54 protein-coding genes and 2 tRNA genes (2 of these 56 running past the window's edge) are annotated in these 55,664 nt (G+C 70.4%); 31 read left to right on the forward strand and 25 right to left on the reverse strand.

The genetic code is table 11. The features are described from left to right. Nucleotides 1–344, forward strand: partial view of a cytochrome b gene (locus PKE78_RS10665; protein WP_271200851.1) — the 3' portion only. Its footprint begins 220 nt before the window's first position; the window shows 344 of its 564 coding nt (coding positions 221–564); its start codon lies off the left edge, out of view; its stop codon occupies nt 342–344. Here the strand turns inward: PKE78_RS10665 and PKE78_RS10670 are convergent. The 4 genes from PKE78_RS10670 to PKE78_RS10685 are packed head-to-tail and all read right to left on the reverse strand — an operon-like array spanning nt 286 to nt 3,603. Beyond that, nucleotides 286–1,161: a class I SAM-dependent methyltransferase gene (locus PKE78_RS10670; protein ID WP_271200852.1), complete on the reverse strand. Its 876-nt coding sequence runs from the start codon at nt 1,159–1,161 to the stop codon at nt 286–288. The genes PKE78_RS10665 and PKE78_RS10670 overlap by 59 nt on opposite strands. Then, nucleotides 1,158–2,204, reverse strand: coding sequence for a glycosyltransferase family 4 protein (locus tag PKE78_RS10675; protein ID WP_271200853.1), 1,047 nt, complete (start codon nt 2,202–2,204; stop codon nt 1,158–1,160). The genes PKE78_RS10670 and PKE78_RS10675 overlap by 4 nt, the downstream gene beginning before the upstream one ends. After that, a complete protein-coding gene (locus PKE78_RS10680) occupies nt 2,201–2,593 on the reverse strand; it encodes a 6-pyruvoyl trahydropterin synthase family protein (protein ID WP_271200854.1) in 393 nt (130 codons plus the stop codon). Before PKE78_RS10680 ends, PKE78_RS10675 begins: the two co-directional genes overlap by 4 nt. A 17-nt stretch (nt 2,594–2,610) precedes the next feature. Beyond that, nucleotides 2,611–3,603, reverse strand: coding sequence for a zinc-dependent alcohol dehydrogenase (locus tag PKE78_RS10685; protein WP_271200855.1), 993 nt, complete (start codon nt 3,601–3,603; stop codon nt 2,611–2,613). Between the two features lie 116 nt (nt 3,604–3,719). On the opposite strand from PKE78_RS10685, the gene mdoH reads away from it, so the two are divergent. The 3 genes from mdoH to PKE78_RS10700 all read left to right on the forward strand — a co-directional run bounded on the left by mdoH (nt 3,720) and on the right by PKE78_RS10700 (nt 7,310). Next, nucleotides 3,720–5,657 carry a glucans biosynthesis glucosyltransferase MdoH gene (gene mdoH / locus PKE78_RS10690; protein ID WP_271200856.1) on the forward strand — a complete coding sequence of 646 codons (1,938 nt, stop codon included), beginning with the start codon at nt 3,720–3,722 and terminating at the stop codon, nt 5,655–5,657. A gap of 128 nt (nt 5,658–5,785) precedes the next feature. Continuing rightward, nucleotides 5,786–6,346, forward strand: coding sequence for a NifU family protein (locus PKE78_RS10695; protein ID WP_271200857.1), 561 nt, complete (start codon nt 5,786–5,788; stop codon nt 6,344–6,346). Between the two features lie 256 nt (nt 6,347–6,602). Continuing rightward, on the forward strand, nt 6,603–7,310 hold the full coding sequence (locus PKE78_RS10700) for an alpha/beta fold hydrolase domain-containing protein (RefSeq protein ID WP_271200858.1): 708 nt from the start codon (nt 6,603–6,605) through the stop codon (nt 7,308–7,310). Nucleotides 7,311–7,458: 148 nt separating this feature from the next. Here the strand turns inward: PKE78_RS10700 and PKE78_RS10705 are convergent, their stop codons facing one another. From PKE78_RS10705 to PKE78_RS10730, 6 genes are all read right to left on the reverse strand, one after another. After that, nucleotides 7,459–8,301, reverse strand: a complete 843-nt coding sequence (locus PKE78_RS10705) for a class I SAM-dependent methyltransferase (protein ID WP_271200859.1) — start codon at nt 8,299–8,301, stop codon at nt 7,459–7,461. 229 nt (nt 8,302–8,530) lie between these two features. Beyond that, nucleotides 8,531–8,607: transfer RNA gene (locus tag PKE78_RS10710), tRNA-Arg, on the reverse strand. An 83-nt stretch (nt 8,608–8,690) separates the two neighbouring features. Then, complete coding sequence (locus tag PKE78_RS10715) at nt 8,691–11,426, reverse strand: bifunctional acetate--CoA ligase family protein/GNAT family N-acetyltransferase (RefSeq protein WP_271200860.1); 2,736 nt, start codon at nt 11,424–11,426, stop codon at nt 8,691–8,693. 133 nt (nt 11,427–11,559) lie between these two features. Further along, nucleotides 11,560–12,474 (reverse strand): LutC/YkgG family protein, encoded by a 915-nt coding sequence (locus tag PKE78_RS10720; protein ID WP_271200861.1) that lies wholly within the window; start codon nt 12,472–12,474, stop codon nt 11,560–11,562. Next, nucleotides 12,471–13,901, reverse strand: coding sequence for a LutB/LldF family L-lactate oxidation iron-sulfur protein (locus PKE78_RS10725; RefSeq protein ID WP_271200862.1), 1,431 nt, complete (start codon nt 13,899–13,901; stop codon nt 12,471–12,473). Before PKE78_RS10725 ends, PKE78_RS10720 begins: the two co-directional genes overlap by 4 nt. Then, complete coding sequence (locus PKE78_RS10730) at nt 13,898–14,677, reverse strand: (Fe-S)-binding protein (RefSeq protein ID WP_271200863.1); 780 nt, start codon at nt 14,675–14,677, stop codon at nt 13,898–13,900. Before PKE78_RS10730 ends, PKE78_RS10725 begins: the two co-directional genes overlap by 4 nt. 203 nt (nt 14,678–14,880) lie before the next feature. Here PKE78_RS10730 and PKE78_RS10735 point away from each other — a divergent pair, with 203 nt between their 5' ends. The 10 genes from PKE78_RS10735 to PKE78_RS10780 all read left to right on the forward strand — a co-directional run bounded on the left by PKE78_RS10735 (nt 14,881) and on the right by PKE78_RS10780 (nt 27,006). Beyond that, the gene (locus tag PKE78_RS10735; protein WP_271200864.1) at nt 14,881–16,326 is read left to right on the forward strand and encodes an FAD-linked oxidase C-terminal domain-containing protein; all 1,446 of its coding nucleotides are present in this window, start codon (nt 14,881–14,883) and stop codon (nt 16,324–16,326) included. Beyond that, a complete protein-coding gene (locus PKE78_RS10740) occupies nt 16,323–17,504 on the forward strand; it encodes an FAD-binding protein (protein WP_271200865.1) in 1,182 nt (393 codons plus the stop codon). Before PKE78_RS10735 ends, PKE78_RS10740 begins: the two co-directional genes overlap by 4 nt. Next, nucleotides 17,494–18,099 carry a DUF2585 family protein gene (locus PKE78_RS10745; protein ID WP_271200866.1) on the forward strand — a complete coding sequence of 202 codons (606 nt, stop codon included), beginning with the start codon at nt 17,494–17,496 and terminating at the stop codon, nt 18,097–18,099. The genes PKE78_RS10740 and PKE78_RS10745 overlap by 11 nt, the downstream gene beginning before the upstream one ends. Beyond that, a complete protein-coding gene (locus tag PKE78_RS10750; RefSeq protein WP_271200867.1) occupies nt 18,096–18,710 on the forward strand; it encodes a hypothetical protein in 615 nt (204 codons plus the stop codon). Before PKE78_RS10745 ends, PKE78_RS10750 begins: the two co-directional genes overlap by 4 nt. Before the next feature lie 12 nt (nt 18,711–18,722). After that, complete coding sequence (gene glcF, locus PKE78_RS10755) at nt 18,723–20,060, forward strand: glycolate oxidase subunit GlcF (protein WP_271200868.1); 1,338 nt, start codon at nt 18,723–18,725, stop codon at nt 20,058–20,060. Between the two features lie 256 nt (nt 20,061–20,316). Next, a complete protein-coding gene (locus PKE78_RS10760) occupies nt 20,317–20,943 on the forward strand; it encodes a TetR family transcriptional regulator (RefSeq protein WP_271200869.1) in 627 nt (208 codons plus the stop codon). Nucleotides 20,944–21,743: 800 nt separating this feature from the next. Continuing rightward, nucleotides 21,744–22,715 (forward strand): Hint domain-containing protein, encoded by a 972-nt coding sequence (locus PKE78_RS10765; protein ID WP_271200870.1) that lies wholly within the window; start codon nt 21,744–21,746, stop codon nt 22,713–22,715. Nucleotides 22,716–22,857: 142 nt separating this feature from the next. Then, nucleotides 22,858–25,713: a tetratricopeptide repeat protein gene (locus PKE78_RS10770; protein ID WP_271200978.1), complete on the forward strand. Its 2,856-nt coding sequence runs from the start codon at nt 22,858–22,860 to the stop codon at nt 25,711–25,713. Nucleotides 25,714–25,762: 49 nt separating this feature from the next. Continuing rightward, nucleotides 25,763–26,044, forward strand: coding sequence for a hypothetical protein (locus tag PKE78_RS10775; RefSeq protein WP_271200871.1), 282 nt, complete (start codon nt 25,763–25,765; stop codon nt 26,042–26,044). Nucleotides 26,045–26,184: 140 nt separating this feature from the next. Next, nucleotides 26,185–27,006 (forward strand): hypothetical protein, encoded by an 822-nt coding sequence (locus PKE78_RS10780; protein ID WP_271200872.1) that lies wholly within the window; start codon nt 26,185–26,187, stop codon nt 27,004–27,006. Between the two features lie 162 nt (nt 27,007–27,168). Here the strand turns inward: PKE78_RS10780 and PKE78_RS10785 are convergent, their stop codons facing one another. Further along, the gene (locus PKE78_RS10785) at nt 27,169–27,372 is read right to left on the reverse strand and encodes a hypothetical protein (protein WP_271200873.1); all 204 of its coding nucleotides are present in this window, start codon (nt 27,370–27,372) and stop codon (nt 27,169–27,171) included. A gap of 579 nt (nt 27,373–27,951) precedes the next feature. On the opposite strand from PKE78_RS10785, the gene PKE78_RS10790 reads away from it, so the two are divergent. The 6 genes from PKE78_RS10790 (at nt 27,952) to PKE78_RS10815 (ending at nt 30,595) form a co-directional block, all read left to right on the forward strand. Further along, on the forward strand, nt 27,952–28,239 hold the full coding sequence (locus PKE78_RS10790; protein ID WP_271200874.1) for a hypothetical protein: 288 nt from the start codon (nt 27,952–27,954) through the stop codon (nt 28,237–28,239). Then, on the forward strand, nt 28,236–28,439 hold the full coding sequence (locus tag PKE78_RS10795; RefSeq protein ID WP_271200875.1) for a hypothetical protein: 204 nt from the start codon (nt 28,236–28,238) through the stop codon (nt 28,437–28,439). The genes PKE78_RS10790 and PKE78_RS10795 overlap by 4 nt, the downstream gene beginning before the upstream one ends. A gap of 183 nt (nt 28,440–28,622) precedes the next feature. Then, the gene (locus tag PKE78_RS10800; protein ID WP_271200876.1) at nt 28,623–28,832 is read left to right on the forward strand and encodes a CsbD family protein; all 210 of its coding nucleotides are present in this window, start codon (nt 28,623–28,625) and stop codon (nt 28,830–28,832) included. A 156-nt stretch (nt 28,833–28,988) separates the two neighbouring features. Next, nucleotides 28,989–30,083: an ATP synthase subunit B family protein gene (locus PKE78_RS10805; protein ID WP_271200877.1), complete on the forward strand. Its 1,095-nt coding sequence runs from the start codon at nt 28,989–28,991 to the stop codon at nt 30,081–30,083. A gap of 124 nt (nt 30,084–30,207) precedes the next feature. Further along, nucleotides 30,208–30,393, forward strand: a complete 186-nt coding sequence (locus PKE78_RS10810) for a hypothetical protein (protein WP_271200878.1) — start codon at nt 30,208–30,210, stop codon at nt 30,391–30,393. A gap of 34 nt (nt 30,394–30,427) precedes the next feature. Continuing rightward, entirely contained in the window at nt 30,428–30,595 is a 168-nt protein-coding gene (locus tag PKE78_RS10815; protein ID WP_271200879.1) for a hypothetical protein, read from the forward strand. A gap of 73 nt (nt 30,596–30,668) precedes the next feature. Here the strand turns inward: PKE78_RS10815 and PKE78_RS10820 are convergent. The 3 genes from PKE78_RS10820 to PKE78_RS10830 all read right to left on the reverse strand — a co-directional run bounded on the left by PKE78_RS10820 (nt 30,669) and on the right by PKE78_RS10830 (nt 32,032). Next, nucleotides 30,669–30,745: transfer RNA gene (locus PKE78_RS10820), tRNA-His, on the reverse strand. A gap of 182 nt (nt 30,746–30,927) precedes the next feature. Next, nucleotides 30,928–31,407, reverse strand: coding sequence for a phasin (locus PKE78_RS10825; RefSeq protein ID WP_271200880.1), 480 nt, complete (start codon nt 31,405–31,407; stop codon nt 30,928–30,930). 280 nt (nt 31,408–31,687) lie between these two features. Beyond that, complete coding sequence (locus PKE78_RS10830) at nt 31,688–32,032, reverse strand: phasin family protein (protein WP_271200881.1); 345 nt, start codon at nt 32,030–32,032, stop codon at nt 31,688–31,690. Nucleotides 32,033–32,300: 268 nt separating this feature from the next. Between PKE78_RS10830 and PKE78_RS10835 the strand changes: the two genes are divergently transcribed. The 3 genes from PKE78_RS10835 to bfr all read left to right on the forward strand — a co-directional run bounded on the left by PKE78_RS10835 (nt 32,301) and on the right by bfr (nt 36,143). Next, entirely contained in the window at nt 32,301–35,057 is a 2,757-nt protein-coding gene (locus tag PKE78_RS10835; protein WP_271200882.1) for a PAS domain-containing sensor histidine kinase, read from the forward strand. A 172-nt stretch (nt 35,058–35,229) separates the two neighbouring features. Continuing rightward, on the forward strand, nt 35,230–35,538 hold the full coding sequence (locus PKE78_RS10840) for a (2Fe-2S)-binding protein (RefSeq protein ID WP_271200883.1): 309 nt from the start codon (nt 35,230–35,232) through the stop codon (nt 35,536–35,538). 125 nt (nt 35,539–35,663) lie between these two features. Further along, nucleotides 35,664–36,143 carry a bacterioferritin gene (bfr, locus tag PKE78_RS10845; RefSeq protein WP_271200884.1) on the forward strand — a complete coding sequence of 160 codons (480 nt, stop codon included), beginning with the start codon at nt 35,664–35,666 and terminating at the stop codon, nt 36,141–36,143. Nucleotides 36,144–36,206: 63 nt separating this feature from the next. Here bfr and PKE78_RS10850 read toward each other — a convergent pair whose 3' ends face one another. Both PKE78_RS10850 and PKE78_RS10855 read right to left on the reverse strand, forming a co-directional pair. Beyond that, nucleotides 36,207–37,037, reverse strand: a complete 831-nt coding sequence (locus tag PKE78_RS10850; protein ID WP_271200885.1) for a hypothetical protein — start codon at nt 37,035–37,037, stop codon at nt 36,207–36,209. Further along, nucleotides 37,034–37,483, reverse strand: coding sequence for an abscisic acid-deficient protein Aba4 family protein (locus PKE78_RS10855; protein WP_271200886.1), 450 nt, complete (start codon nt 37,481–37,483; stop codon nt 37,034–37,036). Before PKE78_RS10855 ends, PKE78_RS10850 begins: the two co-directional genes overlap by 4 nt. 71 nt (nt 37,484–37,554) lie before the next feature. On the opposite strand from PKE78_RS10855, the gene PKE78_RS10860 reads away from it, so the two are divergent. Beyond that, complete coding sequence (locus tag PKE78_RS10860; protein ID WP_271200887.1) at nt 37,555–38,184, forward strand: TetR/AcrR family transcriptional regulator; 630 nt, start codon at nt 37,555–37,557, stop codon at nt 38,182–38,184. Nucleotides 38,185–38,196: 12 nt separating this feature from the next. Here the strand turns inward: PKE78_RS10860 and PKE78_RS10865 are convergent, their stop codons facing one another. Next, nucleotides 38,197–39,765: an OpgD/OpgG family glucan biosynthesis protein gene (locus tag PKE78_RS10865; RefSeq protein WP_271200888.1), complete on the reverse strand. Its 1,569-nt coding sequence runs from the start codon at nt 39,763–39,765 to the stop codon at nt 38,197–38,199. Between the two features lie 77 nt (nt 39,766–39,842). Beyond that, entirely contained in the window at nt 39,843–40,271 is a 429-nt protein-coding gene (locus tag PKE78_RS10870) for a winged helix-turn-helix transcriptional regulator (RefSeq protein WP_271200889.1), read from the reverse strand. A 104-nt stretch (nt 40,272–40,375) separates the two neighbouring features. Between PKE78_RS10870 and PKE78_RS10875 the strand changes: the two genes are divergently transcribed. From PKE78_RS10875 to PKE78_RS10885, 3 genes are all read left to right on the forward strand, one after another. Beyond that, the gene (locus PKE78_RS10875) at nt 40,376–41,125 is read left to right on the forward strand and encodes an SDR family oxidoreductase (protein WP_271200890.1); all 750 of its coding nucleotides are present in this window, start codon (nt 40,376–40,378) and stop codon (nt 41,123–41,125) included. 549 nt (nt 41,126–41,674) lie between these two features. After that, nucleotides 41,675–42,832, forward strand: a complete 1,158-nt coding sequence (locus PKE78_RS10880) for a type III PLP-dependent enzyme (RefSeq protein WP_271200891.1) — start codon at nt 41,675–41,677, stop codon at nt 42,830–42,832. Nucleotides 42,833–42,867: 35 nt separating this feature from the next. Continuing rightward, nucleotides 42,868–43,413, forward strand: a complete 546-nt coding sequence (locus PKE78_RS10885; protein WP_271200892.1) for a GNAT family N-acetyltransferase — start codon at nt 42,868–42,870, stop codon at nt 43,411–43,413. Nucleotides 43,414–43,516: 103 nt separating this feature from the next. On the opposite strand, the gene PKE78_RS10890 is transcribed toward PKE78_RS10885, so the two are convergent. The 3 genes from PKE78_RS10890 to PKE78_RS10900 form a co-directional block, all read right to left on the reverse strand. Further along, on the reverse strand, nt 43,517–45,190 hold the full coding sequence (locus PKE78_RS10890) for an OpgD/OpgG family glucan biosynthesis protein (protein WP_271200893.1): 1,674 nt from the start codon (nt 45,188–45,190) through the stop codon (nt 43,517–43,519). A 202-nt stretch (nt 45,191–45,392) separates the two neighbouring features. Further along, nucleotides 45,393–45,521 (reverse strand): hypothetical protein, encoded by a 129-nt coding sequence (locus tag PKE78_RS10895; RefSeq protein WP_271200894.1) that lies wholly within the window; start codon nt 45,519–45,521, stop codon nt 45,393–45,395. A 207-nt stretch (nt 45,522–45,728) separates the two neighbouring features. Further along, nucleotides 45,729–47,981 (reverse strand): heavy metal translocating P-type ATPase, encoded by a 2,253-nt coding sequence (locus PKE78_RS10900; RefSeq protein WP_271200895.1) that lies wholly within the window; start codon nt 47,979–47,981, stop codon nt 45,729–45,731. Nucleotides 47,982–48,208: 227 nt separating this feature from the next. On the opposite strand from PKE78_RS10900, the gene modA reads away from it, so the two are divergent. Genes modA through modC form a run of 3 tightly spaced genes read left to right on the forward strand, consistent with a single transcriptional unit; the run spans nt 48,209 to nt 50,793 of the window. Further along, nucleotides 48,209–49,009 (forward strand): molybdate ABC transporter substrate-binding protein, encoded by an 801-nt coding sequence (modA, locus tag PKE78_RS10905; protein WP_271200896.1) that lies wholly within the window; start codon nt 48,209–48,211, stop codon nt 49,007–49,009. A gap of 30 nt (nt 49,010–49,039) precedes the next feature. Then, the gene (gene modB, locus PKE78_RS10910) at nt 49,040–49,723 is read left to right on the forward strand and encodes a molybdate ABC transporter permease subunit (RefSeq protein WP_428981263.1); all 684 of its coding nucleotides are present in this window, start codon (nt 49,040–49,042) and stop codon (nt 49,721–49,723) included. Further along, entirely contained in the window at nt 49,720–50,793 is a 1,074-nt protein-coding gene (gene modC, locus PKE78_RS10915; protein ID WP_271200897.1) for a molybdenum ABC transporter ATP-binding protein, read from the forward strand. Before modB ends, modC begins: the two co-directional genes overlap by 4 nt. 3 nt (nt 50,794–50,796) lie before the next feature. On the opposite strand, the gene PKE78_RS10920 is transcribed toward modC, so the two are convergent. From PKE78_RS10920 to PKE78_RS10935, 4 genes are all read right to left on the reverse strand, one after another. Next, nucleotides 50,797–51,540: an FAD-binding oxidoreductase gene (locus PKE78_RS10920; RefSeq protein WP_271200898.1), complete on the reverse strand. Its 744-nt coding sequence runs from the start codon at nt 51,538–51,540 to the stop codon at nt 50,797–50,799. Further along, nucleotides 51,537–52,145 (reverse strand): sulfite oxidase-like oxidoreductase, encoded by a 609-nt coding sequence (locus PKE78_RS10925; RefSeq protein ID WP_271200899.1) that lies wholly within the window; start codon nt 52,143–52,145, stop codon nt 51,537–51,539. The genes PKE78_RS10920 and PKE78_RS10925 overlap by 4 nt, the downstream gene beginning before the upstream one ends. A gap of 70 nt (nt 52,146–52,215) precedes the next feature. Next, complete coding sequence (locus PKE78_RS10930; RefSeq protein ID WP_271200900.1) at nt 52,216–52,674, reverse strand: NfeD family protein; 459 nt, start codon at nt 52,672–52,674, stop codon at nt 52,216–52,218. Between the two features lie 10 nt (nt 52,675–52,684). Beyond that, nucleotides 52,685–53,650 carry an SPFH domain-containing protein gene (locus PKE78_RS10935; protein ID WP_271200901.1) on the reverse strand — a complete coding sequence of 322 codons (966 nt, stop codon included), beginning with the start codon at nt 53,648–53,650 and terminating at the stop codon, nt 52,685–52,687. 334 nt (nt 53,651–53,984) lie between these two features. On the opposite strand from PKE78_RS10935, the gene PKE78_RS10940 reads away from it, so the two are divergent. Then, nucleotides 53,985–55,664, forward strand: partial view of an autotransporter outer membrane beta-barrel domain-containing protein gene (locus PKE78_RS10940; protein WP_271200902.1) — the 5' portion only. The gene runs 345 nt beyond the window's last position; only the first 1,680 of its 2,025 coding nucleotides appear in the window; its start codon is at nt 53,985–53,987; its stop codon lies beyond the right edge, outside the window.

Genomic DNA, 55,664 nt, shown 5'->3' on the forward strand with positions numbered 1-55,664 from the left:
CTCCGCCTCCGCCGGAGCCGACGCTGGAGCGCTGGCAGATCGGCCTGTCGCACGCGGTCCACTGGGCGCTTTATCTCATCCTGCTGGCGATGCCCCTGCTCGGATGGATCGGGTCGAACGCCTTCGGCGCGCCGGTCCCGGTGTTCGGGCTGTTCGAAATGCCGCGCATCGTGGGAGAGGACAAGGAGCTGTCCAAGGCGGTGCTCGGATGGCACGCCACGCTCGGCTTCGTCGGCGCGGGCCTGATCGCGCTGCACGTCGCGGCGGCGCTGTTCCACCGCTTCGTCAGGAAGGACGCCGTGCTGGCGCGGATGACGACGGCCCGGGCCATCCGGGAGGGGTGACGAACAGGTCGACGTGGCCGACGGCGGCCGCGGCGGCCGCTTCCGCGCGGAAGGCGCGCCACGCCGCGAAGGACGCGCCCGACGCCGCCTCCGCCGCCTGCGCGACGCCGTCGGCCAGCGCGTGGATCAACGGCGCGTCGTCCTCTGCGAGCCGCCACGGGCTGTCGCCGGCCGCTTCGCGGAAGCCGGCCGCGGCGGCGAGCGCCCGGAACCGAGCCCCCGCCTCCCCGCCGAGCGCCGGGCCAAACCCCTTGTCGGTTCGCTGGTGGCGGTTGAACGCGCCAAGCGCCGCGGCGTCGTCGGGATGGGGCGGCGCGAACGACTTGGCGCCGTCATAGGTCAGCGCTGCGTAGAACGGCGTCTCCGACGCCCGGAGGCGCTCGAGGAGCCGCGCCATCCAGCTTTCCCCGACCAGATCGAGCAGCGCCGAACAGGCGACGAGGTCGAAGGCCCCCTCCTCCGGCACTGGCTCGGCGGCGAGGTCGGCGAGCGCGAAGCGGACCTGGATCCGCCGACCTTCCCGCAGCAGAACGAGCGAATCGTCGCGATTCTCAGCGAGGTCAGCCCAGGCCGCGAGGCGGACGCGGGCGTGCCGCAGCAGCTCCGGATCGTGATCGAACAGCGTCCAGCTCTGCGCCGGCCCGAGCCGCGGCGCCAGCGCGCGAAGCGTCGAGCCGGATCCCGCGCCGAGGTCCGCCACCGCGAGCCCGACCCGCCCCTCGAACGCCGCCGCGACGGCATCGAGCACGTCCTGCGATCGCGCGGCGTGGTCGGCCGGCTCGCGGAGGTCGAGCCAGTCCGCGTCGAAGCCGCTCATGCGAGCCGCGCCGCCGCGGCCTCGAACACGTCGGCGGTCGCGGTCCAGCGCGACAGCGTGCGGGCGTGGTCCCAGGCCGCGTCCGAGGCGGCGCGGCGGGCGACGGGATCGCCGATCAGGCGCCGGAGCGCGGCCTCGATCGCCTCGGAGTCGTCGGCGTCGACGACCGCGCCGGCCGCATGCGGCACGGTGGCGGCGGACGCCCCGCCGACGCCGGAAATCACCGGAAGCCCGCGCGCCAACGCCTCGACATAGGCCATGCCATAGCCCTCGAAACGCGACGGCAGCGCGAACAGGTCCGCGCGGTCGTACTCCGCGGCGAGCGCGGCCGAGCCGATCTCGCCCAGAAGGTCGGTCCGCTCGGCGATCCCCACCGCCTCGATCTGCCGGACGAGGGCGTCGACCAACGCCGGATCGCGGGACAGGCTGCCCGCGATGCGCCAGCGCCAGGAGTGATCCTTCAGCCGCCCGAGGGCGGCGGCGAGCATCGCATGGTTCTTGCGCGGCGTGACGGTCGCGACCGTCAGGATGACGCAGACGCCGTTCGCCCCGCCTGCGGCCCGCGGCGCGGGCTCGACGCCGGGCTCCGCCACATGCAGCTTGTCCGCAGCCACCCCGAACCGCTCCCGCAGGATGCCGGCGGTCGTCAGGCTGGTCGCGACGACGACGTCCGCGACCTCGAGCGCCGCGCGCTCCGAGGCCTCGAGCTTTGAGGCAAGGTTCGGCGACAGCCCGGTCTCGAGCGCCAGCGGATGATGCACCAGCGCGCCGAGCGGGCGCCCAAGGGCGCGCAATTTGTCCGGGGGGAGCACGCCAAAGGCGAGCCCGTCGACGAACAGCGCGGCGCCGCGCGGCACGGCGGCGAGGCGGCGCAGCGCTTCCCTGACGTCGTCGCCCCGCGGATGGGGAAGCCGCTCCGGCAGCGACAGCGCCGTCGCGGCCCGCCTGCGCGCCGCAAGCTCGGTCAGCACGCGGGCGTCATAGAGATAGCCCCCGGTGCGCGACGACAGGTCGCCCGGGACCGCGATGACGACGTCGGTCACACCGCGGCCTCGAACCAGGCGCGGGCCACGTGGCTCTCGTGCAGCGTCACGCGGATGCGCTCGATCCCGACAGCCCCGGCTCCGAGCGCGCCTTCGCGCCGCGCGGCCGCCATGGCGTCGAAGATGTGACGGCACAGAAACTCCGTCGTCGTGCGCGCGCCGGGTAGGACCTCGTCGAGATTGGCGTAGTTCAGCGGCTTGAGCGCGGCCTTGAGCGCATCGGTCGCCCGGCCGATGTCCACCACGACGTCATCCTCGTCGAGCTCGCTCCGGAAGAACGCCACGTCGACGACGAAGGTGGCCCCGTGCAGCGCCTGCGCCGGGCCGAAGGTCTCGCCCCTCAGGCTGTGGGCGATCATGATGTGGTCGCGGACTTCGACGGCGTACATGCAGGGCGGCGCTCCGATCAGGGATAGACGATCACGATCCCGAGCGCGTCCGCTCCCGACGACAGAAGCCCCGGCAGCTGGGCCGGAGCGTCGTCGAAAGCGATCTCGCGATCGAGCAGCAGGTCATACGCGCGCGCGTGGCGTAACAGATGCAAGGCCGCGTCCAACCGCCGCGCATGCGGCCACCGCGGCCGCCGCGACGGCGCCACCATGCCGACCTGCGACGAGACCAGCTTCAGCCGACGGGAATGGAACGCGCCGCCGAGCGGGACGGCGACGTCGCCTGCGCCGTGCCAGCTCGCCTCGACCACGACCGCCTCGTCGCCCGCGGCGGCGAGCGCCGTCGCAAGCCCGGCGGCGGTGGCGCTGGCGTGGATCACGACGTCGGCGTCGCGCGGCGCGTCTGCCGGAAACGCGAAACGCGCCCCGAGCGCCTCGGCGACCGACCGGCGGTCCGCGACGTCGACGACGGTGACCTCGGCGCCGGGCAACCGCGCGGCGAGCGACGCCGCCAGCAGGCCGACCACGCCGCCGCCCACCACCACGACGCGGTCGCAGGGGCCGGCGCCGGAATCCCACAGCGCGTTGAGGGCGGTCTCCATGTTGGCGGCGAGCGTCGCGCGTTTCGCCGGCAGCCCTTCCGGAAGCAGCGCCAGCTCGGCGGGGGCCGCGCCGAAGCGGTCCTCGTGCGGATGCAGGCAGAACGCCATCCGGCCGGCGAGCTCCGGCGGACCGCCGACGATCTCGCCGACTGCGCAGTAGCCGTACTTCACCGGGCCCGGAAACTCTCCCTCCTGACGCGGGGCGCGCATGCGCTCGCGCTCCTCCGGCGGCACGCGGCCTTCGAGCACCAAGCGCTCGGTGCCGCGGCTGACGGCGGAAAAGGCCGTGCGAACCTCGACCTCGCCGGGCGCGAGCGCGAACGGCTGCGTGCGAATCTCGACCGTGCCGTCGCCGGGACGCCACAACGCGCGCCGGCCTGCGTCGAGGGAGTTGCCGGGGCGGTGCATCGGCCTAATTGCTCGCTGGTTAGTCCATTGGGGCACGGAATGGGCGCCACGCCGCATGGTATAGAGCGGCGGCGCGTCTCGGCAGCCTGGCCGCCCCGGCCCAACGAAAGCGTGACATGAGTTCCACGATCGACAGCTCCCCGGTCGCCCCCGTCCCCGCCTCGCTTCTCCGGAGAACGTTCAGCGGCGTGACGCCGACCGGGACGCAATCGACGCTCGGCCTGTTCTTCCGCCGCCTTACGATGGCGACGCTCGTGCTGGGCACATCGGCCGCTTTGACCGTCGCGTTTTGGACGGTGATGAACGTCGACGGCTGGTCGATCCCGGAAATGGCGATGTTCGTCTGCTTCGTGGCGTCGCTGCCGTGGATCGTCATCGGGTTCTGGAACGGCGTCATCGGCCTCGCGCTGCTGCGCTTCGCGCGCGATCCGCTCGACGTGGTCATCCCCTGCGCGGCGCGGGTGAGCGACGAAGGGGCGATCACGTCCCGCACCGCGATCGTCATGTGCATCCGGCACGAGGACTCGCAGCGGGTCGTGCGCCGGCTCGACGCCATCCTGCGCAGCGTCGACGCCACCGGCTTCGGCGAGGCCTTCGACGTCCATGTGCTCAGCGACACCACGCGCGACGACTTCGCGGCCGACGAGCGCGCGGCGATCGAGGGCTGGCGCGCCGGGCTCGTTCGCCCGGAGCGGGTGTTCTACCGCCGCCGCGCCGTGAATAAGGGCTTCAAGGCGGGCAACATCCGCGAGTTCCTGCTGGAGCGCGGCGACGACTACGAGGTGATGATCACGCTCGACGCCGACAGCGTGATGTCCGGCCCGACGATCCTGAGACTCGTGCGCGTGATGCAGGCGAACCCGAAGCTTGGCATCCTGCAGAGCCTGGTGGTCGGCCTGCCGGCGCGGACCGCCTTCGCCCGCATGTTCCAGTTCGGCATGCGCGCCAGCATGCGCTCCTACACCATGGGCGCGGCGTGGTGGAGCGCGGACTGCGGACCGTACTGGGGTCACAACGCCGCGATTCGCGTCGCGCCGTTCCGCGACCACGCGGAGCTGCCGGAGCTGCCCGGCGCGCCGCCGCTCGGCGGCGTCATCCTCAGCCACGACCAGGTCGAGGCGGTGCTGATCCGGCGCGCCGGCTACGAGGTCTGCGTGCTGCCGGAGGAGTCCGGCTCCTGGGAGGACAACCCGACCTCGCTGCCCGACTTCCTGCGCCGCAACCTGCGCTGGTGCCAGGGCAACATGCAGTATGTGAAGCTGCTCGGCATGCCGGGCCTTCGGCTGATCAGCCGGGTGCAGCTTCTGCTCGCCATCCTGATGTATGTGAGCGCGCCGGCCTGGATCGGATTCATGATCGCCGGCGCGGCCCAGGCGTTCGGGCCGCCGTCGGTGATCGGCGATCTCGACCCGCCCGGCTCGTTCCCGGTCGGCCTCAGCATCGGCCTGTTCCTGGTCATGCTGTTCCTGACCTTCACGCCGAAGCTGATGGGCTATCTCGACGTGGTCATGAGCGACCGGGAGTCGGCGCGCTACGGCGGGACGGGCGCGTTCGTCGCCGGCACCGCGGCCGAGCTGCTGTTCGGCTTCCTGCTGGCGCCGGTGGTGAGTTTCTCGGTGACCGTCTTCCTCGTCTTCCTGCTCGGCTTCGGCGCTTCGGTCGGCTGGGAAGCGCAGGACCGCGACGGCCACCGCGTCGGCTGGCTCGAGGCCGCGTCCAAGCTCTGGCCGGCGACGCTGTTCGGCGTGGCGCTGACCGTGACGCTCGCCTACGCGGCGCCGCAGGTGCTGCTGTGGGCTTCGCCGGTGATCGCGAGCTTCCTGCTCGCCGTTCCGTTCACGGTGATCACCTCGACCGACGCGCTCGGAGCGCTCGCCGCCCGTTCGCGCCTCGGCGCGACGCCGGAGGAGATGGCGCCGCCGGTGGAGGTGCGCGCGGTCAGCGACAGCCTGCCGGCCATGGTTCGCTATGGCGCGCCGCTGGCGCCGTTCCGGCTGGACGGCGGCGAGACGGGCGCGCGGCTCAGCGCCATGGTTGAAGAGCCCGCCCGCTGACGCCGGCCGCCGGCGCGATTGACCGCGCCGGCGAAAACCACCATCTCAAGGGTTCGCAAGACGAGCGGCCGGCTTACGGCCGCCCTCGCCCCCATGGCTCCGCGCCTTGAACCCGGAGACTGATCGAGATGTTCATCCAGACCGAAGCGACGCCGAACCCCGCGACGCTCAAGTTCCTGCCAGGCCGGGACGTGCTCCCCGGCGGAGCGCTGGAAATCCGGCACGCGGCCGAAGCCTCCCGCTCGCCGCTCGCGGAGAAGCTGTTCGCGATCGACGGCGTCGCCGGCGTGTTCTACGGCTCCGACTTCATCACAGTGACCAAGGCCGACGGCGAGTGGCAGCACCTGAAGCCCGCGATCCTCGGCGCGATCATGGAGCACTACCTCGCCGGGGCGCCGCTTCTGGCGGACGGCGCGGCGGAGACGCCCGGCGAGGGCGAGTTCTTCGACGAGTCGGATTCGGAGACGGTGGATACGATCAAGGAGCTGATCGAGACCCGCGTCCGCCCGGCGGTCGCCATGGACGGCGGCGACATAACCTTCCGTGGGTTCCGCGAAGGCGTGGTCTATCTCGACATGAAGGGCTCCTGCGCCGGCTGCCCCTCCTCCACCGCGACGCTGAAGCAGGGTATCGAAAACCTCCTGCGTCACTTCGTGCCAGAGGTCGAAGAGGTGCGCCCGATGGCGTGACCGTCAGGTCTCCATGGCGCCGCGCGGCGTCGTCGAGCCGTTGGAATTGCTTGATGCCGCGCAGCGCGCTGACCTATTCTCGGCAGCGTCGATGATCCGGGGAGCGCCTGTCCTCCGTAACCTGTCCCACATGGTTCAAAAGCTTGACGCGCGGCGCAGGACGCGCGATTGGCCGGAGAAGGGTCACCCGCGCGGCGAAAACGGGAGGCGGGCGGGTCCCTGGCGGGTCCCCGACGGCCCTGATTGAAGGAACAGAATGCTGGATACGCCCGACATCGTGACGCTGAACGATTCAGCGCAGATCCTGCCCTCTCCGTCGCCCAAGGCGAACGTCGTGGTTTTCGGCGGGCTTCGCAGCCAGGGCGGCTACAGCATTCCGGCGTTCGAGTTCGTCCACACCTTGCGCGAGCTTTCGTACAACGTGCTGTTCGTCAAGGACGAGACGCGGCGTTGGTACAATTTCGGGCTCAAGGGCTTCTCGGACTCGATGGACGACACGTCGGCCAAGATCGGCCGGGTCATCAATGAGCGGTTCGGAAAGAACGGCCTGCCGCTCATCACGCTCGGCAACTCGATGGGCGGCTACGCGGCGCTGTATTTCGGCGAACGTCTGAAAGCGCAGTACGTGCTGGCGATCGTGCCGCAGACGATCATCTCGGTCGAGGCGCGGACCCGGCTGGACGACGACCGCTGGCGTCCCGAACTGTCGGGCTTCCGTCCGCAGCACGCCGACCTGCGCAATGTCCTGCGCGGCGGCGCCGTGAAGTCTCAGATCGTGGTTGGCCGCGACTGTCTTCCGGACATCGTGCAGGCGGGCAATCTCGCGGGCGCCCGCGGCGTCCACATCGACACCGTCGAGGGCGCGAGCCACGACGTCACCCGCGTCTGGAAAGACAAGGGCGCGCTGGTCGAGACCATATCCGGTTATCTCGACAAAAATCTTCCCAACGTCGAAGCGGCGTAAGCGCGGGCGATCGGTCACCGCGTTAACGTTTCGCGACATTTTGCACCGTGCGGCTGACGCGTGCGCGGACGTTGCGCCCCGCGGCAAAGGACCTGGACCGGGGCGCCGCGCGCGCTGATTTAGGCTCGCGCCAGATGCCGCGTCCGGCTCACCCCGTGCGCTTCAGGACCGTGCAGGCGTACCAAGTCTCGCGCCAGCCGCCGAAGCCGTCCTCGACCAGGGCGTCAAACCGCCGACCGAACACGTTCATGCGGCGCTGGAAGGTGTCGTAGCCGGTGATGACGGTCTCGAACTTCATGTCCGTCTCGGTCGAGAACATCTTCGCGAAGCTGGTGTGGGAGTACCGGAAGAAATCGTCCGGCGACTTGTGATAGCGCTGGGCGAAAGGCGCGACGAATACGACGAGCCCGTCCGGCTTCAGCATGCGGGCGACGTGCTTGACCGTGATCCACGGCCTATAGAGATGCTCGAATGTGTTGTTTGAATAGACGACGTCGAAGAAGCTCTCGAACTGCCGGTTGTTGTCGACATAGTCTTCGGCGCAGAGATCGCCCGCGACGACGTTCGGCCCGGTCGGCTTGATGTCGCAGCCGAAATAATTGAAGCGGCTCGCGAACTGCTCCTTCGCCTTGGCGTGCCGCACGCGGTCGTACTCGCCCTGAACGCTACCGAGCAGGATCTTAAGCTGGCCGTCGCGGCCGCCCAGATCGAAGAAATTCCGCTTCTGCCGCTGGTCCTTGGTCGCGTCATCCTTGGCCACGAGCTTCCAGAGCGTGGCGCCGCGGTCGATCGTCGTCCGGTAGGCGAACCGTTCCGCCGGCTCTCCGACCACGTGCTTGCTCAGCTCGGCGCGTTTGGCGCTGAGATCGGAGCCCATTGCCTCACGCTCCTCGGCATGCGCGTCGTCGTCCAGTTCGGGCTCGTTGGCGACACGGTCGACAAGTCCTCGCAACTTGTCCCGGAGCCCTGTCGCCGTCGCCTCTTTGGTCATTACCAAGCCCTTCTCTTAGCGCTTCCAAATTGAGTTTATGCTGATCGGCCCACATCGGGAAGCGGCGCCTTCAGACGATCACGCGCTTGATCCGCCGATTGGCGGACGGGGCCACAATTGGACGGCCTGATCGCGATCGAGGTCTGGTGACTGGCGCTGGAGGATTTCGTCGCGCCGGCGACGTGGCGGAGACAGTCAGGCGGCTCGCCCGCGGACCGCGCGCGTGGACTGGCGATCCCGGGAAGACTCGAACTTCCGACCTTCGGTTTAGGAAACCGCTGCTCTGTCCTGCTGAGCTACGGGACCAACGCCACGCCGCGGACGCTAGCACGGCCGGCGGACAGTCTCCAGCGCGCGCGGCGCGCTCGCCGGTGCGGCCCGAGCGCGCGTCAGCCCGGCGCGACGACCACCCGGCCGCCGCTCACCGACACGTTTTCGAGCCTCAGCGTCACGATCCGGACGCCGGCGTCGTCCGGATCGATGCGGACGGCGAAGCCGAGCTCGCGGCAGATGGCGAGCATGGCCGAATTCTCGGCCAGCACCTGGCCCGAGATCGTGCGCAGGCCTTCCTGCTTGGCGCGCTCGATCATCGCCGCCATCAGCCGCCAGCCGAGCCCCCGACCCTTCAGATCGGAGCGCAGCAAGATGGCGTATTCGCCCTCGACGCCGTCGGCGTCGGCGTGCAGCTGCACAAGGCCAATGATGCGCTTACGATCGTCCGTCGCCAGCAGCACCATGTTGCGGGCGTAGTCGATCTGGGTCATGCGGGCGATGAAGGCGCGCGGCACCTCCTTCACCGGCGTGAAGAACCGCTGGCGCAGATCGTCCGGGGCGACCGCGCGGAAGAAGGCGGCGACCGAGGGCTCGTCCTCCGGCCGCACCGGCCGCACATGCGCCTGCGAGCCATCGCTGAGGGTCAGCAGGCTCTCGAACTCCTTCGGATAGGGCCGGATGGCGAGGCGCGGATTGGCCGGCCCCGCCTTCGCGTTGCGCGGCGCGAGCCGCACGCGCACCCGCGCGTCGAGCGCCACGACGCCCTGGGCGGTCGCCATCAACGGATTGATGTCGAGCTCGCCGATCTCCGGCGTGTCGGCCGCGAGCTGCGCGAGCTTGACGAGCGTCAGCGCGACCGCGTCCAGGTCGACCGCGGGGGCAGCGCCCTCCGGCCCGGCCAGCACCGCGCCGATGCGCGTCCGTCCGATCAGGTCGCGGGCGAGCCTGAGGTCAAGCGGCGGTAGGGCGAGCGCGACGTCGCGGACGATCTCCACCGCGCCGCCGCCGGCCCCGAAAGCGACGACCGGACCGAAGGTCGGATCGTCGTAGAGGCCTGCGAACAGCTCGATCCCCTCGTTCGGCCGCAGATGCGGCTGCACCAGGAGGCCCTCGATCCGGGCGCGGGGCGCGCGCTCCGCCACGCGGCCCAGCATGGCGACCGCCGCCTCCACCACCGCGGTTTCGGTGTCGAGCCCGAGCCGCACGCCCCCGACGGCGGCTTTGTGCGACAGATCGGGCGAGACGATCTTCAGCACCGCCGCGCCGCCGCGCTCGAGGAAGCCGCGCGCGACCTCGCCGGCGGCCTCCGGCGTGTCGACCACCGCATGGGGCAGCACCGGGATCGCATAGGCGCGCAGCACCTCGGAGGCGTCGGTCGGCGACAGCCATTCGCGCCCCTGGTCGAGCGCGTCGCGCATGGCGGCGAGCGCGCGCGCAGGATCGGGCGAGAAGTCGTCCGGCAGGGACGGCGGCGTCTCGAGCAGCGCCTCCTGCGCCTCCACGTGGCGCACGAGGTGCATCAGCCCGGCGAGCGCGCTTTCCGGCGTGCGGAAGAACGGCACATGCGCGGCCTCGAGGATGCGGCGGGGCGCGGGTTCGGAGCCGAGGAAGGCCGCGAACACCGGCTTCGGCGGATAGACCCGGCCGCGGGCGCGGGCGGCGCTGGCGGCGACCGCGCCCGCGCAGGGGCCCGCTTGGGACAGCATGGTCGGCGCATGGATCGCGAGCGCCGCGTCGACGCCCCGGTCGGCGAGCGCGGCGTCGAGCGCCGCCTCGTAGCGCTCCGGCGTGGCGTCGCCCGCAAGGTCGATCGGATTGGCGCGCGACCAGTCGCAGGCGAGCGCTGCGTCAAGGGCCGCGACGGTCGCCTCCGACAGTTCTGCCGACCGGCCCCCGAGATCGACCAGCCGGTCGACGCCGAGAACGCCGAGGCCGCCGCCGTTGGTGACGATCGCGATCCGCTTGCCCGACAGCGGCGCCACATGGGCGAGCGTCTCGAGCGCGGCGAACATGTCGGCGAGATCGGCGACGCGCAGCAGGCCGGCGCGCCGGAAGGCGGCGTCGTAGGCCGCGTCGGAGGTCGCGAGCGCGCCGCTGTGGGTCGCGGCCGCCTTGGCCGCCGCGGCGTGGCGCCCGCCCTTGATCACCACGACGGGCTTCGCGCGGGCGGCGGCGCGGGCCGCCGACAGGAACCGCGGCGCGTCCCGGATCTGCTGGAGATAGAGCACGATCGCGCGGGTCCGGCGGTCGGTCGCGAAATGGTCGAGCAGATCGTCCACGTCGACGTCCGCCATGTCGCCGAAGCAGACGACGCCGGAAAAGCCGATGCCGCGGACATTGGCCCATTCGATCACCGACGAGGCCACCCCGCCCGACTGGGACAGAAGCGCGAGATCGCCGGCCTTGGCCTGCGGCGCGAAGCTCGCGTTCAGTCCGACATGGGGGCTCAGCACGCCGAGGCAGCCTGGGCCGATCAGGCGCATCTCCCGGCTCCGCGCGGCGAGCTCGGCGGCGTCGCGCAGCGAGCCCGGACCGCGTCCGAGCCCCTTGGTCACGACCGCCGCAGCCCGGCTGCCGGCCGCGCCCGCGGCGTCGAGGATGCCCGGAACCGCCGCCGGCGGCGCCGTCACCACCACGAGATCGGCCGGCTCCGGCAGGTCGGCGAAGCTCGCCGCCGCCTTGACGCCGTCGATCTCGGCGTGATCCGGATTAACCAGCCGGATCGGTCCGGAATAGCCGCCCTCGCGCAGGTTCCTGAGCACCGCGCGGCCGACGCTGCCCTCGCGCGGGCTTCCGCCCGCAAGCGCGACGGAGCGGGGCGCGAACACGGCGTCGAGATTGCGGGTGGACATGGGCGTCGGCGCTCCGTCGCTTGCGCAGAAACGCCCGAGGCGCCTGGCGTCCGGCCGCCGCACCTTGAACGTCGCGCCGCGAGCGCGCCAGCCCTGGCGTCATCTAAGGCGGCGCGTTCCCCTGGAGAAGGCTTTACGGCTGCGTCTGCGACGGCGGATCGCTGGCCGGGAAACTCTCGTCGAGCGCCTCGTCCAGCTCCTCGTCCTCGTGCGGATCGGGGCCCTTGGTGGGTTCGGCCGGCTTCGGCGGCTCCGGCGCCTTGTCCTTGTCGCCGCCGGGATCGACCGCGAGCGTCGAGCCGACACGCGGCTCGGCGGGCGTCGAACCGGCCGGCTCGGACGCCTCCGGCGCGCCTTCCGCCGCATGCGACGGGTCGATCAGCACGATGTGGAGCCGGCGCGGGCCGTGGGCGCCCATCAGCAGGATCTGCTCGATGTCGGCCGAGCGGGACGGCCCAGTGATCCAGTTCACCACCCGCGGCATCAGGCCTGCGCCGTAGCGGGCGCGCACCGTCTCCCACATGTCCTCGTAGGTCGCGGCGACGTCCTTCGCCTCGATTACGACGATGTGGTTGTCGGGCAGGAAGTTCAACGTGGTCGGGTTTTCCGGCCCGGCGAGCAGGACGAGCGTTCCGGTCTCGGCGACGCCGGCGTGGGCCGCGCTCACGCCCGCCGCGTCGTCGCCGAAGGAGCGGCCCTCGGTCACCTCGAGCGTGGTCATCGCCCAGGGCAGGCCCGAGAGGCGCGGGTCCGCGCCGCGCCGCACGGCCGGCGCGAGATTGTGCGCGCGCAGGAAATCGGCCACCGCCACCGGGACGTCGTCGGGCGACGCGACGGTCGCGAGCGTCGCGTCCGAGGCTTCGGCCATGGCGACGAACAGCTTCAGCCGGTCGGGCGCCGTCTTCCCGGCGGCGCGCTCCGGGATGACGCCGCGGGGATGGCCGCCGAGGCGGTCCTCCACGACCTTCAGCCTCGGCCGCTCCTCGCCCGTAACGCCGAGCGACCGCCGGATCGTGCCGAGCACCTGGTCTCGCGCGCTCAAGGTCATCGCTTCGTCCTTTCCGCCTTCCAGCGCGCCTGGAACGTGCCGCCTTGCGGGGCCGCGAGATCGCGGGTGGCGGTCCAGCCGCCGGCGAGCGGCAGGGAGCGGAACCGTCCCTTCTTCCGCCCGATCAGCGCGAGGCCAGCCATCCCGACGCGCGTCGCTAGCCGGTAGAGCCCCGGCCGCCGGACGAAGAAGCCCCACGCCTTGAGACCGTAACGCACGGGCGCCGGCGACAGATTCCGCTCGAACTCGCGCTCGCGCCAGTGCCGCATCAGCTTCGGCAGCGGGATTCGCACCGGGCACACGCTCTCGCAGCGCCCGCAGAAGGTGGAGGCGTTGGGCAGATGGCCCGCCTTCTCGACGCCGATCAGCGACGGCGACAGCACCGCGCCCATGGGGCCGGGATAGACCCAGCCGTAAGCGTGGCCGCCGACCGCGTGATAGACCGGGCAGTGGTTCATGCAGGCCGCGCAGCGGATGCAGCGGAGCATCTCGCGGAACTCGCCCGCGAGCATGGCCGAGCGGCCGTTGTCGAGCAGGACGACATGGTATTCGGCCGGCCCGTCGACGTCGTCCGGCCGGCGCGGGCCGGTGGAGAAGGTCGTGTAGACCGTGATCTCCTGCCCCGTGGCCGAGCGCGCCAGCACGCGCAGCATCTGGGCGGCGTCGTCGAGCGTCGGCACCAGCTTCTCGATCGAGGCCAGCACGATGTGGACCTTGGGCAGCGTCTGGCTGAGGTCGCCGTTGCCCTCGTTGGTGACGATGATCGAGCTGCCGGTCTCCGCCACGAGGAAGTTCGCGCCGGTGATCCCGACGTCGGCGGCGAGGAACTTCGCGCGCAGCATCGCGCGCGCCTCGGCCAGCAGGCTTTCGGGCGCGGAGAGGTCGCGGTCTTCCGGCAGGCCTTGGTGCGCGGCGCGGAAGTTCGCCTCGATCTGGTCGCGGTTCAGATGGATGACCGGCGCCACGATGTGGCTCGGCCGCTCGTTGCGGAGCTGGATGATGTACTCGCCGAGATCGGTCTCGATCGGCTGCACGCCGATCGCCTCGAGATGGGCGTTGAGATCGATCTCCTCGGAGACCATCGTCTTGCCCTTGGCGACGGTCCTGGCGCCGACGCGCTGGCAGATGTCGGCGACGATCTTGCGCGCGTCCGCCGCGGTGGGCGCGAAGTGCACATGGCCGCCGGAGGCCCGCACCTTCGCCTCGTAGGCCTCGATGTAGAGATCGAGATGGGCGAGCGTGTGGTTCTTGATGTCGCGCGCGGAATCCCTCAGCGCCTCGAATTCGGGCAGCTTGTCGGAGGCCTTCTTGCGCTTGCCGATGAAGCCGACCTCCACATTGCCGAGCGCGCGCTGCAGCGCCTCGTCGTGGAGCGCGCGGTGGGCGTTCTCCTTGAACGCCGGCGACGTGGGGACATGGACGGTCACGAACGCGCCTCCGGTTCGCCGATGGCGGGCTCCGCGCCCATGCCGGCCAGCACCTCGGCGACGTGGCGCGCCTTCACCGGGCGGCCCAGACGCTGCAGCTTGCCGGCCATGTTCATGAGACAGCCGAGATCGCCGGCGAGCAGCGTCGGCGCGCCGGAGGCCGCGACGTTCTCGACCTTCTTCCCGACGATGGCGTCGGAGATCTCGCCGTACTTGACCGCGAAGGTTCCGCCGAAGCCGCAGCAGACGTCCGGGTCCTTCATCTCGGAGACCGTCAGCCCCTCGACGCTGTCGAGCAGGCGTCGCGGCTGGCTCTTGATCCCGAGCTCGCGCAGGCCGGAGCAGCTGTCGTGGTAGGTCACCGCGCCGTCGAACCGCGCCGCCACCGAACGCACGCCGCGCACGTCGACCAGGAAGGAGACGAGCTCGAACACCCGGTCCGAGAAGGCCGCCGCCCGGCGGGCGAGTTCGGGCTCGCCCTCGAACAGTTCGGGCACGTGGCGCTTCAGCATGCCGGCGCAGGAGCCCGACGGCGCGACAACGTAATTGACGCCCTGGAACGCGTCCATGATCTGCAGCGCGAGCGCGCGGGAGGTGGCCCGGTCGCCGGAGTTGAAAGCGGGCTGGCCGCAGCAGGTCTGCTCCGGAACCACGACCTCGCAGCCTGCGTCCTCGATGAGCTTTGCGGCTGCGAACCCGACCGAGGGGCGGATCAGATCCACCAGACAGGTGGCGAAAAGCCCGACGCGGGGCCTCGGCTCGACCGGATGCGGCACTTGATAACGACTCCAGAAGCGCGGACAAATGTCAGGGCTTTGAACTGTATGGCGACCATGGCCCCGCGTCGCCGGCCATGCAAGACATGGCCGCACGTTCGCGCACGCAGCCCTCGCGGCGTCGCCTGCGGCGGCTGACATGTTAGGTTCCCGCAAACCGCCGGCGTTCAACGGCGGCGCGGTTTCGAGGAGAACGCCCCGTCATGACCGGCATCGCGCTGCCCGCGCCCGACCCCGCGATTCTGGCGCGGCGCGATGAGATCATCGCGGGCCTGAAGGCGCTGGTCCCGGGCGAGGGCGTCATCACCTCCGAGGAGGAGCGGCGCGCGTTCGAGACCGACGCGCTGACCGCCTATCGCCGCATGCCGCTCGCCGTCGTGCTGCCCTCGACCACCGAACAGACCGCGGCCGTGCTCGCCTTCCTGGGCCGCGAGGGCGTCCCGGTGATCCCACGCGGCGCCGGCACCTCGCTCGCCGGCGGCGCCCTGCCGCAGGAGGACGCCGTGGTGCTCGGCGTCGCCAAGATGTCGAAGGTGCTCGACGTCGACCTCGCGAACCGGACCGTGCGCGTCCAGACCGGCGTGACCAACCTCGGGGTCTCGGCCGCGATCGCGCATGAGGGCTTCTTCTACGCGCCGGACCCGTCCTCGCAGCTCGCCTGCACCATCGCCGGCAACATCGCCATGAACTCCGGCGGCGCGCACTGTCTGAAGTACGGCGTCACCACCAACAACCTGCTGGGCGTCACCTTCGTCACGCTGAAGGGCGAGGTGATCGAGATCGGCGGCGACGCGCTCGACGCTCCGGGCCTCGACATGCTCGGCCTGATCTGCGGCTCGGAAGGCCAGTTCGGCGTCGTCACCGAAGCGACGCTGCGCATCCTGCCCATGGCGGAAGGCGCGCGGCCGATCCTGTTCGGCTTCGCCTCCCCGGAGACCGCGGGCGCCTGCGTGGCGGCGGTGCTCGGCGCCGGCATCGTGCCGGTCGCGATCGAGTACATGGACAAGCTCGCGATCGACATCTGCGAGGATTTCGCCAAGGCGGGCTACCCCCGCGACGTCGGCGCCATGCTGATCGTCGAGGTCGAGGGCTCCGCGGACGAGATCGACGAGCAGCTCGCCCGCATCGGCGCGATCGCCGGCGACCATGGCGCGACCTACGCCCGCCAGGCGCGGACGCCGGCCGAAGCCGCCGCCATCTGGAAAGGCCGCAAATCCGCCTTCGGGGCCATGGGCCGGGTGTCCGACTACATCTGCATGGACGGCACCATCCCCACAGGCACGCTGCCGCAGGTGCTGACGCGCATCACCGAAATCTGCGACAACGCCGGCCTCAAGGTCGCCAACATCTTTCACGCCGGCGACGGCAACCTGCATCCGCTGGTGCTCTACGACATGAATGATCCGGTCTCGCTCGCGAAGGCGGAGAAGGCCGGCGAGGACATCCTGCTCGCCTGCGTCGAGGTCGGCGGCTGCCTGACCGGCGAGCACGGCGTCGGCATCGAAAAGCGCGACCTGATGACCGCCCAGTTCACCCGCATCGAACTCGAGCAGCAGATGCGGGTGAAGTCCGCCTTCGACCCGAACTGGCTGCTGAACCCCGCCAAGGTGTTTCCGCTCGACGACCGTCTGCCGAAGGTCGCGGCGTGACCGACACGATCTCTCCCTTCGACGAAGCCGGGATCGAGGCGACGATCCGGGAGGCCGCGGACGCGCGGACGCCGATCCTCATTCGCGGCGCCGGCAGCCGCGCCGGGCTCGGCCGGCCGGCGCAGGCCGGCAGGACGCTTTCGACCGAACGGCTGACCGGCGTCACCCTGCTGGAGCCGTCGGAGCTGGTGGTCTCGGCCAAGGCCGGCACGCCGGTCGCCGAGGTCGAGGCGGAGCTTGCCCGCGTCGGACAGCGCTTCGCCTTCGAGCCGTTCGACCACCGTCCGCTCTACGGCGGGGAAGCCGAGCCGACCATCGGCGGGCTGGTCGCGACCAACGCCTCGGGGCCGCGGCGCATCTACGCCGGGGCCGTGCGCGACGCCCTGATCGGCGTGCGGATGACGACGGGGCGCGCGGAGACGATCCGCTCCGGCGGGCGCGTGATGAAGAACGTCACCGGCTACGATCTGGTGAAGCTCGCCTGCGGATCGCACGGCGCGCTCGGCGTGATCACCGAAGCGACCTTCAAGACGCTGCCGGCGGCCGAGACCGAGGCCACGCTCTTGATCGAGGGGCTCGACGACGTCCATGGCGTCGCGGCGCTGTGCGCCGGCATGGGCACGCCGTTCGAGGTCACCGGCGCCGCGCACATTCCGGGACAGGGCGGCCAGCCGGCGCGCACCTGCCTCCGGCTCGAGAACTTCGAGAACCAGGTGCGCTACCGCGCCGGCGAGCTCGCCGCCCGCCTCCGAAGCTTCGGGGCGGCCGACCGGCTCGACGCCGACGCCTCGCGGGCGCTGTGGCGCGACGTGCGCGACGCGCAGCCCTTCCTCGGCTCGCCCGCCCGCGCGCTGTGGCGCATCTCGACCGCGCCGACCCGCGCGCCGGGGCTCGTCGCGCGGCTCGGCGCTCTCGTCGAGGCGCATCTCTATGACTGGAGCGGCGGGCTGATCTGGATCGCGACCTCCGCGGAGGGCGACGCCGGCGCAGGGAGGCTGCGGCCGATGGTGCGCGACGCGCGCGGCCACGCCACGCTCGTGCGCGCGCCGGACGCGGTCCGCGCCGGGATCGACGTGTTCGAGCCGGAGGCGCCGGCGCTCGCCCGGCTGACGGCGGGGATCGTCCAGGCGTTCGATCCGGCCGGCGTGCTCAATCCGGGGCGCATGCATGTCCGCTGATGCCGGCGTCGTGGTCACGCGCCCCGCGATCAGCGCCGGACGCGCCGCGCTCAGCGTCGCGCTCGTCGGCGGCTTCGCCGCGATCCTCTACGCCATGGGCCGGCCGCTGATCTGCCCCTGCGGCGAAATCAAGCTGTGGCACGGGGCCGCCAACGACGGCGGCACGTCGCAGCACATCGCCGACTGGTACTCGCTCAGCCACGTCATCCACGGTTTCATCTTCTACGGCGCGGCCGTCCTGATCGGCCGCCTGTGGGGCCGCCCGCTCGCGATCGCGACCGCGCTGATCGGCGCCATCGCGGTCGAAGGCGCCTGGGAGCTGCTGGAGAACTCGCCGATCATCATCGACCGCTACCGCGCGGCGACCGTCTCCGACGCCTTCGCCGGCGACAGCGTGCTGAACTCCGCCGCCGACATCGGCTTCATGATTCTCGGCTTCACCGTGGCGCGCCTGTCGCCCACCTGGACGATCGTCGCCGCGGCGATCGCGATGGAGCTCCTCGCGCTCTACGTCATCCGCGACAACCTCACCCTGAACGTCATCATGATCCTGCACCCGATCGACGCCATCCGGGACTGGCAGGCGATGCGGTGAACGACATGAAACGACCATTCGCGGCCTATCTGGCGGACTTCAATCGCAAAGAGCGCTATTGGCTTCTGCGCGATGCGCTCGGGCCGAGTTCCGATCGACTTTCTGCTTCGTTTCTCGAGAAGTTCGAGCCAGCTTGGCGCCCATCAGCCGAAGCGTGGTGGGCGATGGACTATCATTTTGACTGGATGGTCGCTGCGATTTGGCAAGCAGGTCGTGACGCTGGCACCTTGATCGATAGTGATAAAATCAAATTTGCAGCCGAGATCAAGGGGACTCAGGAAGACGTCGACCTGATTATTGCTGATGAATTCAGGATATGGCTTTGTGAAGCAAAATTCGGCGGAGCCCTGAGCCAAAAACAAATGACAAGTAAGATGCAGCGAGTCTTCCAGCTCAAGGAGCTGGCCGATTTTTCAGGGTTAGGCATAGAATTTATCGAGGTGGACGCCCTTCCCCGAGGTAGACAGGAACGTCGAAGAAATCTTAATTTTATGAAACAAATAAACGTTCCCATCGACGCCCATGTTGAAGGGGCGTTTTTCAAAGTGACTCGAACGGACTTCGACTCGGAAATTTGCCGTGATTTCGATGTCACACGTGTAAAAGTCTGAAGCTCATAAACGATGCAGACCACGTTCGCCCCCGAGCGGCTTGAGGCCGATGCTCAGCTCGCCTCGTCGGAAAAGATCCTGCGCACCTGCGTGCATTGCGGGTTCTGCACCGCGACCTGCCCGACCTATGTGCTGCTGGGCGACGAACTCGATTCCCCACGCGGCCGCATCTACCTGATCAAGGACATGCTGGAGCAGGACAGGCCCGCGACGACCGAGGTCGTGCGCCATGTGGACCGCTGCCTGTCGTGCCTGTCCTGCATGACGACGTGCCCCTCGGGCGTGCATTACATGCACCTCGTCGACCACGCCCGCGCGCACATCGAGAAGACCTATCGCCGGCCGCCGATCGACCGGCTGATGCGCGCGACGCTCGCCTTCGTGCTGCCGCATCCCGGCCGGTTGCGGCTGGCGCTGACCGCCGCGCGGCTGGCGCGCCCCTTCGCCGGCCTGCTCGCCAAGCTGCCGGGCGGGCCGCGGATCGCCGCGATGCTGGCGCTCGCGCCGAGCGCCCTGCCCGCGGCCTCCTTGAACGACGGCCCCCGCACGTTCAAGGCGGCGGGGGAGCGCAAGGCCCGCGTCGCGCTGCTGCAGGGCTGCGCTCAGAAGGTGCTGGAGCCTTCGATCAACGACGCCACCATCCGGCTGCTGACCCGCTTCGGCGTCGAAGTGGTCCACGCCGCCGGCGAAGGCTGCTGCGGCTCGCTTGTCCACCACATGGGCCGCGAGGAGGAAAGCCTCGCGGGCGCCCGGCGCAACGTCGACGCCTGGACGCGCGTGATCGAGGACGGCGGGCTCGACGCCATCGTGGTGACCACGTCGGGCTGCGGCACGACGATCAAGGACTACGGCTTCATGCTGCGCGAGGACCCGGCCTACGCGGCGAAGGCCGCGCGCGTCTCCGCGCTCGCGAAGGACATCTCCGAGGTGCTGGCGACGTTGCCGCTGAAGCCCGCGCGCCCGACAGGCCAGACCGTCGCCTACCACGCCGCCTGCTCGATCCAGCATGGCCAGCAGATCCGCGAGGAGCCTAAGGCGGCGCTGAAGGCGGTCGGCTTCCAGGTCAAGGAGCCGGCGGAGGGACACCTCTGCTGCGGCTCGGCCGGCACCTACAACATTCTGCAGCCCGAGATCGCGACGCGGCTGCGCGACCGCAAGGTCGCGAACATCGAGCGCGTCGGCGGCGAGGTAGTCGCGGCCGGCAATATCGGCTGCCTGACGCAGATCCGCTCAGGGACGGCTCTTCCCGCCGTCCACACCGTCGAGCTGGTGGACTGGGCGACCGGCGGCCCGCTGCCCGCGGCGCTCGAGGGCCGCGGCTTCGAGCGCATGGCCGACGCGGCGGAGTAGCGGCCTCGCGCTCGCAAGGACGGCTTCCGGCGAGGCTGGCGGGGGGCTCATCGCCAGCCATCCGCAACGGCCCGCACAGGGCTGGCCGGTTCGCGGGTCATGGCACCCGCGGTTCCCTACCAACGGACGTCGTTCGATCCCCGGACAAGATCCCGGCGACGGTGATGCGGCGGCCCCCGGCGCCAGTGCTCACGGCTCCGTGATTTTACATACATACACGTATGCACGTTAATTGTCGCAGGCGGCGGGATCATTCATGCGGAAGACCAAGGCGGAAGCGGAGAAGACCCGGGACCTGATCCTGGACGCCGCCGAAATGTCGTTCTTCGAGAACGGCGTCGCCCGATCCTCGCTCGACGACATCGCCCGCGCGGCCGGGGTGACCCGCGGCGCCGTCTACTGGCATTTCGAGAACAAGGTCGACCTGTTCATGGCGGTGCAGGAGCGGGCCTCGCTGCCGGAGGAGGAGCTGTGCGCCCGCTTCGCGCTCCAGCCCGATCGCGATCCGCTGGCGAGCGTCGGCGACACCGTCTGCGAGCTGTTCCGCACCATCGCCGCAGACGAGCGCCAGACGCGCGTCATGGCGATCCTGCTGCTGCGCTGCGAGTACACCGACGACATGGTCGAGGTGATCCGCCGGCAGCACGAGGCCAAGTGCAGTCTGGACGCCCAGATCGCCGAACTGTTCCAGACCGCGCGCGACCGCGGGCAGCTCAACCGCGCCTTCACGCCGGAGCTCGCGCAGGGCGCGTTCCGCGCGCTCGTGTTCGGTTTGATGCGGCGGTGGCTGGAGCTGCCGGAAGACATGGACCTGACGACGCGCGGCTGCGCGATCGTCCAAGCCTTCGTCGCGGCGCTCGCGAGCGACCCGGCGCCGGCGTGACTTCGATTACGCGTGGCGGCCCGATCCGCCGCGCGCCCGCTCCGTCGACCTTCGGGCTCCGAACCGCCTGAAGGCCGCCGGGGGAAAGAGCTGCGGGCGACGGCGTCAGCGTCCCCCCAAGCGTCGCCCGCAGCTCGACCCTTTTGGAACGCCCGCCCGATCCGGACGTTCCGCCCGTCGCACGGCCGTCACCCGGATCAGGCATGAGGCCTGCGCGGCGCAAGCCGAGGCGGTCGCGCCGACCTCGCGCGGCCGCCTCACCCACCGCCGCGACGCGCGCTTCCACCGTTCCAACGCCGCAGCGCGATCTGTCTCCGCAAGCCGCTCTCGTCGACGCGCGAAAAGGCTCCGACGGAAAGGCGCTCGACTTTCCGGGACCTGCTCCCACCGCCGCGGTCGATCGCTCGATCACTCTCCCCGAATCGTCGAATCCACGAAGCGCCCTTCTATTTGCTGCAATTTGAACGAACTATTCTTTTGATACCGGTACCATAACCAATAGATATCGGTATCATTTATTCAATAACGAACTCGTGATATCCAATAAATATAGCATTTATAAGCGCATCACTCGCCTCTATTGCACTGCAATAAGTTGATATCGCTATCTTAATTGCTCGCCTCACATGCGTCATTAGAGTGGCGAAGCATTCGCTTGCGCTCGTATCGAGCGATCGCACGCAAATAATCTAAAATTTTGCGCAGCTTCATGATGTGAAGCGGCGTCTGCGAAGTCTTGCGCCCCTGAAGGGCGTGCACTCACCGACACCGACGACCCACGACTTTTGGGAGCGACCGAAATGCCGGATTACGACGCCTATACTACTGTGAACGTCGACGGCCTGCTCACGCTGGGCCTGAATACGGCCTCCGATTTCGAGGTCACGGATGTCGGCACGCCCCCGGACAATCCGGGGATCCTCGGCGACACCTCCCCCGACACCTTCAGCGCGCCAACGGGAATCCTCGGAGGAAACGTCACGTACACTTACGCTGGCGTCGTTTATGACGGCGATGGCAACGCCGTCGGTTTTGCGGGAACCACCGCCGGGCCTTTGGGCGGCCTTATCTACACGACCTTCGTTCCCGCGGGGACCGACCCGAGCACGCTGACCCTCACCCTGCTCGAAGACGACACCACCGTTCCGGAGTCGCAGTGGGACATCGAGGGCGCGGCGCCGGTCTGCTTCCTGTCCGGCACGCTGATCCAGACCCCGGACGGGCCGGTCGCGGTCGAAAAGCTGGTGATCGGCCAACTGGTGACGACCTCGGACGGCCGCGCTGTCCCGGTGAAGTGGATGGGCCGCCAGACGCTGTCGTCGGTGTTCGGCATGCCGGAAGGCCGGCGTCCGGTGCGCATCCGCGCCGGGGCGCTCGGCGACGGCCTGCCGCTGCGCGACCTTCGCGTGACGGCCGACCACGCCCTGGTGTTGGACGGAGCGCTCGTCGCCGCCGGCGCGCTGGTGAACGGGGACACGATCGTGCGCATGACCGACGCCGAACTCGGGCGCTTCGTCACCGTGCACCATATCGAGACCGAGAACCACGAGATCGTGCTCGCGGAAGGCTCCGCCGCCGAAACCTTCGTCGACAACGTCACGCGCAAGCGCTTCGACAACTATGACGAGTTCCTGGCGCTGTACGGCTCGCAGCCCGATCCGATACCGGAGTCCGGCATGCCGCGCGCGATGAGCGCCCGGCAGACCCCGCTCTCGGTCCGCGCCCGCATCGCGGAGGCCGCACGCGCCCTGCGGCCGGCCGTCGCCGCCTGAGTCCGTCGGCGCGGGCGGAGAGGCTTCGAGCCCCTCCGCCCGCGCCAGCGACCAGCCCCGCCAGGCCGGGGCGAACCTTCCCGCTCGTCTTCCGCACTCGACCGACATCTGTTCGACAACCGGGAGCGCCCAGTTGAGCGCAGTGGCCCAGCGTGACGAGACCTGGCTCTTCAACGAATGCGCCAGAAAGCCGGCTAATGTCGTCGCCCGCGCGCAACTCGCGCGCCTGCTGATCAAGCAATCCCGGCACGACGACGCGCTCGACGTGCTGCGCGACGGGCTGAAAGTGGCGCAGTCGCCCGACCTGCTTCTCGAACTCGCCATCTGCCAGACCCGGAGGAAGGAGTTCGCGGCCGCCGCCGCGACCCTGCGCGACGCCGAGCGCCTGGCGCCCGGCCATTTCCGTCTGCCCATTCTCAGAGGAGAGCTCGCGGACGCCGCCGGCGATCTGCGCGAGGCGGAAGCGATCTTCGCGGCGGACTCCGCCGCCCATCCCGGCGACCCGACGCGGACGCTCCGCTGGGCGAAGACCCTCATCAAGCTCGGCCGACAGCGCGAGGCGATCGACGCGCTCGACGCCGGCCTCGGTTTTTCGCCTGAGTCCGTGGGGCTGCTGGTCGAGCGCGCGGCGCTGCTGCGGCAGGACGGCCGCTTCGAGGAGGCCCGCGCCGACATTGAAACCCTGCGCCGGGTCTCTCCGGGCCATTTCCGCATCCCGATCCTGACGGGCGAACTCGCGGAAGCGACGGGACAGTTCGTCGAGGCCGAGGCGGTCTATGGGCGTGACGTCGAGGCGCATCCCACGGACCCCACCCGGCGCATGCGCTGGATCCGGGTGCTGGGCCGGCTGTCGCGGCCCGAAAAGGCCATCGCCGCGCTCTCCGACGGCCTGGAGCTGAACCCGGACGCGGTCGGGCTGCTGATCGAGCGAGCCGCGCTTTTGAAGAGCGTCGGCCGGATCGACGAGGCGCAGGCCGACGTTGACGCCGTCATGCGCCTTCAGCCTGGACACAGCCGCCTGCCGGCGCTGCGGGCCGGGCTCGCGGAAGCGGCGCTCGATTACGCCGCCGCCGAGGCGATCTATGCCCGCGACGCGCGCGAGCATCCCGGCGATCCCGCGCGACGCATCCGCTGGTCGCGAGCGCTTGGCCGGCTGGGACGCCGCCGGGAGGCGCTCGCCTGCCTGACGGTCGATCCGCAGGCGGACACGTTCGAGCTCGCGGTCGAGCGCGCCATCCAGTACCGGGTCGCCGGCTTCTGGGGCAAGGCTCGGGACGAGCTCGCCGCGCTCGAGGCGCGACGGCCCGGCGACCGTCGGCTCGTCACGCTGCGCGCCGAGCTCGCCGGCGCCATGAACGACCCCGCCGAGGCGGAGCGGCTCTGCGCCGCAAGCGCGGCCGAGAACCCGCTCGACCCCGGCGCCCAGATCCGCTGGGCGCGGGCCCTCGGCAGGCAGGGCCGCGACGCCGAGGCGGCCGAGGTTCTGGCCGCCGCGCTGGAGCGTCGGCCGGACGCCGAGGAGCTGTTGATCGAGCGGTGCGAGGCGCTGCTCTCGGGCGACGACCCCATCGCCCTCGCGCAGGCGATCGACCGGCTTGAGGCGGCCCATCCCTGCACCAGCAAGCTTGCGGGCATGCGCGCCCGGCAGGCGGCGCATTCCGGCGACCTCGACGGCGCGAGCGAGGCCTTCCGCCGCGACGCCGAGCGGTTTCCCGACGACCCGTCGCGGCGGCTGCGCTGGCTCCGCAGCCTGCGCAACGCCGGCAAAATCGAGACGGCGATCGACGCTCTCCGCGCCCTCCCCTCGCGCTCCGTCGCGGACGAGCAGCTTCTGGTCGAATGCCTGCTGGACTGCGGCCGTTGGACCGAGGCCGAGCAGGTTCTCGAGGTGTGGGCGCCCGGCGGCCGTCAGAGCGACGCGGTCCGACTGCGGTGCGAGATGACCCTGGCCTTCCTGCGCCAGGACTATCCGCTCGCGATGCGGCTCGCGCGCGCCGGGCTCGACGCGGCGCCCAACGACGCCAAATGCGCGGCCTGGCTTGCGCTGGCGGCCGCCTACATGTTCGACGACGCGCTGGCGTGGGAGACCCTGCTGCTCGTTCCGTCGAACCCGGCCGGCGGCGCGCCGCGCCTCGACGGGCATCGCTTCCGCCATCTGTTCGGGCAGATCGTCAACGAGCTGCGGCTCAACCCCGAGGACACCCGCGCGCTGGCCGCCGCGCTGCGGCAGGGCGACGAGGCGCTGCTCCGTTCGGCCGCCGCGCTCGCGGCCGCCGACGCCTCCGGTCTCGGGCCCGCGATCGGCCTCCTGCTGGCGCTCTCGCGCACCGGCCGGCTCGCGCGGGCGCGCAGCATCCCCTCCGGCGCCAGCGGGCGCATCCCGCGGACGCTGCACCAGTACTGGGACCGGGACCCTCCGCCGGAGATCCGCTACCTGATGGAGCGCGCCGGCGGGGTCAATCGCGACCTTAAGCACAAGCGCTGGGACGACGCCTCGGCGCGCGCCTTCCTCGGGACGCTCTCAAACCCGGAGCCGCTGAAGGCCTACTCGGTCGCGCGCCACGCCGCCATGCGCGCCGACATCCTGCGCCTGGCGCTGCTCAGCTCGGAAGGCGGCGTCTATCTCGACGCCGACGACTATTGCGCCGCCCCGCTTGCGACGTTGATCGAGGGCGCCGACGGCCTCGTCAGTTACCAGGAATTTCTCGGCACGGTCGGCAACAACTTCGTCGCCGCGCCGCCCGGCCACCCAATCGTGACGCGGGCGCTGGAAGAAGCGACCGCAGCGACGCTGCAAGGCGCCGGCGAGTCGCTTTGGCTCGCGACCGGACCCGGTCTGCTGACCCGGCATGTGGCGAGCCACATCGCCCGGCATGCCGAGAGCGACTTCGCCGCGGACGTCCGCATCTGGGACCTCGCGGCGTTCCGGCGCGTCGTCTACGCCGCACGGTCGGCGCGTTACAAGCGCGCCGGCAAGCATTGGGCCGCGACCTACTGACGGCAACTCCCTCCGACTTTCAAATCGACGACAGAGGCAGGAGACAACAGTGCAGGATAAAAGAGCCGGCTACACGCACACAAACCGATCGCCCGCTCCGACGATCCAGCCGGACCGAAGCGAACGCTTCCAGCTGGTGCAACTGGTGACCGGACAGGAGAACTCCTGGGCCGTGATCAGCCGCCGCTCCGGCGCGATCGTGGAGTTCGACGACCGTCTGTTGATGCGCATGAGCCGCCAGGACGCGCAGATGCAGATGCTTTGGATGGAGATCCGGCCGCCGCTGCCGTGCGAAACGCCTCGCGCCGTCCGCTCCGCGCGGCCGCGGTGACGACGCGCCACGATTGAGCCCCTGTGTCCAGTCGGCTTGAGCGCCGTCGAGTCATCTGCTGGCTGAATAGGTGATAATGCGGATTTTCTTTCCTTTATTAAGGCGCACGCTCCCTCGTCAAAAATTAGGGGGAGGTGTTCATGCGTATTGCGCTTTCGTTTGTGTGCGCCACTGCAGCATTTCTGCTCTCGGCGAACTCGACCGTGCTGTCCGCCGAAGGCGACAGGCCGGTCAATAAAGGGGCGGTAGGCGGGGCGACGTCGAAGCCGCGCTCCGCGGAGATCGCGGCGATCTCGGCCCCTCAGCCCACTCCGTCCGAGCTGGTCTACACGCCGATCACGCCATGCCGCGCGTTCTCGAACGCCGCCACCATGACCGCGACCCAGACCAAGTCCTACCAGATCGCCGGCGCGGGCGATTTCACGACGCAGGGCGGACCCGCGAACGGCTGCGGAATTCCGGCGTCGGCCAAGGCGGTCGCGATCAACCTGACCGCAAACGGACCGACCGGCACCGGCTTCCTCCGGGCGTTCGCCTCCGACACGCCGCGGCCGGCCACGGCGGTCCTGAACTACCGCTCCGGCGAGAGCATCACGGGCGCGGCGACCGTGGCGCTGGGCGCCACCGGCCAGTTGGCGATCTACGCGAGCGCGGCGACCAAGGTGGTCGGCGACATCACCGGCTATTACGCCCCGCAAATTCAGGTCTTCATGAATTACGATGGCACCGCCTACGCTGGGACGACGCGGATCCTCGCCACGGTCAGATTGGCGGCTGGAAGCTACAGGATCGATGTCGACCGGAATCTCCAGCTCTGTTCGGTCCACGTGAACATCGACGGCGGATACTTCTACGGTTCGGCCTATCCCTCGGGATCGAGCGTCTTTGTCTCGACATGGTCGATCAACGCCGGCGAGCCGACGGCGACCGACCTCTACCACAACGTTTCGGTCCATTGCTGACGACCTCGGGCGCCTGACCGAACGGTCCTGGCGGCGACCGGTACGACGACGCGTCGCGGTCTTCGCCTTGTCTCCGGACCTCGCCGTTCAGCGATGGTCCGGAGACGTCCGGCGGACGCCGTGACGACGTCGGCGTCCAAACCTCGACGGCTGAACAGGATTTCACCTCTTCTTCCACTGTCTTTGCTTGAGTTCGCAGGCCGCTGGAGGGCCGTCTTCCAGCTTTTCCATCCACTCTTCGGCGAGCGGTCTCGTTAGTCCCAGCAGAAGACGGTCCTCATGCTCCACGACCTCGCCTGTGCTTTTCAGAAGCACGGCCCACGAGGCGGGTCGCTGAGCGTTGAGCTGCACGACGCAGAAGCGCATGGCCGGTTCCTTTGGATGATCGACCGATATACGCACGACACGCGAAGCGCACTTCTGGTTGCATCTCGAGAGGAAAATCTCAACTAAGTGATTAGATGAGAGACGTTTGGCGGCGCGCGCGCCGCCGAGGCGCCCGAGACGGGCGTGCGCCGACGGGCCATCCTTCGGTCTCCGACCGTCTCGGATCCTGTCCGGCCTTGCGATCGCATGCGACGGCGGATCGCCCAATTGCGGCGACCCAGAATTCACTCGCGGCGGCTGCATTCTCCCCGACCTGATTTTTTATCGCGGACGACGAAAGCTCGGCGCGCGCGACCAGACCACAGCGCAGGGTGATCGACCCTGACGCCATCCGGCTGGGCATGCAGACATAATCGCGCTTGCCGAAGATTTTCGAGGATTTTGTAGCCTCGGCCGAGGCTTCGTCTTGGCGACCATTCCTTCGATACGTCGCGGACCACGCCTTGAACGATCGCGGAAAGCACCCCAGCTTCCGTCTATCGTCGGCAGGTCATTTTCGAGCGCTGACGGCTGAGAGCTACGAGACGCTCCCGCTCATAACCTTGCGGGAGGGCCTCAGTGAGCACGCTTCAGCAATTCGTTACGGCGGCCGCGGTCGTCGCCGGTTCGGGCTCTTATGATCTGAGACCGGCGCTGGCCGCGCTCGACGCGTTCGTCGGCGGGTTCGAGGACGGCGCCCGCAGGAACGCGCTGACTTCGGCCAGGCGGGGCCTTGCGAGCATCCAGCTCGACGGCTCTACGAACGACGCCCTGGTGCGCGAGATCGAGGTTCGGATCTCACGGTCGACCCGCTCCCTCAAGGCGCGACATGGCCTGAACCGGCTGACAGGACTGGAGGCTACATGACCAACACCCCCTCGAAGAGCACGGTGAAGGGCGACGCCAAGGGCGCCATGGCGCCCTCCCAAGGCGACAGCCGGAACAACGGCATGGACAGCGCCAACCCAACCGGAGACCGCGACGCGACCCGGAAGCCTGACGATCACTCCTCTCCCCGACGCCCGCAGACGGCCCGTACGGGCGCCCCCAAGGAGGGCTCCACCTGAGCCTTTGGTCGGCCGCGTGATCGCTCAGGGACCGAGCGCGTCGCCGCGGTTCTAGGACGACCGCCTTAGCGCGAGGCGTGGCGCTGGGCTTGGCGCGCTCGCAAGCGCTCCATCTGTTTATTTGCTGTGCAACTTTGACAGGGAATGAGCGTTTCATCTGCACATTCATTGTGGAGAGTCGCCATGGCCTGGGACCGCGTCGAAGGCAATTGGAAGCAGATCAAAGGCACGATCAAGGAAAAGTGGGGCAAGCTCACCGATGATGACCTCGACGTCATCGACGGAAAGCGCGAGCAGCTCGAAGGCAAGATTCAGGAGCGCTACGGCGTCGAGAAATCAAAGGCGAAAGCCGAAGTCGACACGTGGTTCTCGGACTACGATCGTCGTCCTTGAGGACGGAGAGAGCCGGGTTCTTGGGCCCGGCTCTTTTTATGCCCGCAATCCCGCTGCGAGGCGACTTGCGGCTCACGCGGCGGATCCTGACACGGACCCCGTGGGCTGACCGACAGCTGCCGCTTTCGCACATTCCAGATTTTTGAGGCTCAAGATATGTCGAACGTTGACCCGGCCCGATCGGTGGACGTACCGGCCGCCACGCGCCGATCGCCGGTGGACTGGGGCGCGATATTCGCCGGCACGGTGATCGCCGCCGGGCTCACGATCGTGCTCACGACGTTCGCCGGCGCCCTCGGCCTCAGCTCGATTACGGCCGAGCCGGGCGAAAGCGTCAGCTTCTTCGGCCTTGTCCTGACCGGCCTGTTCACCGCGATCTCGACCGTCGCGGTCTACATGCTCGGCGGTTATGTGGCGGGCCGGCTTCGCGCCGATGATCCCGGCGTCACCGCCGAAGAGTCCGCCACCCGCGACGGGCTTCACGGGTTGGTCGTCTGGGGGATCGGGCTGATCGTCGCCGGCGCGTTCGCCCTGTCGGCGGCGAGCGGAACGGCGCGGATCGCGGCCGGGGCGGCCGCGACCGGCGTTCAGGCCGCCGGCTCCGTCATCGGCGGCGTCGCGCAAGGGGCGGGACAAATCGCCGGCGGCGCGATCAGCGGCGTCGGTCAGGCGGCTGGCGGGGCGGCCCAGGCGGCCGGCCCGAGCCTTGAGGAAATGTTGCCGCAAGGGTTGCGGGCCAATCCGGTCGATTACCTCACGGACAGCCTTCTGCGCGCCGATGGCGGGGCCGGTAACGGCCAACAGCAGGACCCAGCAGCAGCCGAACGCCGGATCGCCGGCGTCCTGGCGAACGTCGTGCGTACGGGCGAGATTTCGGACGCCGATCGGGCCGCGATCCGCGACGTCGCGGCTTCCCGGACGGGGCTGCCCCCCGAACAGGTCGACGCTCGCGTCAACGAAGGCGTCGAACGAGCAAAGGCGATGCGCGCCGAGGCGCAGAAAAGATTGGACGACGTGAAGGCGCAGGCCGAGCGCCTGCGCGCCGAAGCCGAGACCCAGGCGCAGCAGGCGAAGGATCAGGCTCTGGCGGCCGCGGAGAAGGCGCGGGTCGCGGCCGTCCTCACCGCGTTCCTGCTCGCGGCTTCCGCGCTGGCCGCCGGAGCCGCAGCCTTCATCGGCGCCGTGCGGGGCGGCGAGCACCGCGACAGGCGCACGATCTGGCGCGGTCTGTCCTATCGCGCCCGGCCTTAAGGTCCTGGGCCTTCGATGACGGGCCCCTGCTCGGCCGTAACTCGCAGAGCGGGGCCCGTCGCGATCGAGCGGGTCGCCTTATTTGCGAAGCCCGCGAAGCGCTCCCACGCACAGGAGGTCGCAGATGAGCGAGACAAGGAAGCCGCCCTACGGGACCACCGTGACGAAGCCCGACATTGGCGGAGGGGTCGAAGTCGGCGGCGGCGACAAGGCCGCCGCAGCGACCCAGAGGAAGGCGCGCGAAGAAACCGATCCGACCAAGACCCCGCCGAAGCGGGACGCTCCGGAGAAACCGAAGGACGACGGCTGACACGGCGTCGTTGCGTGAAACCAAGGAGGCCGACATGGCGACGAACGCGTACGAGCTTTTCGAGATCGAACCAGGCCGCTGGAGCTACCGGTTCGGCGACGAGCCCTCAGGCGAAACCTATCCGTCCCGTGAAGCGGCCGGGATCGCGGCCGAGCAGGTGGCCGCCAAGCGAGGGTCGGCGCCGACCGGGCCTACGGAATAGAAGCTCCGCCGCGGACGCGCGTTCGCGGAGCGTTTGGCCGCCGCTTCCGTCGATCACCGTCTTAGAGGAAGGTTGGTACCACCACCTGGGCTCGAACCAGGGACCTCTTGATCCACAATCAAGCGCTCTAACCAACTGAGCTATGGCGGCACGGGTCGTTTTGCGGGGCGGAACCTAGGCGAAACCGATCGCTCAGGCAAGCCGGGAGAGAGCGGTTTCGCGCCGCCGTCGCCTACCCGCCTGCACCCGCGCACGCGAACGCCCGGACCGCCATCGGCCCGGGCGTCGTCAATTGCGTCATGCGGACCTAATGGCCCGCAGCATTCCCGTCGTCAGTTCGCCTGCGCGAACTTCACGCCCTTGGTGGCGATCTCCTGGAACGGCTTGGCGCCGTCGGTCGCGGTCTTCTGCGCGAGCGCCGAGAGCTCCTTCACCTGCGCGCCATAGACGTCGAACTGCTTGCGCGCATAGGAGGTGTGGAGCTCGACCGCCTGGCTCACCGACTTGGCGCCGAGCAGCGCGCTCAGGAAGTCGAAATGCGCGTTGACGTTGCTGCGGGTGGCTTCGACCGACTTGCGGCCCAGCTCCTTGTAGCCCTTGCTGAGGGTCGCGTAGGCGTCCTCGAGGGCGTCGGTGGTCTCCTCGGCCGCGCTCTTGAAGCGGCCGTAGGTCTGCTTCGCCTGCGCCACGCCCTTCTCGGCCAGATCCCGCACGGGAGCGGCCATTTCATGAGCGGCGGTCTCGACCGCAGCGGCGGTCTCGTGGATCGTTTCCTCGGTCTTGGCGGCGACCGCCTTGGGGCTCGTAGCCATGTCAGCCTTCCTTGTGCTCGTTGTCCGGCGGAACGCGACACGCGGGTGAGGTCCGACGCTCCGCCGTATGGCGCACGGACCCTTACGCCCGCAGCGCCACGCGATGACCAACGACCGCAGCGCCGCGAAAACTCTTGTGCAGCGCAACATAAGGGCGAAAAGGCTTAGCTTCAAGGCGGAAATGACGCGGAATTGAGCCGCCGCGCGCGGTTCAGGCGTGCGTCGCCGTCGGCGGTTGGTCTCCTGGGCGAACGCCCGCGCGACCCTCAGGCGGAACCGCTTAGGCCTTCCGCGCCTTTGTGAGGGTCTCGACCTGCCGGGACAGCGCCTCGACCTGCCCGCGGGCGAACTCCGCCTGGATCGCCATCATCTCCTCGATGCTCTTCGCCCGGACCAGCTTCTGGGCGAAGGCGAAGCTCGCCGCCACATTGGCTTCGGCGTATGAGACCGCGGAATCGGCGGTCGCGCGGACGTTGCGCTCGGCGTCGGCGGCGTGCTGCTCGGCGGTCGCGGCGGCCTTGTGCGCGGCTTCCATGAAGCCGTCGAACGCCTTGCGCGCCTGCTCCACGCTCTTCTCGGCCAGGTCGCGCATTTCGTTCGGGATCTCGTATCCGCCGCTCGCCATGACGATCGCTCCTTTTGCACGGTGCCGAGAGCCGGCCGATCTGCGACGTCTCGCCGCGGAAGGCCAGCCACACGCTCTCGTAGCAGCGGGATTCCGCCTGCGCAAACGTCCATTGGCGCCACGGCGGAACGCCAATCCCTAACGCCGATTAACCCTGCCGCGCGGTTCCGTTGGACGACGCCGCGAGGCGCATGGACGCGATTTCCACGGCTCTGTAATTTAAGCCTTTGTTAACGCAGGCGCCGCTCCTCCGGCGCTCGAGGAGCGCATGGACTCGACGCACGCCCCGCAGACGATTTCAGACGAGCCCCGGCTCGCGGCGCTCGCCGACGCGCCGGCTCCGGCCCTGCTGGTGGGCCGCGAGGGCGAGATCGTGTGGGCGAACGCCGCCGCCGGCGCGCTCCGCCTCGGCGAACGGCTCGACCCGGGAAGCGCCCGAGCGGCTGTCGGCGCCGAGGGCCTGCTCAGGCTGCGCCTCGGCGGCGCCGGCCGTTTCGCGCCGATCGCGCTGCGCGCCGAGCCGCTTGCGATCGGGGACCGCGCCTACACGCTTCTCGCTGCGCTCGCTCCGCTGGCGCGCTCGCCCTGGTCGGCCGCTCCGGCGCCCGCGCCGGTCGTGACTGAACAGGAGCCGGCCGCCGGCCGCGCGCTGGATGACGCCGTCGAAGCCGTCGCAGAACCGGCGACCATCGCGAGCGACGCCGAGGCGGCGCCGGAAGCGCCGTCGGCGCCGTTCGACGATCCGCCTCCGGACCCGCGCGTCGATTCGCCCTCTCCCGCGCCGGAAGCCGCGCCTTCCACGCTCGCGCCCGCCGCGACGACGACGCCGGCCCACGACCTCCGCTTCGTGTTCGAGCTCGACGCGGACGACCGCCTGTCGTTCCTGTCGCCCGACCTCGGCGAAGCCGTCGGCGACAGCGCGGCGGCGGCGATCGGGCGGACATGGCGCGCGCTCGCCAACGACCTCGCGCTCGATCCCGACGGCGCCGTCGCCGAAGCGATCGCCGCGCGCCGGCCGTGGCGCGACCTGCCGGTGTCCTGGCCGAGCGCGACAGGCGGACGCCTTGCGCTGACGCTCTCGGCGCTGCCGGTGTTCGACCGCGGCCGCACCTTCGCGGGCTTCCGAGGCCTCGGGATCTCGGTCGAGCCTGTCGCCGAACCGGCCCCCGCCGAGGAGACGTCGCCGGCGGCGGAAGCTCCACCGGCCGAGGCCGCTCCGTCCTTGGCCGTCGAGGAGCTGTCCTCCTCCCCCGTGGAACCGCCGGTCGCCGCCGCAGCCGCCGCGCCGGAGGAGGCTCCGGCCGACGTCCCGCCAGCGGACGGGCGGGCCGAGGAGCCCTCCCCGGTCGAAGAGCCGACCGAGGATGCGGAAGGCTTCGGCCACAACGTGGTTCCGCTGCGCGACACGCAGGTCATGCCGGCCCGCGCCGGGCTCTCGAGCCACGAGGCCAGCGCGTTCGACGAGATCGCGCGCCGACTGCGCGAGCCGGCGGCCTCTCCCTCGCCCCGCGACGTCTGGGAGGACATCGCCGCCGACGCCGAGCTTCCGCTGGGGGCTGGCGGCGAAGCGCCTGCGACGCCCGCCGCCGCTGACCTCCTGCGCCTGCTCGACCGGATGCCGCTCGGCGCGCTGGTGCTGCGCGGCGACGACGCGCTCTACGCCAACCGCGCCGCGTTGGATATGACTGGCCACGCCGACGTCGCGGAGCTCGCCGCGCGCGGCGCGGGCGCTCTGTTCGCCGAGCCGCTGTCCCATGACGAGGCCGCGCCGGGCTCGGTCCGCCTCGTCGCGAAGGACGGGGCCGAGATCGACGTCGGCGCCAAGCTGTCCGCCACCATGTGGGGCGACGCGCCGGCCACCGTCGTGCTGCTTCGCCGCGGCGAAGGCGGGGCTGCGGCGCTCGCGACGGCCAGGCTGCGCGAGCACGAGCTCTCGGCGATCCTCGACACCGCGACCGACGGCGTGCTGACGCTCGACTCCGCCGGCCGCGTGCTTTCGATCAACCGCAGCGCCGAGGCGCTGCTGGGCTATGAGGCGCGCGAACTGGTCGGCAGCCTGTTCTCGCTCGCGCTCGCGCCCGAGAGCCGCCGCGTCGCCTTCGAATATCTCGATGGGCTGCGCGCGAGCCCGGTGGCGAGCCTGCTCAACGACGGCCGCGAGGTTCTGGGGCTGGTGCGGCAGGGCGGCGCGATCCCGCTCTACCTCACGCTCGGGCGCGTCGGCCGCCCCGAAGACGGCCGCTTCTGCGCCGTGCTGCGCGACATCACCCACTGGAAGAAGGCCGAGGAGGAGCTCATCGCCGCCAAGCGGCAGGCGGAGCGCGCCAACGCCCAGAAGTCGGACTTCCTCGCCAAGGTCAGCCACGAGATCCGCACGCCGCTCAACGCCATCATCGGCTTCGCCGAGGTGATGATGGAGGAGCGCTTCGGCGCCCTCGGCAACGAGCGCTACAAGGAGTACCTCCGCGACATTCATCTGTCCGGCGGGCACCTCATCAGCCTGGTGAACGACCTGCTCGACCTGTCCAAGATCGAGGCCGGCAAGCTGGAGCTCGACTTCGTCGACGTCGACCTGAACGAGGCCGCGACCCAGGCGGTGGCGCTGCTGCAGCCGCAGGCCAACCGCGAGCACATCATCATCCGCACATCGCTCGCCCGCAGCCTGCCGCGGGTGCGCGCCGACCAGCGCTCGATCCGCCAGATCGTGCTGAACCTCGCGTCGAACGCGGTGAAATTCACGCCCGCCGGCGGCCAGGTCATCGTCGCGACCGCGCTCAACGACCTCGGCGAGCCGGTGATCCGGGTGCGCGACACCGGCGTGGGCATGTCGCGCAAGGAGCAGGCGCTCGCGCTGGAGCCGTTCCGACAGCTCCCGGTCTCGGGGCGGGAGGGGGCCGGCCTCGGCCTGCCGCTGACCAAGGCGCTGGCGGAGGCGAACAACGCCGTGTTCTCGCTGCAGAGCGCGGTCGGCGAAGGCACGCTGGTCGAGGTGACGTTCTCCTCACTCACGCGCGCCGCGAGCTGACCCCGGCGCCGATCCGCCCGCGTTCCACCGTCGCCCAACCGATTCAGCCGTTGACGCGGGAGCCTGCGCCCCTTAAGTAAAAACCGAGAAAGATCAACAGTTTAGATCAATTCCAAACTGTAATCTTCCGGTAAGATTTCGTCACCCATCGGCCACGATCGACGGACGCCGCATGATCGTCTGCTCCTGCAACGTGCTGAGCGACTCCCAGATCAAAACGACGATCCAGGACGAGTCCGCGTGCCCCCGCACGCCTGGCCAGGTCTATCGCTGCCTCGGCTGCAGCCCGCAATGCGGGCGCTGCGCGCGCACGATCAAAGCGATGCTCGACGACATCCGCGGCCTGAAGCCGCGCGAGGAAGCCGCGGCCTGCGGCGCATGTCCCGCGGCTTGCCCGTCGATCACCCACGGCGCCGGAGAGGTGCTGGGCTTCGCAGGCGACGTCGTGGAAGTCGCCACCATCGACCGCCGCCACCGCTGACGGCCCATTTTCCCCTTCCTGTTCGGCCTTTGAGCGCGGAGCGTTCGCGCTTGCGGTCTTGCACCTGCTAGTTTAGAAGCGTTCTAGGATTTAACGCTTCCGGCTGACGCCGCAGGAGGGACGCCATGAAGGGCGACGCAAAGGTCATCGATTATCTCAACCGCGGTCTGCGGTCGGAGATGACGGCGATCAACCAGTACTGGGTGCACTACCGCCTGCTCGACGACTGGGGCTACCAGGCGCTGGCGAAAAAGTGGCGCGCCGAGTCGATCGAGGAGATGCAGCACGCGGACAAGTTCGTCACGCGCATCATCTTCCTCGAAGGCTTTCCGAACATGCAGGTCCTCGACCCGCTGCGCATCGGCCAGTCCGTCAAGGAAGTCCTGGAGTGCGACCTCGCGGCCGAGACCGAGGCCCGCGCGCTCTACCGTGAGGCGGCGCTCTACTGCCAGGAGATCGGCGACCTGCCGAGCAAGAACCTGTTCGAAGAGCTGATGACGGACGAGGAAGGCCACATCGACTTCCTCGAGACGCAGCTCGATCTCGTGGCGAAGCTCGGCGAGCAGCTCTACGCCCAGCACCACATCGGCGAACTCGAAGACTGACCGTCCCACATCTCGACGGATCACGAACGCCCGGCTCCGGCCGGGCGTTTTTCGTTTGGCGGCTCAGCCGAACGGGAACGGTCGACCGGCGAGGGCCTGCGCCAACACGGCGATCGTCGCGCCGGTGATCGCCGCTCCCCCAAGCGCGATCCAACGCTTGCGCCGTACGCCCGCCGCAGCGAGCGCGGCCGCCAGCAACGGAAGCGCCTGCGCCGCGTGCATGCCGAAGAAATGCGCCGCCCGAAGGTCGCCGCTGGTCCGGCTCCAGCCCAGCAGCGGCAGCCCGGACGCTTTGACGCCGACCGCGTGCCCGAGATTGGCGCCGATCGCGAAGCCGGTGGCGACGCCGAGCACGACCGTCAGGCCCAGTCCCAGCGCGGCCGCGAACGCCATGGCGGGATCAGCGCCTGGCCGCGGCCGCCGCGCGATCTCAAGCGCGAGCGGAAGCGCCGCCAGGAGGATCATGGTCGCGGCCACACCCATCGCTCCGTAGAGCGCGGCGTGCGCCGGCCCGTCGACGTTGAAATGCGACGGCTCGCCGCGCGCGGCCTGGAAAGTGATGTAGCCGAGTTCGAACGCGAACAGGCCGTACGTCGCCCGCACGCTCCAGACGAGCCGCCGCGTCCGTCGGCGGGGCTCAGGCACGAAGCCGAAGGCCCAGGCCATCGTCAGCAGGAACGCCCCGGAGGAGAGGAAGAACTTGGCGGGTTTCGACCAAACGCTGACGCCGTCGAGAACGCGGCCGTCGACCAAGGGAAGCGACAGAGCCACCGCGGCGGCGGCGAGGCAGAACAGCCCGGCCGTGGTCAGGCCCGCATGGTTGTCGCGCAGCCGGTCGAGGACGGAAGGAGCCGCGGCGGCGCGTGAGGGGAAATCGATCGGAAGCACGGTCACGACAGCGTCTCCATCGGTCGGGCGCCGCCGGCGAAGCGAAGCGCCAGGAACAGCAGCAGCCCCGCCGGCCCGAACAGAAAGGTGAGCGCGAGGGAGGGCAGAACGAGGATCGCGCGCATGCCGGACGCCGCCGCCGCCCGGGCGATCAGCGCGCCGACCACCAGATCGAAAGCGAGGTAGTGGACCCAGCCGGCAAGCAGCGCATGGTCGTTCGCGAACAGCGCGCGCAGGTCCGAAAGCGAGCCGAAGCCGCCCTGCGCGCCGGAGCCGAAGGCCGCGGCGAGCGCGCCGACATAGATCGCCGCGATGATGGCGGGCAGGCCGACGCCCGCAACCAACTGCGCGACGCGGCGAAGGCTGGGGGCAAGAACCGAGGCCGCGAGCAGCGCCCAGCCGGCGAGCGCCGCCAAGTTACAGACGATGAACAGGGTCTCAGGTCGGAACATGTACGCTCCTCGCTCCTCGCTCCACGCCTGGGCCGGCTAGGCGGCGCAATCTTCACGTTGTAAAGATAAGCATGACCAGACATCCTGACACTGTCAAGATCGACAATCCGGATGGCGCGGGGCGCGACAAGGGCGGGCCCTATCATCATGGCGCGCTGCGCGAGGCCCTGATTGATGCGGCGGTGTCCATCATCGCCGAACGCGGCGTCGACGGCTTCAGCCTGCGTGAGGCGGCGCGACGCGCCGGCGTGTCGCCGGCCGCGCCGCAGCACCATTTCGGTGACGTGCGCGGCCTGCTGACCGCGATCGCGACCGCGGGCTTCGCGGAGCTCGGCGACGCCCTCGCCGCGGCCGACGCCCAGGGGCCGCAGGATCTCCCGGCGCGGCTGCGGCGGCAGGGCGAGGCCTATGTGCGCTTCGCGCTCCGGCAACCCGCGCGCTTCGACGTGATGTGGCGGAAGACCCGGATCGACCCCGACGACGCCGCGCTGCGGCAGGCGGCGACCCGCGCCTACGGGTTCCTGAAAGCCGCCGCGGGCGGCGACGCGCAGGACAACGAGGTCCGCGCGGTCGCCGCATGGTCGCTGGTCCACGGCTTTGCGCGGCTCGCGCTCGACGGCGCGCTCGGCTCAGAGCCCGGCGCCGCCGCGCGCGCCGCGGACGCCTTGCTCGCCGGCGTCATGGAGCGGCTGAAGGACTGACGGCCTGCGGTCCTAGGCGTTTTCCGGCGCGTAGGTGAAGGTCCACGTCTCGGTCAGGGCGCGCTCGCCCGCCTTCAGGAAGGCGCGCAGCTCCATCGCGCGGCCGGTGTCCGCCTGCACGTCGATGCCGACGCGGAAGCCGCCGATGCGCGGGTTCGGCGTCACGAAGGCGCCGCCGATGCGGCCCGAGGACGACGAGGGCGCCACCTGCACCCGCGACGGGTCGTTCAGGTAGTAGGGAAGATCGCCGCCGGCGAAGTCGATGATGAAGCGCTGGGCCCCCGGCGGAACCGGCTCGGCCGAGCCGAGAGCCGCGGCGCGCGTCGGATAGGTGTTCACGGCGCGCCCGCCCGGATGCATCCGGCCGTCCGAGGACAACGACTTCAGCCGGTACCCGTAGACCCGCTCCTGACCCGCCTCGACCGGCTCGTTCGACACCCAGAAGGCGACGATGTTGTCGTTGGTCTCGTCATCGGTCGGCAGTTCCACCAGCTCCACGCGGCCGGCGCCCCAACCCTCGCGGGGCTCAACCCAGTAGCTCGGACGAAGCTGATAGGCGAGGTCGAGATCCTGATAGTGCTCGAACAGCCGATCGCGCTGCATAAGCCCGAAGCCGCGCGGATTGGCGTCGAGGAAGGACGAGATCTGCGGCGTCTTCGGGTTGCGCAGCGGGCGCCACACCCACTCGCCTCCGCCGGTCTGAAGCAGCAGGCCGTCCGAATCGTGCAGTTCGGGGCGGAAGTCGTTGAAGTGGCGGCGCTGGTTCTCGCCGTAGAAGAACATCGAGGTCAGCGGCGCGATGCCGAGCTTGGCGATCGGCTTGCGGGCGATCAGCGTCGCGGTGACGTCCACCACGGTGTCGACGTCGGGGTAGACGACGAAACGGTAGGCGCCGGCGAGCGACGGGCCGTCCAGCAGCGCGTAGATCGTCGCGCGATCGGCGTTCGCTCCTGGCATCTCGACCCAGAATTCGCGGAAGTCCGGGAACTCCTCGGCGTTCGGGCCGCCGCTGTCGATCGCCACCCCGCGCGCCGAGATGCCGTAGACCTGATTGCGGCCGAGCACGCGGAAGTAGCTCGCGCCGATGAAGGAGATCAGCTCGTCGAACACCCGGGGATCGTTCAGTGGGTAGTGCAGGCGGAAGCCGGCGAAGCCGAGGTCGACCGGCAGCGGGCGGTCGAACTTGTTGCCGCCGTAGTCGAACAGGGAGCCGGAATAGGGCGCGGGCGTCGCGATGCCGTCCCGCACCACGTTCACCACCACGGGACGTCGATAGAGGAAGCCCGGGTGGAAGAACTGCATTCGGAACGGACCGCCGCCCGCCGCGAACAGGGCGCGGTCGGGCCGGAAGCGGATGTCGCGGTACTGATCGAAGGTGAGGTTGCGCAACCCCTCCGGCAGCTCGCGCGCGGACGGATCGTAGGGCTGGCGGGCCAGATCCCGCGCCCGGCGGACGACGTCCTCATAGCCGAAGGCGGGCTGCGGCGACGGCTGGGCGACGGCCTTGGTGGTCGCGAAGGCGGCCGCCGCGCCGCCGAGAACGAGCGCGCCGCGGCGCGTGAAGGCAAGGCGATCGGTCATCGTACGCTGCAAACAGATTGAGGCGGGGAGCTCGACCGAGCCGTAGGACGATCGCGCGGCGTCTGCAAGATGGCGCGCTAGCCGGCCCCCGCCGCCTCGCGCTCGCGGAAGGCGCGACGGGCGCTCTCAACCTCAGCGTAATGCGCTTCCGCCCAGATCCAAACCCCGCAGAACGCCGCGCCGAGACTGCGGCCGAGCTCTGTGAGGGCGTAGTCCACGTGCGGCGGCACCACGGGATGCACGGTCCGCGTCAGCAGGCCGTCCCGCTCCATCTGGCGCACCGTCTTGGTCAGCATCTTCTGGCTGATGCCTCCGACCGCGCGGGCGATCTCGGTGAAGCGCAGCACGCCGCCCTCCTCCAGCGTCTCGAGCACCAGCATGGTCCACTTGTCCGCGACCTGCCCGATGACGTCGTTCACCAGCGCCTCGATCGCGGGATCGACGGTCTGGGGCGGCGGGTGGCGACGCTTCGCCTCGATCGAGGGGTCCTCGGCGAACCGCTTCATCCTCACGCTCTCCTTTCGGTAACTATGGAACTTTCGGGAGCGTACTTCCCATCGGAGAGCTTCAATTTATCCTTCCGGTCGTCGAACAACAAGGAACGACGATTATGGACATCGGCAACGCCACCATCCTCATCACCGGCGGCGGTTCCGGCATCGGCCGGGGCCTCGCGGAAGCCTTCCACGCGGCGGGCTCCAAGGTCATCGTCACCGGACGCCGGCAGGCCGCGCTGGACGCCGTCACGGCGGCCAACCCCGGCATGGCGTCGATGGTTCTCGACGTGACCGACGCGGCCGCCATTCCGGCCTTCGCCGAACGGCTGATCGCCGAACATCCCGCCCTCGACGCCGTCCTCAACAACGCCGGGATCATGGTCCCGGAGGACGTGCCCGCCGGCGGCCATCTGGAGACGGCGGAGCAGACGGTCGCGACCAATCTGCTCGGGCCGATCCGGCTGACGGCGGCGCTGCTGCCGCATCTGCTGACCCGCCAGCGCGCCACGGTGCTGACCGTGTCGTCGGGCCTCGCCTTCGTGCCGCTCGCGCTGACCCCGACCTATTCGGCGACAAAGGCGGCGATCCACGCCTACTCGGTCGCGCTGCGGCGCCAGTTGCGGGACACGCCGGTCAAGGTCGTGGAGATCGCGCCGCCCTACGTGCAGACCACGCTCATGGGCGAGGCCCAGGCCTCCGATCCGAACGCCATGCCGCTCGATGAATTCCTTGCGGAGACCATGAGCCTGCTCGCGCAGCCCGACGCGACGGAGATCGTGGTGGAGCGCTGCAAGCCCCTGCGCTTCGCGGCCGAACGCGGCGAGATGGCCGCCACCTTCGAGGCCCTGAACAAGCTTCACTGAACCGGCGCGCGGTCTCCGCGGAAGCGGTTCCGGCGAAACCAGATTCCCTCAAAAATATTCGCCGTCGCGGGCTGAAAGTTTTTCTTGAATGCGACGGCGAACACCCTTATGTCCAGCGCTGCCCAATGAACGCGTGCCTGTGTCGTGTGTCGGGTTGGCGGGAACTCCCCGCCGGGCAACCCGATGGCCGGAAATCCCAACCGGCTCTAAGTCGCCTCTCCGGCGGCGGACGCGACGTGAAGCAACGACGTAGAGGGCTTTTTTGGTCTCTGCCGGCTGTCCAAACGCCGGGGTCACTGAAGAGGCGACTACTTCCTTGCCGGGCGTGCGGGTCTCCGGGTTTTCCCCAAGTCCCAAGCGTGGCGCCGACCTTGCCGAGACGGTTCGCACCGTCGCGACGGTCGTCGTGACTACGGCGTGATCGAACGGCCGGGCTCCTGACGGAGCCGGCCGCGGGATGCTGACGACGACCGAGGCGCGTCTCCAACGCGCGCTCCGGGCGATCGGCGTCCCTCAACCGTCACTCTGAACTTGCGTTGGGAACCCGCCATGGCCTCTCACCTCGCCGCCCTCGACAACGACCGCATCCGCCGTTTCCTCGCGGAGAAGAACTCGTCCGAGCCGATCCTCGTGGTCGACAGCGAGATCGTGCGCGACAACTACGCGAAGATCGCGCACGCGCTGCCGGACACGCGGGTGTTCTATGCGGTGAAGGCCAACCCGGCGCCTGAGATCCTCAGCCTGCTGGCGGAGCTCGGCTCGTGCTTCGACTGCGCTTCCGTGGTCGAGATCGACATGGCGCTCGCCACCGGCGCGGGCCCCGAGCGCATCTCGTTCGGCAACACCATCAAGAAGGAGCGCGACGTCGCCGCCGCCTACGCTCGCGGCGTGCGCCTGTTCGCGGTCGACTGCCGCGAGGAGGTCGAGAAGGTCGCGCGCCAGGCGCCCGGCTCGCGCGTGTTCTGCCGCATCCTGGCCGACGGCGCCGGCGCCGAGTGGCCGCTGTCGCGCAAGTTCGGCTGCGTTCCGGAGATGGCCGTCGGCGTGCTCGAGCACGCCCATCGCCTCGGCCTGACCGCCTATGGCGTGTCGTTCCACGTCGGCTCGCAGCAGAACAACGTCGGCGCCTGGGACTCCGCGCTCGCCTCGGCCTCGCAGATCTTCCGCGACTGCGCCGAGCGCGGCATCACGCTGTCGATGGTCAACCTCGGCGGCGGGTTCCCGACCCGCTACCTCAAGGACATCCCGGCGGTCGAGGCCTATGGCGAGGCGATCTTCGAGGGCCTGCGCGCGCATTTCGGCAACCGCATCCCGGAGACGATCATCGAGCCGGGCCGCGGCATGGTCGGCAACGCCGGCGTGATCGAGGCCGAGGTGGTGCTGGTGTCGAAGAAGTCCGAGGCGGCCGACGAGCTGCGCTGGGTCTACCTCGACATCGGCAAGTTCGGCGGTCTCGCCGAGACCATGGACGAGGCGATCCGCTACCCGATCCGCACCGCGCGGGACGGCGACGCGATGAGCCCGTGCGTGCTCGCCGGCCCGACCTGCGATTCGGCCGACGTGATGTACGAGAAGGCGCCCTACGCGCTGCCCGTGAGCCTCGAGATCGGCGACAAGGTGCTGATCGAGGCGACCGGCGCCTACACCACGACTTACGCCGCGGTCGCGTTCAACGGCTTCGCGCCGCTCGCCTCCGTCGTCATCTGACCGCCCAGGTCGTCTAACCCCTTCAGGAGGGTTTCATGGCCGTCATTCTGGACGAGGGCCCGGCTGACGCCGGCGCCCGCGAGGCCCTGCTCGACCGCGCCTTCGGCCCGGCCCGCTTCGCCAAGACCTGCGAGCGGCTGCGCGAAGGCCGGCTGCCGGCGCGGGGGCTCGCGCTCAAGGCCGTCGACGCGTCCGGCCGCATGGTCGGCACGCTGCGCTTCTGGCATGTCGCCGCGGGCGACCGCGCCGCGCTGATGCTCGGCCCGCTCGCGGTGGAGCGGGACGCGCGCGAGGAGGGAGTCGGCTCCGCGCTGATGCGCGAAGGGCTCGCCCGCGCCGCGTCGCTCGGCCATGACGCGGTCGTGCTGGTCGGCGACGCGCCCTACTACGCCCGCTTCGGCTTCGCGGCCGAGGCGGCCGAAGGCCTGAGCCTGCCCGGCCCGGTGGAGCGCGCGCGCTTCCTCGCGCTCGAACTGCAGGCCGGCGCCCTCGACGGCGCGAGCGGCATGGTGCGCGCCACCGGCGCGATCGCCCTGCCGCGCCGCGCGGCCGTGGTCGCCGCTCCGAAACGGGCCGCCTGAGAAAGGCGCCCGTCCCAACCCCTCGCCCGATACGATTGACGGCGAGGACGCCGGCGAGCCGCGTCGCGAAGACCGGCTTCGGCCAAGCGCCTGACGCCCCGCCTCACCGCGGGGCGTCAGGCGCAGGCGGCGGCGGAGCCGGCGGATGGTACTGGAACAGCCAGGTCTCGGTCAGCACCCGGTCCCCGACCTTGAGGTAGCAGCGCATCTCGACCGGATCGGAGCCTTCCGCCGTCAGGTCGAACTGCGCGCGCCAGTGGCCCGCGACGTCGCTCGGCACCGCCTCCGCGTAGACATAGGAGAACGTGCCGCGCGAGGCCGACAGCACCGGCTCGACGGTCTGGCCGTAGGGAATGTCGGCGAGCGGCCCGCCCAGGAACTCGACCATGAACTTGCGCACGCCCTGCGGGCGCGGCAGGCCCGGCTGGCCGCCGCGGCCGAGCCGCGTCGCGACCACCCGGCCGAGCGGGGTCGGATAGGGCTCCTCGTCTTGCCAATAGAGCTTGTAGGCGAGCGAGACCGTCTTGCCCGCCTTGGCAGGCTCCGCCGGAATCCAGTAGGCGACCACGTTGTCGTGGATCTCGTCGTCGGTCGGCAGCTCCACGAGCTGCACCGCGCCCTTGCCCCAGTCGCCGACCGGCTCGATCCAGGTCGACGGCCGATCCTCGTACTTCACGCCGTCCTGGTAGTGGTCGAACACCCGGTCGCGCTGCAGCAGGCCGAAGCCCCGCGGGCGCTCGTCGGAGAAGGTCGAGGTCATGATGCGCGGCGGATTGTTCAGCGGCCGCCAGATGCGCTCGCCGGAGCCGGTCCACATCGCGAGGCCGTCGGAATCGTGCACCTCCGGCCTCCAGTCGATCAGCTCCGGCTTCGCCGTCTCGGAGTACCAGTACATCGAGGTCAGCGCCGCGAGCCCCAGCCGCGGAAGGTCCCTGCGCATTGTGCAGGCGGCTTCGATCTCCATCAGCGTGCCTTGCGGCGTGCGGCGGATCAGGAAGCGGTAGGCGCCCGCGAGCGAGGGCCCGTCGAGCAGCGCGTAGACCGTGACGGGCTCGCCGTCGGCCTTGGCCGGCTCGAACCAGAACGAGGTGAAATCGGGAAACTCCTCGGCCGCGCCAGGCTCCGGAAACAGCGCGACGCCGCGGGCCGACATACCGACCTGTCCGAGGCCGCCGATCGCGCGGAAGTAGGAGGCGCCGAGGAAGGTCGCGAACGGCTCGCGCGTCTTCCAGTCGCCCTTGTCGGTGACCTCGTTCTTGGCCTCGCGCACCCAGAAGCCCGCATAGGCGGACGGCTGCGGGGGCAGCCCCTTCGCGACGTGGTCCGCCGGCATGTCGAAATAGGCCGGATCGTAGAGGATCTCGCGCGACTGGCCGTCGGCGACGGCGTGCATGCGCACCGTCTTCGGGAAGAACTGCCCGACATGCATGAAGGTGATGGGATAGGCGCCGGGCGACTTGCCGTAGAGCGCGTGATCCGGATTGAACTTCAGCTTGCCGTGCGCGTCGTAGTCGATCTTGCGCACAATCTCGGGGTTCGGCCGTGGCGGCTCGGCGTAGGGCTTGGAGGCCTTGTCGAGCGCGAGCTTCTTGAGGCCGTCGTAGGAGAACGGCTCGGCGGGACCGAACTTGAGGTCGTCGACGCCGCCCGCGCCTTGCGCGAAGGCCTCCGCCCCGAAGGCGACGGCGGCTTGCGCGGCGAGCCCGATCTTCAGCAGAACGCGGCGGTCGAGGAGAATGTCGGAGGTTTCGCGGGACGGCACGTGGGGGACGCTCATCGACGGAGACGGGGCCAAACGACGACCCGCAACGGTCCCGCCCAAGGCGGACCGCACGGCCGCGCCGCGCGATCCTTGTCCGTCAGGAGGTCCCGTCCGCGGTCGTCGCGGACAAGACATAGAGCGCCGTTTGCGTCCGGTCGATGACCTCGAAGGTCAAGCCGGCGCGATCATGAGGAGGGTGTAACGGCGGAAGGTCCGATCAGCGGCCGTAGGCGGAGTGGTGCGGCGCATCCGACGACTTGGTCACCGCTTCGGCGGGCGACAGCGGCAGCGCCGCCACGCCGACCACTACGGACAGGATCGAGGCGAAAAAGATCACGACACGCATGGACTGAGTTCCGGAATGGGGCTCGCGGGCGACGAGATTGCCGAGGGAGGCTTAACGATCCGATATTGAACGCCGAAGTCGTCAAACCGTTTCACCGCGCCCGCGGGGAATTCGCCTGCTGCCGTCCGGCGGTCAAGGCGTCCGGCCGGGTCGTACGGGTTGCGCACAGGGCCGGCCGCGCATAGGCGCCGCCCTGTGGCGCCCGCGCTACGCCCTTCGCCCGCGGCTCTGCGGCGTCCAGCGCGCCAGCCGCAGCGCGTTCAGCACCACGCTCGCCGAGGACAGCGCCATCGCGCCGCCGGCGAGCGCGGGCGACAGCAGCCCGAACGCCGCGAGCGGTAGGCCGATCAGATTGTAGGCGAACGCCCAGACCAGATTCTGCCGGATGGTCGCGACCGTGCGGCGCGCGAGCCGCAGCGCCGCCGGGACGAGCAGAGGATCGGGGCGCAGCAGGGCGACGCCCGCGGTCTCGAGCGCGACGTCGGCGCCGCCGCCCATGGCGATGCCGAGATCGGCCGCGGCGAGCGCGGGAGCGTCGTTGACGCCGTCGCCCACCATCGCGACGCGGCGGCCCTCGGCCTGCAGCCGCGCGATCGCGGCGAGCTTGTCCGCCGGCCTCGCCCCGGCCTCGACCCGCTCGACGCCGACGGCGCGCGCGACCGGCGCGGCGGCCTCCGCCGAATCACCCGTCAGCATGATCACCTCGACGCCGTCGTCGCGGAGCTGGCCGACCGCCTCCGCAGCCCCCGGACGGGGCGCGTCGGCGAAGGCCAGCACCCCGCGCGGCCGCCGCCCCTCCGACACCGCGACCACCGTGCGGCCCAGCGCCGCGTGGCGCGCCATCAGCGCCTCGATCGGCGCGGTGTGGACGTCGTTCTGGGCCAGCAGCCGGACGCCGCCGACGGCGACCCGCGCGCCGTCGACCTCGCCGACGACCCCGTCGCCCGGCCGCGCCTCGACGTTCGACGCGCGCGGGATGGCGAGCCCCTGCCCCTCGGCGGCTTCGACCACCGCGCCCGCAAGCGGATGCTCCGAACCGCGCTCGACGGCGGCGGCGAGCGCCAGCAGCTTCGGCCCGTCGCCGTCGATCGCCTCGACCGCCACCAGCGCCGGCCGTCCGGCGGTCAACGTCCCGGTCTTGTCGAAGGCGACGGCGTCGACGCGCGCCGCCCGCTCCAGCGCCTCGATGTCGCGCACCAGCACGCCGGCCCGGGCGCCGGCGCCTGCGCCTGCGACCAGCGCCGCCGGCGTCGCGAGGCCAAGCGCGCAGGGGCAGGCGATGACGAGCACCGCGATCGCCGCGCTAAGCGCGACGCCGGCCCCGGCGCCCGTGAGCAGCCAGCCTACGAAGGTCACGACGGCGAGCGCGACGACGACCGGCACGAACACCGCGGTGACGCGATCGACCAGACGCTGCACCGGCGCCTTGGCGAGCTGGGCGCGGGCGACGAGCCGGCCGATCCGCGCGGGCGTCGCGTCCTCACCGACCGCGGTCGCCTCCACCGCCAGGAACCCGGAGCCGTTGAGCGCTCCCGCCGCGACCGCGTCGCCCGCAGCCTTCGGGACCGGCCGGCTTTCGCCGGTGATGAGCTGCTCGTCCGCCTCGCTCCGTCCCTCGCGCACGACGCCGTCGACGGGGAAGCGCTCGCCGGGCCGCACGTTCACGAGGTCGCCGATCGCGATGTCTTCGACCGCGACGTCCTCCTCGCCGCCGTCGGTCCGGGCGCGGCGCGCGCGCGCCGGCGTCAGCTCGCCGAGGGCGGTGAGCGCGGCGCTGGCGCCGGCGGTCGCCCGCGCCTGCATCAGGTTGCCGAGCAGCACGAAGCCGAGCACGGCGACCGCCGCCTCGAAATAGAGCGGGCCGCCGAGCCCGAACGCGACCTGGACCAGGCTCCAGCCGAAGGCGGCGGTCGTGCCGAGCGCGACCAGCACGTCCATGTTGGCGGCCCCGCCCCGCAGCGAGGCGTAGGCGCCGCGGTAGAACCGCGCGCCGACCAGAACCTGCACAGGCGTCGCGAGCGCGAGCTGCGCCCAGCCGGGTATGACGCCGTGGGCGCCGAACGCCATGCCGAGCATCTCGACGAGGAACGGAAGCCCAAGAACGGCGGTCATGGCGAGCAGCAGCAGCGTGCGGCGCTCCTCGGCGCGGCGCGCAAGGCTACGTTCGGCGTCTGCGGCGCGGCGGGCCGCGGCGTCGGCCGGGCGCACATGCGCCTCGTAGCCGGCGCGGCGCACGGCGGCCACCGCCGCCTCGGCGTCGATCCGCCCGGCGAAACGCACGTCGGCGCGCTCCAGCGGCAGGTTCACGCTCGCCGACGCGACGCCCGGCGTCTGGCCGAGCACGCGCTCGACTCGGGTCGCGCAGGCGGCGCAGTGCATGCCCTCGACGTCGAGCACCAGGCTGTCGCCCGGCTGCGGCGCGGGCGTGGAGACATGCGGGCGGGGTTCGGGGCGGTTCATCGGCGGGCGGTCCTCTGCCTCCTTAGATGCTGCGACGACGCGTGGAGAACAAGCGCGCGCTCCCCTTGCCCGCCAGGCCGCGCTGCGGCATCGTCCGCGGCGTCGCATCCGCCGCTGAAGGCGGTTTCCGCCTTCGTTCGCGCGCCTCGCTGGAGGCGCCCTGCGCACGAGGGACCCACACGATCCGTGACGCCGCCAGGCCGACGCCCGCGGCGAGGAGACCGCCCATGTTCCGCCGCTCGTTGCTCGCGCGCCTCGCGCTCGGCCTCACCCTCGCCTTCGGCCCCGTCGCCGCGCTGGCGGACGAAGCCAAGGCCCCCGTGGTCGTGTTCGCCGCCGCCTCGCTGAAGACCGCGCTCGACGCCATCGCGGCCGACTGGACCCGTGAGACCGGCGTCGAGGTCAAGACCAGCTTTGCCGCCTCCTCGGCGCTCGCCAGGCAGATCGAAAACGGCGCGCCCGCCGACCTGTTCATCTCCGCCGACCTCGACTGGATGGACTATGTCGAGGGCAAGGATCTGATCCGGAAGGACAGCCGCGTCACGCTGCTTGGCAACAGCCTCGTGCTCGTGGCCGCGACCGACTGGTCCCGGGGCGATGTGGACCTCAAGCCCGGCGTCGATCTCGCCGCCGTCCTCGGAGACGGCCGCCTCGCCATGGGCGAGGTGAAGTCGGTGCCGGCCGGCAAATACGGCAAGGCGGCGCTGGAGAAGCTCGGCGCCTGGGGCGCGGTCGAGGCCAAGGTCGCCGGCGCGGAGAGCGTGCGCGCGGCGCTCGCGCTCGTCTCCCGCGGCGAGGCCCCGCTCGGCGTCGTCTACAAGACCGACGCCGCCGCCGATCCGAACGTGAAGGTCGTCGGGACCTTCCCGGCCGACAGCCATCCTCCGATCGTCTACCCGGTCGCGCGGCTCAAGGAGTCAAAGAGCCCGAACGCCGCCGCCTTCCTGAACCGCCTGACGGCCGCGCCCGCCCGCGAGGCCTTCGAGGCGCAGGGCTTCGCGGTCGTCGCGCCGCCGTCCGGGAGCTGAGGGCTGGAGACGCTCGGCATAGCGCTCGGCCTGTCCGCGGACGACCTCACGGCCGTCCGCCTCAGCCTGCTGGTCGCGACCGTGGGCGTGACCGCGAGCCTGCCGTTTGCGGTGCTCGCGGCGCTCGCGCTCGCGCGCGGCCGCTTTCCCGGCAAGACGCTGCTCGACGGGCTGATCCACCTGCCGCTGGTGCTGCCGCCGGTCGTCACCGGCTACCTGCTGCTGATCGCCTTCGGGCGCCGCGGGCCAGCCGGGCAGTTTCTGGAAGCCTGTTGCGGGATAACCTTCTCGTTCCGCTGGACCGGCGCCGCGCTCGCCGCCGCCGTGATGGGCTTCCCGCTGATGGTGCGCGCGATCCGGCTCTCGATCGAGGCGGTCGACCGCCGGCTCGAGGACGCGGCGGAGACGCTCGGCTCCAGCCGGATCGGCGCGTTCTTCGCCGTCACGCTGCCGCTCAGCCTGCCGGGCGTACTGGCCGGCGTGGTGCTCGGCTTCGCCAAGGCGCTCGGCGAGTTCGGCGCGACCATCACCTTCGTCTCCAACATTCCGGGCGAAACGCGGACCCTGCCGGCCGAAATTTACACGCTGACGCAGACGCCCGGAGGCGACGCCGCCGCTGGTCGGCTGGTTTTGGTCGCGATCGCTTTGTCGCTCGGGGCGCTGATCGTCTCCGAAATACTTGCGCGGCGTCTGTCGTCGAGGATCTCGGGGTGACGCTCTCCGTCGACATCCGCCGAACGAACGGGGACTTCACGCTCGCGACCGCCTTCGAGGCGCCGCCGGGCGTCACCGCGGTGCTCGGCCGCTCGGGCGCGGGCAAGTCCACGCTGGTCGCGGCCGTCGCAGGGCTGACGCGCCCCGACGCCGGGCGGATCACGCTCGGCGGCGAGAGGCTGTTTGACGCCGCCTCCCGCACGAATCTTGCCCCGCGCAAGCGCCGCGTCGGCGTCGTGTTCCAGGAAAGCCGGCTGTTCCCGCATCTGTCCGTTCGCTCGAATCTTCTGTTCGGGCGCAGGCGGCGGCGCGACGCAGCCGAGCCGTCCTTCGACCAGGTGGTGGAGACGCTCGGCGTCGGCCATCTGCTCGACCGCCGGCCGCGGTCGCTCTCGGGCGGCGAGCGGCAGCGCATCGCGATCGGCCGCGCGCTGCTGTCCGGCCCGCGCGCGCTGCTGTTCGACGAGCCGCTCGCGGCGCTCGACAGCGAGCGCAAGGCCGAGGTGCTGCCCTTCCTCGAGGCCGTAGCGCGCGAGACCGCGCTGCCGGTGCTCTACGTCACCCACGCGCTGGAGGAGGCGCGCCGGCTCGCCGACAGGCTCGTGGTGCTCGAAGGCGGCGCTGTGGTCGCGGCCGGTCCGGTCGAGCAGGCGGTGGCGAAGGCGGGGCTCGCCAGCGCGGGCGATCGCTTCGCGGAGGGCGTCACCGTCGAGGCGCGGATCGCGGAGCTCGACGAGGCCTATGAGCTCACCGGCGTCGCCCTTGGCGCCCATCGCATCTGGGTTCCGGGGCTGATCGGGGCTCCGGGCGACGCGGTGCGGCTGCGGCTGCTCGCGCGCGACGTCGCGCTCGCGCTCGACCCGCCGCAACGCATTTCGACGCGCAACGCGCTCACCGGCCTCGTGCGCTCGGTGCGGCGCACGGGCGGCCCTTACGTGATGGTCGCGGTCGACGTCGGCGGCGCGGTGCTGAAGTCCGAGATCACCGCGCGTTCGGCCGACGAGCTCAGGCTCGCGCCGGGCCGCGTGGTGCATGCGCTCGTCAAGAGCGTCGCGACCGTGCGCGCCTGAGCCTCAGCCGCCGTAGCGCTCGGTGCGGATCACGCTTGCGGCGACGCCGGCGGCGGCGAGCGCGTCGGTCGCCACGTTGACGAAAGCGTTCGATCCGCAGACGAACACATGGGACGGCGGCGCCGGCAACCTGCCGAGCGCAGCCGCGACCACCCCGGCGTCGACGCGGCGGCCGACCTCCCGCGGACCAGGCTCGGGTTCACGCGACAGGGCGAGGGTCAACGCGAGGCCGGTCTCGTCGGCGAGCCGATCCAATTCGGCGCGATAGGGTGCCCCGGCCCGGGTCCTCGCGGCGAGCAGCAGCGCCGCCGGGACGTCGCTCCCCGCCGCCGCGCGATGCCGGACCATCGCCATCAGCGGCGCGACGCCGGAGCCCGCGCCGATCAGCAGCAGCGGGCCGCCGTCCGCGACCGTCCAGATGAAATGCCCGCCGATCGGCCCGCGGATCTCGATCGCGTCGCCGACCTCCGCCACGTCGTGGAAGAACGGCGAGACCTCGCCGTCGTCGAGCCTTTCGATCGCCAGTTCGAGGATTTCTGGCCGTTCCGGCGCGGAGGCGATCGAGTAGCTCCGTCGCGCCTGATAGCCGTCCGGCGCGGTCAGGCGGACGTCGAGATGCTGGCCCGGACGGAACGGGATCGGCCCCTCGGGCTGCAGCGAAAAGGCCGAGACCCGCGGCGTCAGCCGCTCGATCGCGACGATCCGCGCCTCGCGCCAGCTCGAGACGCGCGCCGGTCCCGCGCTCACGGGTCGTCGTGGTAGCGCTGCTCGCGCCAGGGGTCGCCGTACATGTGATAGCCGCGGAGCTCCCAGAAGCCGGCCTCGTCGCGCTCGGTGAACTGCAGCGCGTTCAGCCATTTGGCCGACTTCCAGAGATAGAGGTGCGGCACCAGCAGCCGGGCGGGGCCGCCGTGATCCGGCTCCAGCGGCGCGCCGTCGTACCGGATCGCGATCATGGCCTTGGGCCCGGCGAGATCGGCGGCGGGGACGTTGGTCGAGTAGCCGTCATAGCCGTGGGCGAGGGTGAAGCCGGTGGGCGGCGCGAGGCCGGCGTCGGCGAGCAGGTCGTCGATCGCGACGCCTTCCCAAGCCGTGTCGAGCTTGGACCACGTCGTCACGCAATGGATGTCGGTCGTCAGCCGCGTCATCGGCAGGGTGTTGAACGCCGTCCAGTCCCACGCCTTCACGGTGCGCGGCCCGACCTTCAGGGCGAAGCGCCACGAGGCGAGGTCGATCTTGGGCGTCGGGCCGGCGGAGAGCACGGGGAAGTCGTCGGTCAGCGCCTGGCCTGGCGGCGTCCGGGCCGCCGCATCGGAGGGCGTCCGCCGCCCCGTGAATCCCCGCGTCGCCATGACCGCGCACCCTTTTCATCCGTTCCACGTCGCGAACGATGCGGCCGCCCCGGCGCGATGGCAAGCGGGCTCAGGCACGCGCCGCGGGCTCCACCACCAGCGTCGCGCCCTCGGCCGCGACCACGGCGATCTCGACGCCTGCGGGAAGGTCCGGCCCGCGGACGCGCCAGACGGTGTCGTCGATCCGGACCCGGCCCTCGCCTCCCGCGATCGGCTCGGCCAGCACGAAGCGGCGCCCGACATGGCGCTCCGCGCGCCGGTTGAGCATCGGCCGATCCGAGGCGGCGGCGTTGTCGGGCCGGCCGAGGAACCACCAGCCAACCGCCGCGCCAAGCGCGAAGACCGCGAAGGCCACGACCTCGACCTGCCAGCCGGGGTCGAACACGAAGACGATCGCGCCGACGACGATCGCGGCGAGCCCCAGCCACAGCAGCACGGTTCCCGGCGCCACGAGTTCGACCGCGAGCAGCAGCAGCCCCAGCACGATCCAGCGCCAGAAGCCCATTTCCCCGACGAGCGACAGCAGCATCGGCGTCGGCTCAGACGGTCGGAGGGACGGAGCCGGACGACGGCACGCTGCCGCGGCGGCCGGACGGCTGCGATGCGCGCCGTTCGTCCGCGGCCGCGCCGAACGCGTCGCGGGCGAGCTCCGCGATGCCGCCGATCGAGCCGAGAAGCGCCGTCGCCTCGTAGGGCAGCACGAAGGTCTTCTGGTTGGGCGAGGCGGCCATGGCCTTGAGCGCTTCGACATATTGCTGCGCGACGAAGTAGTTCAGCGCGGCCGTGTCGCCTGCCGCGACCGCCTCGCTGACGAGCGTCGTCGCGGTCGCCTCCGCCTGCGCCGAACGCTCGCGCGCCTCGGCGTCGCGGAACGCGGCCTCCTTGCGGCCCTCCGCCTCCAGAATCTGCGCCTGCTTGGCGCCCTCGGCGACGAGGATCGCGGCGCGCTTCTCGCGCTCGGCCTTCATCTGCCGGCCCATGGCGGTGACGATGTCCGACGGCGGCGTGATGTCCTTGATCTCGATGCGCGTGACCTTGACGCCCCACGGCGACGCCGCCGCGTCGACCACATGCAGCAGCCGGGTGTTGATCTCGTCGCGCTGGCTCAGCATGTGGTCGAGGTCCATGGAGCCCAGCACCGAGCGGATGTTCGTCATGGTCAACGCAAGGATGGCGCGTTCCAGATTGGTCACCTCGTAGGAGGCTTGCGCGGCGTCGATCACCTGGAAAAAGGCCACGCCGTCGACCTGCACGATGGCGTTGTCGCGGCTGATGACGTCCTGCCGCGGGATCTCGAGCACCTGCTCCATCATGTTCATCTTGCGGCCGATCTGGTCGATGAACGGCACGATGATGGTCAGGCCGGGATGCAGGGTGCGCGTGTATTTCTGGAAGCGCTCGACCGTGTAGTTGAAGCCCTGCGGCACCGTCTTCACGCCGGCGAAGATGATGAAGATCGCGAGCGCCGCGACCGCGATCGCGGCGATGTCGAACCCGGACAGCATGCGCTTACTCCCTTCCCATTCCGGCGCGCATGAGGCCCGAGGCGCGCGCGCGACGCAAGCGCCCGCGGGCTTCGACGGTCGCGCCGGCGCCCGGCGACGTCGGAGCGCGCGCAGAACGCAGGTATAGAGCCAGCGTAAATACTTATCGATTGAAAACAAACCCGCGTCCCACACGGCGGACATCGCCTTCACGCATGTTGTCGCGGCGCGACACCTAGCGATTTCTTGACCTTGATGGCGCGATTGCGGCCATCGCGGCTTGACCGATTCGCCCGGCTCCCATCACTTTGGTTTGCTTTTGGATTCTTCATCGGGGGATGGAATGCGCGCATTGGTGTCCGCGAGGACGCATGGATCGAAATGGTCGGGACCCGCCGGCCTGCTTTCGGTCTCGGCGTTTGGCCTGCTCGCAGGGGGGATCTGGCAGCCGGCGGCGGCGCAGACCGTCGTCGACTCCGCGATCATCGACAACGGCGTGGTGCAGCTGGGCATCAACCAGTTCGGCACCCTGATCGCGCCGGCGCCCGCTTCGGTCAACGGCGCCATTGGCATCACCTATCTGCCGTCGGAGGCGGCGGGCGGCCGCGGCGACGCGCTCGCGCCGGGCTGCGACTGCGAAGGCTGGGGCCTCGCCGACTTCACCAATCCCGCTTCGGGTTTTGGACGGAGCCAGTCGAACGGCAACACGGGAACCGGAACCGCGACGCTCACGGTGTCCGGAACCGGCACGAACGCGCTCTCCAACGGCAGCAGCGCGGTGTCGACGACCAACATCACCGTCGGCGGCAATCCGTTCGCCGAGGTGGTCCACGACTTCTCGCCGAGCGTGAGCACGAATCTTTACCGGGTGGACGTGAGCATCACCAACACCGGAACGGCGGCGATCGGCGACCTGCGCTACCGCCGCGTGATGGACTGGGACGTGCCGCCGACCGAGTTCACCGAATTCGTGACCATCCAGGGCTGGCCCGCCGCCAATCTGGTGAGCTCCACGGACAACGGCTTCAACGATCCCAATCCGCTCGCGCCGCTGACCAGCATCGCGCCCGGCACGGTCGACCAGAACTTCGAGACCAACGGACCGAACGACCACGGCGCGGCCTTCGACTTCAGCTTCGCCACGTTGGCCCCCGGCGCCACGCAGGAGTTCGTGATCTATTACGGCGCCGCCGGGAACGTCGTGGAGTCTCTCGAGGCGTTGGCGGACGTGGGCGCCGAGGTCTATTCGCTCGGCACCGCAAGCGACACCGCGGACTCGAACTCCGTCACCGGCACGCCAAACACCTTCATCTTCGCCTTCTCGGGCGTCGGCGGCACGCCGGTCGGGCCGATGGCGCCGATCTCGGTCGGCTCTCTCGGCGTGATGCGTCAGGTCGCGGCCCTCGTCACCCGCCGCCAGATGGAGGCGGTCGGCATGCGCATGGACGGGCTCGTCGGCGGCGGCGACAACCTGCCGTTCCAGATCGGCAAGCTCGCCGAAGGGGACGCCGCAGGGGCGCAGCAGCTCGGCGGCCTCAAGCTGTTCGCGACCGCGGGCGGCTCGTTCGGCAAGCTGGAGTCCGTGCGGGGCGCGTCGGCTGACTTCTCGATGTCGCAGATCAGCTTCGGCGCCGACTATACGGTTCTGCCCGACGCGCACTGGGTGAGCGCGCTCAATTTCGGCGTCGCGATCGGCTTCGTCGACGCGGACGCCGACGGACCCCGCCGCCTCGACGTCGACCTGAAGTCGACGACCCTCAGCGCCTTCGCCGGCCTGAACTTCCTGTCCGGCGGCTACGCCAATCTCGTCGGCAGCTACACCTGGACCGACTACACCCTTCGCCGGAGGCTCGGCGACGCCAGGTTCGGCGGCAAGACCGACGGCGACGAGGTCGGCGTGCTGTTCCGCCTCGGCTACGACTTCCCGGTCAGCATCTCGGACGAGCAGGTATTCTCCGTCGGGCCGTACTTCATCGCGACTTACATCGACGGCGAGATCGACCCGTTCAACGAGCGCTCGGCCACCTCGCCCGCG

This window comes from Methylopila turkensis (genome assembly GCF_027922325.1).
In the GTDB taxonomy this organism is placed as follows: domain Bacteria; phylum Pseudomonadota; class Alphaproteobacteria; order Rhizobiales; family Methylopilaceae; genus Methylopila; species Methylopila turkensis.

Excerpts from the sequence above, each read along its gene's own strand:
- PKE78_RS10670 (WP_271200852.1), bottom strand. The coding sequence starts at position 1,161 with ATGAGCGGCTTCGACGCGGACTGGCTCGACCTCCGCGAGCCGGCCGAC.
- PKE78_RS10680 (WP_271200854.1), bottom strand. The coding sequence starts at position 2,593 with ATGTACGCCGTCGAAGTCCGCGACCACATCATGATCGCCCACAGCCTG.
- PKE78_RS10685 (WP_271200855.1), bottom strand. The coding sequence starts at position 3,603 with ATGCACCGCCCCGGCAACTCCCTCGACGCAGGCCGGCGCGCGTTGTGG.
- mdoH (WP_271200856.1), top strand. The coding sequence starts at position 3,720 with ATGAGTTCCACGATCGACAGCTCCCCGGTCGCCCCCGTCCCCGCCTCG.
- PKE78_RS10695 (WP_271200857.1), top strand. The coding sequence starts at position 5,786 with ATGTTCATCCAGACCGAAGCGACGCCGAACCCCGCGACGCTCAAGTTC.
- PKE78_RS10700 (WP_271200858.1), top strand. The coding sequence starts at position 6,603 with ATGCTGGATACGCCCGACATCGTGACGCTGAACGATTCAGCGCAGATC.
- PKE78_RS10705 (WP_271200859.1), bottom strand. The coding sequence starts at position 8,301 with ATGACCAAAGAGGCGACGGCGACAGGGCTCCGGGACAAGTTGCGAGGA.
- PKE78_RS10715 (WP_271200860.1), bottom strand. The coding sequence starts at position 11,426 with ATGTCCACCCGCAATCTCGACGCCGTGTTCGCGCCCCGCTCCGTCGCG.
- PKE78_RS10720 (WP_271200861.1), bottom strand. The coding sequence starts at position 12,474 with ATGACCTTGAGCGCGCGAGACCAGGTGCTCGGCACGATCCGGCGGTCG.
- PKE78_RS10735 (WP_271200864.1), top strand. The coding sequence starts at position 14,881 with ATGACCGGCATCGCGCTGCCCGCGCCCGACCCCGCGATTCTGGCGCGG.
- PKE78_RS10745 (WP_271200866.1), top strand. The coding sequence starts at position 17,494 with ATGTCCGCTGATGCCGGCGTCGTGGTCACGCGCCCCGCGATCAGCGCC.
- glcF (WP_271200868.1), top strand. The coding sequence starts at position 18,723 with ATGCAGACCACGTTCGCCCCCGAGCGGCTTGAGGCCGATGCTCAGCTC.
- PKE78_RS10760 (WP_271200869.1), top strand. The coding sequence starts at position 20,317 with ATGCGGAAGACCAAGGCGGAAGCGGAGAAGACCCGGGACCTGATCCTG.
- PKE78_RS10765 (WP_271200870.1), top strand. The coding sequence starts at position 21,744 with ATGCCGGATTACGACGCCTATACTACTGTGAACGTCGACGGCCTGCTC.
- PKE78_RS10780 (WP_271200872.1), top strand. The coding sequence starts at position 26,185 with ATGCGTATTGCGCTTTCGTTTGTGTGCGCCACTGCAGCATTTCTGCTC.
- PKE78_RS10785 (WP_271200873.1), bottom strand. The coding sequence starts at position 27,372 with ATGCGCTTCTGCGTCGTGCAGCTCAACGCTCAGCGACCCGCCTCGTGG.
- PKE78_RS10795 (WP_271200875.1), top strand. The coding sequence starts at position 28,236 with ATGACCAACACCCCCTCGAAGAGCACGGTGAAGGGCGACGCCAAGGGC.
- PKE78_RS10800 (WP_271200876.1), top strand. The coding sequence starts at position 28,623 with ATGGCCTGGGACCGCGTCGAAGGCAATTGGAAGCAGATCAAAGGCACG.
- PKE78_RS10805 (WP_271200877.1), top strand. The coding sequence starts at position 28,989 with ATGTCGAACGTTGACCCGGCCCGATCGGTGGACGTACCGGCCGCCACG.
- PKE78_RS10810 (WP_271200878.1), top strand. The coding sequence starts at position 30,208 with ATGAGCGAGACAAGGAAGCCGCCCTACGGGACCACCGTGACGAAGCCC.
- PKE78_RS10815 (WP_271200879.1), top strand. The coding sequence starts at position 30,428 with ATGGCGACGAACGCGTACGAGCTTTTCGAGATCGAACCAGGCCGCTGG.
- PKE78_RS10825 (WP_271200880.1), bottom strand. The coding sequence starts at position 31,407 with ATGGCTACGAGCCCCAAGGCGGTCGCCGCCAAGACCGAGGAAACGATC.
- PKE78_RS10830 (WP_271200881.1), bottom strand. The coding sequence starts at position 32,032 with ATGGCGAGCGGCGGATACGAGATCCCGAACGAAATGCGCGACCTGGCC.
- PKE78_RS10835 (WP_271200882.1), top strand. The coding sequence starts at position 32,301 with ATGGACTCGACGCACGCCCCGCAGACGATTTCAGACGAGCCCCGGCTC.
- PKE78_RS10840 (WP_271200883.1), top strand. The coding sequence starts at position 35,230 with ATGATCGTCTGCTCCTGCAACGTGCTGAGCGACTCCCAGATCAAAACG.
- bfr (WP_271200884.1), top strand. The coding sequence starts at position 35,664 with ATGAAGGGCGACGCAAAGGTCATCGATTATCTCAACCGCGGTCTGCGG.
- PKE78_RS10855 (WP_271200886.1), bottom strand. The coding sequence starts at position 37,483 with ATGTTCCGACCTGAGACCCTGTTCATCGTCTGTAACTTGGCGGCGCTC.
- PKE78_RS10860 (WP_271200887.1), top strand. The coding sequence starts at position 37,555 with ATGACCAGACATCCTGACACTGTCAAGATCGACAATCCGGATGGCGCG.
- PKE78_RS10865 (WP_271200888.1), bottom strand. The coding sequence starts at position 39,765 with ATGACCGATCGCCTTGCCTTCACGCGCCGCGGCGCGCTCGTTCTCGGC.
- PKE78_RS10870 (WP_271200889.1), bottom strand. The coding sequence starts at position 40,271 with ATGAAGCGGTTCGCCGAGGACCCCTCGATCGAGGCGAAGCGTCGCCAC.
- PKE78_RS10875 (WP_271200890.1), top strand. The coding sequence starts at position 40,376 with ATGGACATCGGCAACGCCACCATCCTCATCACCGGCGGCGGTTCCGGC.
- PKE78_RS10880 (WP_271200891.1), top strand. The coding sequence starts at position 41,675 with ATGGCCTCTCACCTCGCCGCCCTCGACAACGACCGCATCCGCCGTTTC.
- PKE78_RS10885 (WP_271200892.1), top strand. The coding sequence starts at position 42,868 with ATGGCCGTCATTCTGGACGAGGGCCCGGCTGACGCCGGCGCCCGCGAG.
- PKE78_RS10890 (WP_271200893.1), bottom strand. The coding sequence starts at position 45,190 with ATGAGCGTCCCCCACGTGCCGTCCCGCGAAACCTCCGACATTCTCCTC.
- PKE78_RS10895 (WP_271200894.1), bottom strand. The coding sequence starts at position 45,521 with ATGCGTGTCGTGATCTTTTTCGCCTCGATCCTGTCCGTAGTGGTCGGC.
- PKE78_RS10900 (WP_271200895.1), bottom strand. The coding sequence starts at position 47,981 with ATGAACCGCCCCGAACCCCGCCCGCATGTCTCCACGCCCGCGCCGCAG.
- modA (WP_271200896.1), top strand. The coding sequence starts at position 48,209 with ATGTTCCGCCGCTCGTTGCTCGCGCGCCTCGCGCTCGGCCTCACCCTC.
- PKE78_RS10925 (WP_271200899.1), bottom strand. The coding sequence starts at position 52,145 with ATGGCGACGCGGGGATTCACGGGGCGGCGGACGCCCTCCGATGCGGCG.
- PKE78_RS10930 (WP_271200900.1), bottom strand. The coding sequence starts at position 52,674 with ATGCTGCTGTCGCTCGTCGGGGAAATGGGCTTCTGGCGCTGGATCGTG.
- PKE78_RS10935 (WP_271200901.1), bottom strand. The coding sequence starts at position 53,650 with ATGCTGTCCGGGTTCGACATCGCCGCGATCGCGGTCGCGGCGCTCGCG.